The organism is Bradyrhizobium nitroreducens (assembly GCF_002776695.1).
In the GTDB taxonomy this organism is placed as follows: Bacteria; Pseudomonadota; Alphaproteobacteria; order Rhizobiales; family Xanthobacteraceae; genus Bradyrhizobium; species Bradyrhizobium nitroreducens.
The window spans coordinates 3,930,076-3,986,313 of the sequence record NZ_LFJC01000003.1 but is presented as its reverse complement, the minus strand read 5'-3'; the positions used below and the strand labels follow the sequence as shown (position 1 = coordinate 3,986,313).

The 56,238-nt window shown below is 65.4% G+C and carries 54 protein-coding genes (2 of these 54 cut by a window edge); 36 read left to right on the top strand and 18 right to left on the bottom strand.

Annotated elements, in window-relative coordinates; all coding sequences use genetic code 11:
• A protein-coding gene (locus TSA1_RS19235; protein ID WP_100177729.1) for an ABC transporter substrate-binding protein crosses the window boundary here: on the top strand, positions 1-400 show its 3' portion. The gene continues 548 nt to the left of window position 1, outside the view; the window shows 400 of its 948 coding nt (coding positions 549-948); the start codon falls outside the window, past its left edge; its stop codon occupies positions 398-400.
• A 94-nt stretch (positions 401-494) separates the two neighbouring features.
• On the opposite strand, the gene TSA1_RS19230 is transcribed toward TSA1_RS19235, so the two are convergent.
• The 3 genes from TSA1_RS19230 to TSA1_RS19220 form a co-directional block, all read right to left on the bottom strand.
• Positions 495-2,030 carry a glucosamine inositolphosphorylceramide transferase family protein gene (locus TSA1_RS19230; protein WP_100177728.1) on the bottom strand — a complete coding sequence of 512 codons (1,536 nt, stop codon included), beginning with the start codon at positions 2,028-2,030 and terminating at the stop codon, positions 495-497.
• Positions 2,031-2,057: 27 nt separating this feature from the next.
• Positions 2,058-3,233, bottom strand: coding sequence for a glycosyltransferase family 4 protein (locus TSA1_RS19225; RefSeq protein WP_100177727.1), 1,176 nt, complete (start codon positions 3,231-3,233; stop codon positions 2,058-2,060).
• A gap of 238 nt (positions 3,234-3,471) precedes the next feature.
• Complete coding sequence (locus TSA1_RS19220; RefSeq protein WP_100177726.1) at positions 3,472-4,818, bottom strand: lipopolysaccharide biosynthesis protein; 1,347 nt, start codon at positions 4,816-4,818, stop codon at positions 3,472-3,474.
• Between the two features lie 467 nt (positions 4,819-5,285).
• Between TSA1_RS19220 and TSA1_RS19215 the strand changes: the two genes are divergently transcribed.
• Positions 5,286-6,509 (top strand): FAD-dependent oxidoreductase, encoded by a 1,224-nt coding sequence (locus tag TSA1_RS19215; protein ID WP_100181213.1) that lies wholly within the window; start codon positions 5,286-5,288, stop codon positions 6,507-6,509.
• Positions 6,510-6,537: 28 nt separating this feature from the next.
• Here the strand turns inward: TSA1_RS19215 and TSA1_RS19210 are convergent, their stop codons facing one another.
• Positions 6,538-7,674, bottom strand: coding sequence for a GNAT family N-acetyltransferase (locus TSA1_RS19210; RefSeq protein ID WP_100177725.1), 1,137 nt, complete (start codon positions 7,672-7,674; stop codon positions 6,538-6,540).
• A 209-nt stretch (positions 7,675-7,883) separates the two neighbouring features.
• On the opposite strand from TSA1_RS19210, the gene TSA1_RS19205 reads away from it, so the two are divergent.
• The 6 genes from TSA1_RS19205 to TSA1_RS19180 all read left to right on the top strand — a co-directional run bounded on the left by TSA1_RS19205 (position 7,884) and on the right by TSA1_RS19180 (position 16,692).
• Complete coding sequence (locus TSA1_RS19205) at positions 7,884-8,879, top strand: Bug family tripartite tricarboxylate transporter substrate binding protein (RefSeq protein WP_100177724.1); 996 nt, start codon at positions 7,884-7,886, stop codon at positions 8,877-8,879.
• Positions 8,880-9,452: 573 nt separating this feature from the next.
• Positions 9,453-11,468, top strand: a complete 2,016-nt coding sequence (locus tag TSA1_RS19200) for a TonB-dependent receptor (protein ID WP_245448352.1) — start codon at positions 9,453-9,455, stop codon at positions 11,466-11,468.
• 306 nt (positions 11,469-11,774) lie between these two features.
• A complete protein-coding gene (locus tag TSA1_RS19195) occupies positions 11,775-12,854 on the top strand; it encodes a HoxN/HupN/NixA family nickel/cobalt transporter (protein ID WP_100177722.1) in 1,080 nt (359 codons plus the stop codon).
• Complete coding sequence (locus tag TSA1_RS19190; protein ID WP_100177721.1) at positions 12,835-15,147, top strand: TonB-dependent receptor; 2,313 nt, start codon at positions 12,835-12,837, stop codon at positions 15,145-15,147. Before TSA1_RS19195 ends, TSA1_RS19190 begins: the two co-directional genes overlap by 20 nt.
• A gap of 222 nt (positions 15,148-15,369) precedes the next feature.
• Positions 15,370-16,197 (top strand): Crp/Fnr family transcriptional regulator, encoded by an 828-nt coding sequence (locus TSA1_RS19185; protein WP_245448350.1) that lies wholly within the window; start codon positions 15,370-15,372, stop codon positions 16,195-16,197.
• A 111-nt stretch (positions 16,198-16,308) separates the two neighbouring features.
• Positions 16,309-16,692, top strand: a complete 384-nt coding sequence (locus tag TSA1_RS19180) for a c-type cytochrome (RefSeq protein WP_100177720.1) — start codon at positions 16,309-16,311, stop codon at positions 16,690-16,692.
• A 66-nt stretch (positions 16,693-16,758) separates the two neighbouring features.
• Here the strand turns inward: TSA1_RS19180 and TSA1_RS19175 are convergent, their stop codons facing one another.
• Together TSA1_RS19175 and TSA1_RS19170 are read right to left on the bottom strand one after the other, a co-directional pair.
• Positions 16,759-17,748: an FAD:protein FMN transferase gene (locus TSA1_RS19175; protein WP_100177719.1), complete on the bottom strand. Its 990-nt coding sequence runs from the start codon at positions 17,746-17,748 to the stop codon at positions 16,759-16,761.
• A gap of 9 nt (positions 17,749-17,757) precedes the next feature.
• Positions 17,758-19,836 (bottom strand): NosR/NirI family protein, encoded by a 2,079-nt coding sequence (locus tag TSA1_RS19170; protein ID WP_100177718.1) that lies wholly within the window; start codon positions 19,834-19,836, stop codon positions 17,758-17,760.
• Between the two features lie 196 nt (positions 19,837-20,032).
• Between TSA1_RS19170 and TSA1_RS19165 the strand changes: the two genes are divergently transcribed.
• The 11 genes from TSA1_RS19165 to TSA1_RS19115 all read left to right on the top strand — a co-directional run bounded on the left by TSA1_RS19165 (position 20,033) and on the right by TSA1_RS19115 (position 30,128).
• A complete protein-coding gene (locus TSA1_RS19165; RefSeq protein ID WP_283811654.1) occupies positions 20,033-21,751 on the top strand; it encodes a nitrite reductase in 1,719 nt (572 codons plus the stop codon).
• 74 nt (positions 21,752-21,825) lie between these two features.
• Positions 21,826-22,605: a uroporphyrinogen-III C-methyltransferase gene (gene cobA / locus TSA1_RS19160; protein WP_100177716.1), complete on the top strand. Its 780-nt coding sequence runs from the start codon at positions 21,826-21,828 to the stop codon at positions 22,603-22,605.
• Positions 22,595-22,918, top strand: a complete 324-nt coding sequence (locus TSA1_RS19155; RefSeq protein WP_245448349.1) for a c-type cytochrome — start codon at positions 22,595-22,597, stop codon at positions 22,916-22,918. Before cobA ends, TSA1_RS19155 begins: the two co-directional genes overlap by 11 nt.
• Positions 22,915-24,090 (top strand): cytochrome D1 domain-containing protein, encoded by a 1,176-nt coding sequence (locus TSA1_RS19150; RefSeq protein WP_100177714.1) that lies wholly within the window; start codon positions 22,915-22,917, stop codon positions 24,088-24,090. The genes TSA1_RS19155 and TSA1_RS19150 overlap by 4 nt, the downstream gene beginning before the upstream one ends.
• Complete coding sequence (gene ahbB, locus TSA1_RS19145) at positions 24,087-25,070, top strand: siroheme decarboxylase subunit beta (RefSeq protein ID WP_100177713.1); 984 nt, start codon at positions 24,087-24,089, stop codon at positions 25,068-25,070. Before TSA1_RS19150 ends, ahbB (TSA1_RS19145) begins: the two co-directional genes overlap by 4 nt.
• Positions 25,070-25,522: an Lrp/AsnC family transcriptional regulator gene (locus TSA1_RS19140; RefSeq protein WP_100177712.1), complete on the top strand. Its 453-nt coding sequence runs from the start codon at positions 25,070-25,072 to the stop codon at positions 25,520-25,522. Before ahbB (TSA1_RS19145) ends, TSA1_RS19140 begins: the two co-directional genes overlap by 1 nt.
• 2 nt (positions 25,523-25,524) lie before the next feature.
• On the top strand, positions 25,525-26,001 hold the full coding sequence (gene ahbB / locus TSA1_RS19135; protein ID WP_100177711.1) for a siroheme decarboxylase subunit beta: 477 nt from the start codon (positions 25,525-25,527) through the stop codon (positions 25,999-26,001).
• Between the two features lie 12 nt (positions 26,002-26,013).
• Positions 26,014-27,222 carry a heme d1 biosynthesis radical SAM protein NirJ gene (nirJ, locus tag TSA1_RS19130; protein ID WP_100177710.1) on the top strand — a complete coding sequence of 403 codons (1,209 nt, stop codon included), beginning with the start codon at positions 26,014-26,016 and terminating at the stop codon, positions 27,220-27,222.
• Complete coding sequence (locus TSA1_RS19125) at positions 27,200-28,765, top strand: cytochrome D1 domain-containing protein (RefSeq protein WP_100177709.1); 1,566 nt, start codon at positions 27,200-27,202, stop codon at positions 28,763-28,765. The genes nirJ and TSA1_RS19125 overlap by 23 nt, the downstream gene beginning before the upstream one ends.
• Positions 28,749-29,570, top strand: coding sequence for a CbiX/SirB N-terminal domain-containing protein (locus TSA1_RS19120; protein ID WP_100177708.1), 822 nt, complete (start codon positions 28,749-28,751; stop codon positions 29,568-29,570). The genes TSA1_RS19125 and TSA1_RS19120 overlap by 17 nt, the downstream gene beginning before the upstream one ends.
• A 30-nt stretch (positions 29,571-29,600) precedes the next feature.
• On the top strand, positions 29,601-30,128 hold the full coding sequence (locus tag TSA1_RS19115) for a DUF2249 domain-containing protein (protein WP_100177707.1): 528 nt from the start codon (positions 29,601-29,603) through the stop codon (positions 30,126-30,128).
• 11 nt (positions 30,129-30,139) lie between these two features.
• Here TSA1_RS19115 and TSA1_RS19110 read toward each other — a convergent pair whose 3' ends face one another.
• The 3 genes from TSA1_RS19110 to TSA1_RS19100 form a co-directional block, all read right to left on the bottom strand.
• Positions 30,140-31,219: a YeeE/YedE family protein gene (locus TSA1_RS19110; RefSeq protein ID WP_100177706.1), complete on the bottom strand. Its 1,080-nt coding sequence runs from the start codon at positions 31,217-31,219 to the stop codon at positions 30,140-30,142.
• Positions 31,220-31,395: 176 nt separating this feature from the next.
• Positions 31,396-31,746: an ArsR/SmtB family transcription factor gene (locus TSA1_RS19105; RefSeq protein WP_028137430.1), complete on the bottom strand. Its 351-nt coding sequence runs from the start codon at positions 31,744-31,746 to the stop codon at positions 31,396-31,398.
• A gap of 37 nt (positions 31,747-31,783) precedes the next feature.
• Complete coding sequence (locus TSA1_RS19100; RefSeq protein WP_100177705.1) at positions 31,784-32,155, bottom strand: thioredoxin domain-containing protein; 372 nt, start codon at positions 32,153-32,155, stop codon at positions 31,784-31,786.
• Between the two features lie 105 nt (positions 32,156-32,260).
• Between TSA1_RS19100 and TSA1_RS19095 the strand changes: the two genes are divergently transcribed.
• On the top strand, positions 32,261-32,992 hold the full coding sequence (locus TSA1_RS19095; protein ID WP_100177704.1) for a cytochrome c biogenesis CcdA family protein: 732 nt from the start codon (positions 32,261-32,263) through the stop codon (positions 32,990-32,992).
• A gap of 306 nt (positions 32,993-33,298) precedes the next feature.
• Here the strand turns inward: TSA1_RS19095 and TSA1_RS19085 are convergent, their stop codons facing one another.
• Both TSA1_RS19085 and TSA1_RS19080 read right to left on the bottom strand, forming a co-directional pair.
• Positions 33,299-34,078, bottom strand: a complete 780-nt coding sequence (locus TSA1_RS19085) for a class II aldolase/adducin family protein (protein WP_100177703.1) — start codon at positions 34,076-34,078, stop codon at positions 33,299-33,301.
• A gap of 178 nt (positions 34,079-34,256) precedes the next feature.
• Positions 34,257-35,906, bottom strand: a complete 1,650-nt coding sequence (locus tag TSA1_RS19080) for a glycosyltransferase family 39 protein (RefSeq protein WP_100177702.1) — start codon at positions 35,904-35,906, stop codon at positions 34,257-34,259.
• Positions 35,907-36,215: 309 nt separating this feature from the next.
• Here TSA1_RS19080 and TSA1_RS19075 point away from each other — a divergent pair, with 309 nt between their 5' ends.
• Positions 36,216-37,097: a DUF308 domain-containing protein gene (locus TSA1_RS19075; RefSeq protein ID WP_174718974.1), complete on the top strand. Its 882-nt coding sequence runs from the start codon at positions 36,216-36,218 to the stop codon at positions 37,095-37,097.
• 146 nt (positions 37,098-37,243) lie between these two features.
• A complete protein-coding gene (locus TSA1_RS19070; protein WP_097662924.1) occupies positions 37,244-37,663 on the top strand; it encodes a Ros/MucR family transcriptional regulator in 420 nt (139 codons plus the stop codon).
• Between the two features lie 153 nt (positions 37,664-37,816).
• On the opposite strand, the gene TSA1_RS19065 is transcribed toward TSA1_RS19070, so the two are convergent.
• Complete coding sequence (locus TSA1_RS19065; protein WP_100177700.1) at positions 37,817-38,245, bottom strand: SufE family protein; 429 nt, start codon at positions 38,243-38,245, stop codon at positions 37,817-37,819.
• Between the two features lie 69 nt (positions 38,246-38,314).
• Positions 38,315-38,749, bottom strand: coding sequence for a DUF5330 domain-containing protein (locus TSA1_RS19060; protein WP_100177699.1), 435 nt, complete (start codon positions 38,747-38,749; stop codon positions 38,315-38,317).
• Between the two features lie 410 nt (positions 38,750-39,159).
• On the opposite strand from TSA1_RS19060, the gene TSA1_RS19055 reads away from it, so the two are divergent.
• From TSA1_RS19055 to TSA1_RS19040, 4 genes are all read left to right on the top strand, one after another.
• Positions 39,160-41,016 carry a sensor histidine kinase gene (locus TSA1_RS19055; RefSeq protein WP_174718973.1) on the top strand — a complete coding sequence of 619 codons (1,857 nt, stop codon included), beginning with the start codon at positions 39,160-39,162 and terminating at the stop codon, positions 41,014-41,016.
• Positions 41,009-41,713, top strand: a complete 705-nt coding sequence (locus TSA1_RS19050) for a peptidoglycan-binding domain-containing protein (RefSeq protein ID WP_100177697.1) — start codon at positions 41,009-41,011, stop codon at positions 41,711-41,713. Before TSA1_RS19055 ends, TSA1_RS19050 begins: the two co-directional genes overlap by 8 nt.
• Positions 41,714-41,868: 155 nt before the next feature.
• On the top strand, positions 41,869-42,078 hold the full coding sequence (locus TSA1_RS19045) for a hypothetical protein (RefSeq protein ID WP_174718972.1): 210 nt from the start codon (positions 41,869-41,871) through the stop codon (positions 42,076-42,078).
• Positions 42,079-42,131: 53 nt separating this feature from the next.
• Positions 42,132-42,476: a DUF1491 family protein gene (locus TSA1_RS19040; protein ID WP_100177695.1), complete on the top strand. Its 345-nt coding sequence runs from the start codon at positions 42,132-42,134 to the stop codon at positions 42,474-42,476.
• A gap of 169 nt (positions 42,477-42,645) precedes the next feature.
• Here TSA1_RS19040 and TSA1_RS19035 read toward each other — a convergent pair whose 3' ends face one another.
• A complete protein-coding gene (locus TSA1_RS19035) occupies positions 42,646-43,623 on the bottom strand; it encodes a DUF2336 domain-containing protein (protein WP_100177694.1) in 978 nt (325 codons plus the stop codon).
• A gap of 253 nt (positions 43,624-43,876) precedes the next feature.
• On the opposite strand from TSA1_RS19035, the gene TSA1_RS19030 reads away from it, so the two are divergent.
• A complete protein-coding gene (locus TSA1_RS19030; RefSeq protein WP_100177693.1) occupies positions 43,877-44,065 on the top strand; it encodes a hypothetical protein in 189 nt (62 codons plus the stop codon).
• A 16-nt stretch (positions 44,066-44,081) separates the two neighbouring features.
• The gene (locus tag TSA1_RS19025) at positions 44,082-44,843 is read left to right on the top strand and encodes a hypothetical protein (protein WP_100177692.1); all 762 of its coding nucleotides are present in this window, start codon (positions 44,082-44,084) and stop codon (positions 44,841-44,843) included.
• On the opposite strand, the gene TSA1_RS19020 is transcribed toward TSA1_RS19025, so the two are convergent.
• Positions 44,827-45,699 carry a LysR family transcriptional regulator gene (locus tag TSA1_RS19020; protein ID WP_100177691.1) on the bottom strand — a complete coding sequence of 291 codons (873 nt, stop codon included), beginning with the start codon at positions 45,697-45,699 and terminating at the stop codon, positions 44,827-44,829. The genes TSA1_RS19025 and TSA1_RS19020 overlap by 17 nt on opposite strands.
• A gap of 94 nt (positions 45,700-45,793) precedes the next feature.
• On the opposite strand from TSA1_RS19020, the gene TSA1_RS19015 reads away from it, so the two are divergent.
• Entirely contained in the window at positions 45,794-46,621 is an 828-nt protein-coding gene (locus tag TSA1_RS19015) for an MBL fold metallo-hydrolase (RefSeq protein WP_100177690.1), read from the top strand.
• Between the two features lie 15 nt (positions 46,622-46,636).
• Here the strand turns inward: TSA1_RS19015 and TSA1_RS19010 are convergent, their stop codons facing one another.
• From TSA1_RS19010 to TSA1_RS19000, 3 genes are all read right to left on the bottom strand, one after another.
• Complete coding sequence (locus tag TSA1_RS19010) at positions 46,637-47,215, bottom strand: amino acid synthesis family protein (RefSeq protein WP_100177689.1); 579 nt, start codon at positions 47,213-47,215, stop codon at positions 46,637-46,639.
• Positions 47,216-47,223: 8 nt separating this feature from the next.
• Positions 47,224-48,087, bottom strand: coding sequence for a fumarylacetoacetate hydrolase family protein (locus TSA1_RS19005; RefSeq protein WP_100177688.1), 864 nt, complete (start codon positions 48,085-48,087; stop codon positions 47,224-47,226).
• Positions 48,088-48,179: 92 nt separating this feature from the next.
• Positions 48,180-48,881, bottom strand: coding sequence for a GntR family transcriptional regulator (locus tag TSA1_RS19000; protein WP_100177687.1), 702 nt, complete (start codon positions 48,879-48,881; stop codon positions 48,180-48,182).
• A gap of 110 nt (positions 48,882-48,991) precedes the next feature.
• Between TSA1_RS19000 and TSA1_RS18995 the strand changes: the two genes are divergently transcribed.
• The 7 genes from TSA1_RS18995 to TSA1_RS18965 all read left to right on the top strand — a co-directional run.
• Positions 48,992-49,984 (top strand): zinc-dependent alcohol dehydrogenase family protein, encoded by a 993-nt coding sequence (locus TSA1_RS18995; RefSeq protein WP_100177686.1) that lies wholly within the window; start codon positions 48,992-48,994, stop codon positions 49,982-49,984.
• 16 nt (positions 49,985-50,000) lie between these two features.
• Positions 50,001-50,906 carry a VOC family protein gene (locus tag TSA1_RS18990; RefSeq protein ID WP_100177685.1) on the top strand — a complete coding sequence of 302 codons (906 nt, stop codon included), beginning with the start codon at positions 50,001-50,003 and terminating at the stop codon, positions 50,904-50,906.
• Positions 50,907-51,035: 129 nt separating this feature from the next.
• Positions 51,036-52,013 carry a tripartite tricarboxylate transporter substrate binding protein gene (locus TSA1_RS18985; protein WP_100177684.1) on the top strand — a complete coding sequence of 326 codons (978 nt, stop codon included), beginning with the start codon at positions 51,036-51,038 and terminating at the stop codon, positions 52,011-52,013.
• 117 nt (positions 52,014-52,130) lie between these two features.
• Positions 52,131-52,496, top strand: coding sequence for a hypothetical protein (locus TSA1_RS18980; protein ID WP_100177683.1), 366 nt, complete (start codon positions 52,131-52,133; stop codon positions 52,494-52,496).
• 102 nt (positions 52,497-52,598) lie between these two features.
• Positions 52,599-52,991 (top strand): FixH family protein, encoded by a 393-nt coding sequence (locus tag TSA1_RS18975; RefSeq protein ID WP_100177682.1) that lies wholly within the window; start codon positions 52,599-52,601, stop codon positions 52,989-52,991.
• 79 nt (positions 52,992-53,070) lie between these two features.
• On the top strand, positions 53,071-54,489 hold the full coding sequence (locus TSA1_RS18970) for an efflux RND transporter periplasmic adaptor subunit (protein WP_100177681.1): 1,419 nt from the start codon (positions 53,071-53,073) through the stop codon (positions 54,487-54,489).
• Positions 54,486-56,238: the 5' portion of an efflux RND transporter permease subunit gene (locus TSA1_RS18965; RefSeq protein ID WP_100177680.1), read on the top strand. Its footprint extends 1,436 nt past the window's final position; the window shows 1,753 of its 3,189 coding nt (coding positions 1-1,753); the start codon lies at positions 54,486-54,488; its stop codon lies off the right edge, out of view. Before TSA1_RS18970 ends, TSA1_RS18965 begins: the two co-directional genes overlap by 4 nt.

The window sequence follows — 56,238 nt, the reverse complement described above, 5'->3', positions numbered from 1 at the left end:
CAGCGACCAGGACGGCAAAGGCTCGCGCGAAGGCGGCCTCACCGTTGCGCAAGGCTATCTGACCCGCTTCCCCAAGATCGACGCCATCTTCGCCATCAACGATCCGCAGGCGATCGGCACCGATCTTGCGGCGCGCCAGCAGAACCGCAGCGGCATCGTCATCACCGCGGTCGACGGCGCGCCCGATATCGAGGCCGCGCTGAAAGATCCGCAGTCGCCGCAGATCCAGGCCTCGGCCTCGCAGGACCCGTTCTTCATGGCGCGGCGGGCCGTGCAGGTCGGCGTCGGCATTCTCAATGGCGAGAAGCCGGCCTCGACCGTCGAGCTGCTGCCGTCCAAGCTCGTGACCAGGGACAATGTCGCCCAGTACAAGGGCTGGACCTCGGATCGCTCGCAGTAGGACGCCGTCCCTTTCTGAGGGGCCAACTACGAAACGACGGGCGGCATGTTTGATCCACGCCGTCCGCAGCGCAAGGCCGCCAACTGGCGCCGCTCTAGCGGGCGGTGGAGGGATTGGTTCGCGCGGGTAACACGGCAGATGGGGATCTGCTCGCGAGAGCGCGGGTCTTGGGTTGGACATGCGAGCCGTCGATCACCTCGAGCCGGCCGCAGCGGTTCAGGGTGTGGAGCTTCCTGCCGGGCCATGCCGGTCCGGGCTTCAGGGAATGGCGGACGATCTGCCTGAATGTCGTCGGCGACAGTTCGACCACTTCCGCAAGCGCGAGGGCCGCCCCGTATCCGTCGGTGCAGTTCTGAACCGGGCGCCACAGTCTGCCGTTGATCGTGACGAAATTCCCCGCCGGCCGCGTGCTCGCGCGGTCGATCAGGACCGGATTGCTGGCGTGCGGCAGCCAGGGGCCCAGGAGGTGATCAGCGTAATAGATCGCCAGCGAATCCGAGTAGCCGCCAGTTCCGTCGCGCCAGGCTCCGAACAGATAGTGCAGGCCGTTGTGCTGCGTGATCGTGACATCGGCCAGCTCGAGTCCCGACAGCAGCGTCGCGTGCCGCTCCCATTTGTCGGGGAAGCGAACGCACTTGTAGAGAGCGACGTCCTTGTGGATCGAGCTCTCCGGAATCATCCACAACTCGCCACCGTCTTCGATCAGAAACGGATAGGAGAGGTGCCAGGGCTCCTCCAGCACCGGCACGGCCGCGCCGGTCGGCCCATTGTCACCGAACTCGATCGCCGAGATGATGCCCTTGCCGACGCGGTGATCGAGGTCCTCGAAGAAGACGAACGTTCGCCCGTGCCACGTGATCGGAAAGGGATCCGCGTAGAAATGGCTGCCGGGATCTCCCAGCACGTTCCAGCTTGGACCTGATAGATCGCCGGTCTGCCAGACGCCTGCGCCGTCATTGAAGCGCCAGCCGACATGCCAATGCGGAGCATAGCAGCAGAGGCGATAGATCTCCTTGGCGATCGAGACGGCAAGGCCGCGTGTGACGTAGCCGACAGGGCCGCGGCGCGAGCCGTTGCCGGCGAGGGGCGCCAGCTGCGGCACAATCCGCGGCCTTCCCGACAGGATCGCCGCGACCATGGTCAGTGTTCGCGCCATGACGGTTTCCAGCGCGCCGCCGAGGCCTGCGGCAATTTCGCTGGATGGATGGCCGCGATCGAGAACCGAGCCGTCGATCTCGTTGACGATGTCGATCACCGGCAGGTCGCCGGCCAGGATGGCGGCGAGCGCGGCGTTTTCGCCGGCGACGCCATTGAACAGCGGACGGAGATACAGCCGGGCGGAGTTGCTCGGATCGCGCGCGCCGCCGGTGAAATCGACGATCACGTCGGCTGTCTCGGTGCGAGCCTGCGGCGGCGCCGAATCGACGTTCAGCCTGTTGGCGCCGCTGTGCTGGCTCTTGTGCAGCACCATGCGCTCGAGCTCGAACAGGGCGTCGAGACCTGCGGGCCGCGGCTCGGCCGTTGCCGTCCACGCGATTTGAACCGGAACGTCCCGGCCGTCGATCGATAGCGTCTCGCGGCTCATCCAGCGCCGCGCGTACTCACGTTCACAGCGAAACTCGATGATCATGTCGAGCCCATCATTCCAATCGTCCGGTCAGAGGACCTGGCCGAGAATTCGAACGTATTCCTCCACCATGGCATCTACCGAATAGCGCAACCGCAGGCCTTTGGCGTTTTGTCGCAGCTCGTCGCTCAAATGCTGGTCCGTCAGCAGCCTGGAGACGGCCGCCGCCAGCTTCGCATGATCGGAGGCGTCGACGAAGAGCGCCGTCGGCTTGCCTTCGTAAGACAACACTTCGCGCAGGACAGGAAGATCGGTGACGACCGAGGGAACACCGGCGTTCGCCGCTTCGACCGCAGCCAGACCGAAAGTCTCGGCCTGGGTCGGGAACACGAACACGTCCAGGCAGGCGAGAAAGTCCGCCATCCGGCTCGGGGGGATTTCTCCGAGCAGATGCAGCCTGTCCGACACCTTCAACTCGCTCGCCAGCTGCCTCAGCCGGGCTTCGTCGGCGCCCTGGCCGGCGAGCGCGAGATGCCAGGACGGCTCATCCGGCAGCAGACGGATGGCCGCGTCGAGCCGCTTGTGCGGATGCAGCCTTGCTGCGCAGCCAAGCAGGACGCGATCCGGCGGCAGGTTGAATCTCTGCCGGGCGGCCTCCTTCGTCAGGGTGAGGGCCTTGTCGTCGAAGCCATGCGGCACATGCACCATGCGCGATCGGTAGGCTGCGGGATAGCCCGAATATTCGCGCTCCATATCGTGCGAATTGAGCGTGATGCGGTCGAAGAAGCCGGCGCTGCCCATGACGATGTCGGCGGTGCGAACGGGCCAGCTCATCGACAGCGCGGATGAAACCTGATTGGCGATGACAGGTGCGCGGCTGACGAGGCGCGTCACGCCGGCGCCGATGACGTTGCCGAAATGCTGGAATGTCAGAACGGCGTCGGGCTCGATCGTCCTGACATGACGGCCGAGCGTCCACAGCATCCGCAGCAGCGCCAGCGGATTGCCCGGCCGGCTCGGCGCGCAGTAGAGCGTATCGGGCGGCTCGTCGAAGGAATCCGATTTGCGGAAGAAGAAGAGGTTGGTGACGCGGTAGCCGCGCGCGGTCAGCCCGGCGCCGAGCAGCCTGGAGATCTCCTGCGCGCCGGCGTTCTCGGCCTGGGTTTGCGCGAGAAGCACGTGCAGCTTTCGTCCGCGGCCGTTTGACCGCGCAGGTGCAGTTGCGGTCGTCTCGCCCAATTCCTTGTTCGGCTGATAGTGGAGCACGGATCCCGACCCGCTAGAGAAACGAAATCTTCACCTTCTTAACACCGTACCTATCATGCGGGCATCGCGTGGACACCGGCTAGACACAAACGGAGTTAATGCAAGGCTCGGTTGTTGAGATCGTTCGCGCAGCCATTCTACTGGTTCCCGAACGCTGCGCAGGAAGCGCGTTAACCAATCGGACCTGCGCGGCGCAGACTCATGGCCAAGGGCTGCAGAGCGATGCCACGATTGCGGACTATTCACCGGGGTCGATGCCGCGGACGGCATATTTGCCGCGCTTCAGGGCGCCGAAGCGCAAAAGCACGAGGATTGAAGGATCCACGCCCGTTCGCCGGCGGCAGAGGACGTTCAGCGCAATGGTTGCGAGCGCCAGCGACACCGTGGCGGAAATCGCCGCGCCGAGCAAGCCGAGCCAGGGAATGAGGACGAGAAATCCCGCGAGCCGCAGCGCGACGTTGGCGGCGACGACGGGAACATAGATCCGTTCGTGGCCGGTCAGCTGAAGGATTGCTGCGGACGGGCCGCCAGCGGCCTGGATGGCCGTTCCGATTGCGAGCACGATCAAGACCGAATGCTGCTCGGTGAAATGAGGTCCGAACAGGTTGAGGAGATAGGGGCCGCCGACCCAGACGGTGGCGAGCCCGGCGGCCACGCAAAGCGCCGTCACTTCCGCCATCAACCGCAGCGTTCGCTCGAACTCCAGATGGTTCTTGCTGAAATACAGCGAGGGAAGGCGGCGCGCGCCGAACGTGTACAATGCCGCCGAAACCATGGCGAAGATGTTGGCGAGGCGTGAGGCGGCAAAATAGATTCCGGCCGTCGTTGGATCGAGCATCCAGTAGACGAGGATGACGTCGAAATACTGGTTTGCGACCTCGAGGATGGATGCGAGCCAGAAGTGAAGGGCGCTCGAGTTCCAGCGAGATGTTTCGGAACGCGCAGCCGTGCCGCGCAGATCAGGCAGCACGCGTGCGATCGAGATGATCTGCGCAGCGAGGCTGACGGACATGGCAACGGTCATCACCGCGAACAACTCGGCGGGATCAAGCTTCCGGTGTACGAGCAGCATGGCGAGCAGGAAGAGGACGACGATGACCCGCCAGAAGAACTCGCGATTTCCTTCGCCCATGAGGATGCTGACCAATGAGCGTGCGACCTGGCTGCCGAGCATCACGCCGGCGTTCACCGCCGTGTAGGCCGACACCGCGAGGATCAGCACCCACCAGTCGCCTCTCATGTTCGCCGCAATGGCGATGCCGACAATCACGATCAGCATGGCGACCGAAGTGATCTTGAAGCTCGACAGCAGCACGCCTTTGGTGAGGTCCGGCCGCTCGCCGACCTGGTATTCGTTCAGGAAGCGAACCAGCAAGGATTCCTGCCCGACCAGTCCGATGACGGCGGCGATCTGCGCAACCGAAAGCCAGGTCGCAAAGATGCCGAAGCCGTCGGGCGACATCGTTCGCGCCGCCAGCGAGAACAGCGCAAACGCAAGCGCGCCGCTGCCAACCTTGAGGAGGATGGTACCGACGACACCGCGCGTGACGTCACGCCGCAACAGCTGGAGGATGAATTCGATCATGGAAATCTAAGGAGCGGCTCTCTCCTGAAGAGACATGTTCCGGTATTGGCGACAACCTAGCATGCCGACAAGCCCCGAGTGTTAATGGGCAGCGTCCAGGTCCGCACCGGCGCTGACGATATCGAGGCGACGTCGGTTGCTTCACTGTGGAACATCGTCGTCCCCATTGTCCCAAATAGAGCAAGGCGCGGTTCGGACCGACCGGTCGCGTAGTGCGGCGACGACGGCGGAGAAAGGAGAGACCAGCGGTTTGACGGCGGGACGGCTCGCCGGGATCGGCCGCCACGCTGTCAAAAGCCGCTATTGACGGAGATTCCCCAGCAAGAGACGTGCCGGCCGTCGCTGGGAGGGGCCGCCTTCCCGCTCGTTAACCTCGATATCGAGAAATCATCGCATTTGGCCCTGCGATGCCAGATCAGGCGGGAGAATTGCACGTGCGACTTTAGTTGACCGTGGGAGCCCAGATCATGACGGCGGATAGAACCGTGACCGAGCCGAACGCCGCAGCCGACACTTCGAGTATCGCGGCGGACATCGCGATCGTCGGTGGCGGCCTTGCAGGATCGCTTGCGGCTGCGGTGCTGGCGCGGGCAGGGCATCGCGTCGCCCTGATCGAAAAGCGCGCGGTTCATCCGGACGAGTTCCGGGTCGAAAAGATCGGCGGCCATCAACTCGAGTTGTTGCGCAAGCTGGGTTTCTTCAACGCGCTCGAAAACGTCGCTTGTCGATATGACCAGGTGCTCAACATCCGGGAAGGCAAGGTGGTCGATGTCAGCGTCGGTCAGGCCTATGGATTCTCCTATGCCGATCTCGTTGCCATGGCGCGCAGCCAGATACCTGATCCGTCCAGCCTGATCGTCGACGAGGTCACCGCGATCAGCAGCAGCGACGACGTCCAGCATCTCGAGCTGGCCTCGGGGCGGCGCGTGACCGCGCGCCTCGTCGTGCTTGCGACCGGCATGGCGACGGCTCTTGGATACAAGCTCGGTATCAAGCGACGGATTCTGGCCGAGCGCCATTCGGTGTCGTTCGGCTTCACGATTGTCCGCCAAGACGGTCGCCCGTTCGATTTCGCGGCGCTGACCTGCTATGGCGAGCGCACGGCGGACGGCATCGACTATCTCAGCCTGTTTCCCGTCCGCGCCGGCATGCGGGCCAATCTCTTCATGTTCCGTGACCCGACCGATCCGATCATGCGCGAGCTGCGTCGCGAGCCGGAAGCAACGGTCTTGCGTCTGCTGCCGGGACTGCGGACCTATCTCGGCGATTTCCGCGTCATCGACAAGGTCCAGAACTGGGTGATGGATCTGACCGTCGTCGAAGGACACGTTCAGCCCGGAATCGTGCTCATCGGTGATGCCTTCCAGACCAATTGTCCCGCCGCCGGGACGGGCGTCGCGCGCCTGCTGGTGGACGTCGATCGTCTTTGCACCGAATATGCGCCGAGATGGCTCACGACCCCTGGCATGGGCCAGGACAAGATCTCGCAGTTCTATTCCGATCGCGACAAGATCGCGGCGGACCAGCAGTCTCTGAAGATGGCTCGCTTCCGCCAGGCCCTGACGTCTCGCGACGATATCGGCTGGGATGTCCGGCGCCGGCTGCACTTCCTGCGGCGCAGCCTGACGCATCGCGTCGATCAGATGCATCCGGGCTGGATTGGACGCGTTCGCGGCGCGCTGCGCGCCTGAGCTCCGCGCGTCTTCGCCAGCTGATGGATCAGCGCGTGGGCGTTGGCGTGCGGGCGGGCAGGAGCCGCAGATCCGATAGCCGCTTGGCCGCCAGCTTCAGCCACGGCGCCTGCTTCAGCGCAAACAGCGCGACGGCGCCGGCGGTGCTGCCGACCTGCGTGACCGCCCACATCGGCGAAGGCTGCCCGCCGAACAATTTCTTGTATGGCTCGTCGCCGATGGTGAAATCGAGCATCTCGTCTCCACGCTCGATACAATCGCGCGCGACCTGCTCGAACATCAGCGCGCCCAGGGACTGGCTCTTGTAGCCGGAAATGTCGAAGGCGCTCATGATGATGAGGAAGCTGCCGCGATGGCACAGTCCGAGCACGGCGGCGATCACTTCGCCGTCCATCTTCATGGCGTAGAGGCGCACAAAGCCGCCGAGACCACGGAGCGCCACGTCGGAATAGAAGCCGAAATATTCGGGACGCTGAAGCAGGTCTCCGTCGCCCTGCGCCTGAAAGCGCGGACCGCGAAATTTCTTCATCACTTCGAGCGCTTCGAGCACGGAGGTGCCGTCGCCGCAGCATGAAAAGCTCAGCTCGCCCTTCTTCTGGAGCTGGCGATATTTCTTTGCGAGCTCCTTCTGGTAGGACCGATCGATCGCGCTGGACCGCCATTGCTCGAACGGCGCGACGAGAACCGTCGCGTAGGCGTTGGTGTCCATCGAGACGCGACGGGATGTCGCCAGCAGGTTTTCGATCGGCAGCCGCGCGTCGGGCAGCTTGGTCATGCGCAGCAGATCGAAAGGGCGAACGAGGCGTTGAATCTGCGCGCATGCTGCCGCGTCGTCGAGCAGTTGCGAAAAGACCTCCGGGCTGCAAACCGGTGCCAGATAGTCGGAGACGCGCAGGTCGGCGAACTCGACGGTTCGAATCGGACCACGCCGGATCCGGAGCAGGGGCAGCACCATCGCGAGGGCACCCGTTGCGCGGTAGCGGAGCACGACGATCAAAGGTGTTGCACCGGCATTCGAGGCAAGCCGGGCATAGAGGCTGTGCAGCCAGATCGGGTGCTGAAACGCGGTAGCCGCCGACCGATCGAACAGCTCGGCATATTCCGGAGACAGAAAGTCGAACGACGGCTCGATGCCGATGTCGAAATTGTTGCTGGGCTTGTTCATGCGCAATCAGGGAAACCGGACAATTCGCGAAGATCGATCGAGCCGTAGCTGCGGTTTATAGCAGGGTCGTTTCGGGCTAGACACCGGCGGCGCACGATTTGCATTAATGTGCTCAATCGCGTTGGTATCGTTACCAAATCCTTAAGTCCCGGAGCCGCCTGGCCTCCACAATCGTGTCGCACGCTTACATGGTCCCGAATTCGCAGCCAATGACTCTCCTCTCACGACGAGAACTGCTTGATAAGGCAGCCCGGATAGCGGCGTTGGCCGCCTGGTCCGGTGGCGCAGCCGCCGACGATTACCCTGTCCGGCCCATCCGGCTGGTCATTCCCTATACGGCCGGCGCCGCAGGTGATCAGATCGGCCGTCCCTGGGCCGACAGGGTCGCCCCGCTGCTGGGGCCGATCTATGTCGAGAACATCGGCGGCGCGGGTGGCGCGATCGGCTCCGCCGCGGTGGCGCAGAGCGCGCCCGACGGCTATTCGCTTCTGCTCGGCAATGGCAGCACGCAGGTGATGATTCCGTTGACCTCGGCGCAGCCGGCCTATGACGGGGTTCGTGACTTCCGCGCCATCTACCGGCTGATCACCAGCACGCTCGCATTCGCGGTTCATCCGTCCTTGCCGGTCAAGGACCTGCGGGAGCTGGTAGCTTTTGCCAAGGCCAATCCGGGCAAGCTTTCCTACGGCACTCCGGGCGTCGGCACCGGCAATCATCTCGTCGGGGAATTGTTCAGGCAGCAATCGGGCCTTGCCGCGGACTTCGTCCACGTTCCCTATCGGGGCATGGGGCCCGCGACCAACGATCTGGTGAGTGGGCAGATATCTTCGGTGATCGCCGTGGTGTCGAGCCAGATCCTGCAACTGCACTCTGCGGGCAAGCTGCGGCTGATCGCGGTGACCAGCGATCATCGGTTGAGCGGCGCGCCGGAGATTCCGACGGTGACCGAAGCCGGCATGCCGGGCCTCAGATATGCCGGCTGGTTTGGCTTGTTCGCTCCAAGAGCGACTCCGGATAAGATCGTGGAGCGGATCGCCGCGGCGACACGCACGGCGATGGACGATCCTCATTTGCAGGAAGGCTATCGTTCGCAAGGTCTGGAGCCGGACCCCGATTCAGGTCCCGACAAATTTCAGCGCCTGGTCGAGGACGAACTGGCGCACCTTGCTCCCATCGTCAAGTCGATCGGGCTCAAGCGCGACTGAGCGCGAATTATCCAAAGCGTATTTGAATCGTTCCAGGCGTTCGCCTGTCGATCGCTAATGATCGAGGCATTCTAAGTCTCGGTGCACGCAATTGCGTTGCCGTCACGATGACGTCTTCCTAAAGAGGCAAGGCAGCTCGCTCGCATTCGAATGTCGCCGCCAGGACGATGGCAGCGAACGCGTACGCGTCTGCAGAGCAATTGATCGACGGGGCATATGTGCCGGCCGGGCTCGGATGCGAGGAGCTGCTCTTCGGTCCATGACCGTTGCCGGCCAGGTGCGAAGCCGCTTCACGGCGGCTGCGCGCTATTGATGAAGGACTTGCTGGGAATGCGGCGTAGGGGTGGGGTTGGGACGGTGGCGCGCGTAGCAGTGGCGCTGCTGGGTGGAGTGGCGTTGCTCACGTGGTTCGAATTGCCTGCGCGATCCCAGACATCGCAAGGCGGAAGCTCTCTTCCACCGGTGACCGTCGAAGCGCCGGCGAAACAGTCGGCCCGTCGTGCGCCTACCAGGCGAAATGATGCCCGCGTCCGATCGACCGCGCGACGCGTACCGCAAGCTCCAGCGGTCGCGGTGCGATCGCAGTCCGCTGTCGCCCCGCCATTCGCCGGCGGCCAGGTCGCCGAGGGCGCGCGGCTCGGGCTGCTCGGCAACACCAGCACCATGAAGTCACCGTTCAGCGCGACGAGCTATACCGACAAGTTCGTTCGGGATCAGCAGGCGGCAACCGGTGCGGATGCCTTGATCCTCGATCCCTCCGTGCGAAGCTCCCACCCGACCGGCGGAGTGGTGGATTCCTTCAACATTCGCGGATTTCCCATCAACGAAGGCAACAATGGCGAATTCGCCTTCGAGGGGCTTTACGGAATCGCGCCGACCTATCGCATCTTCACCGACTACGTCGAGCGCATCGAAGTGCTCAAGGGTCCCTCGGCCGCGCTGTCGGGCATGGCGCCCAATGGCGGCGTCGGCGGCGTCATCAACGTCGTGCCCAAGCGCGCGGAAGAGGATCTGACCCGTCTGACCGCAAGCTACGGCTCGACTGCGCGCTTCGGCGGTCACTGGGACGTTGCGCGGCGTTACGGCGATGGCAAGGAATGGGGCGTGCGCGCCAGCGGAAGCGTTCGCGACGGCAACACGCCGATCGATCGCCAATCCGAAACGACCGGTGTCGGATCGCTCGCGCTCGACTATCGGGGCGAGCGCTTCAGGTCATGGCTCTATCTCATCGCGCAGACCGATCGGTTCGATGCGCCGTCGCGTCCCTTTCTGATGGCGACCGGTCTGCAGGTGCCGAAGGCGCCGGACGGCAGGCTGAACGTGACCCAGCCCTGGGAATGGTCGCGCATCACCGACCAATCCGCCTTGCTGCGGACCGAGTACGATGTCAGCGACCAGGTCACGCTGTTCGCGGATGTCGGCGGCTCCAAGACCAATGTCGAGCGGTTCTTCGGTCTTCCGACGATCGTCAACAATAGCGGGGACACCACCTCTACGCCCCAGTACTTCGGCCTCAGCATCGATCGAACCACCTATGATGGCGGGGTCCGCGCTCGTTTCGACACGGGGTTCGTCCATCATGCTCTCGCCGTTCAGGCCTCGGTCTATCATGACGCCCTGTACCGGCGGCTGACCAACGGCACTTTGGTCACGTCGAACATCTACAATCCGTCCGTCGCGCCGACCCAGTTCGCGAACGAGATCAGCGGCCGTCCGCGGCTCTCGGACAGCGAGCTCACGGGGCTCTCGATTGCCGACACCTTGTCAGTGCTCGACGAGCGTGTCCTGCTGACCCTCGGTGTCCGGCGCCAGGGCATCGAGGCCAACAACTATCTCTCCAACGTCGGAACGCTGACGTCGTCCTATGACAAGAGCGCAGTGACCCCGGTGGTCGGGCTCGTCGTCCGGCCCGTGGATAACGTCTCTCTGTACGCGAACTATGTCGAAGGTCTCGCCCGGGGCGACGTCGCTCCGCAGACCGCGTCCAATTTCGGCGAAGTGCTGCAGCCTTACGTCGCCAAGCAATACGAGGCCGGCATCAAGGTGGATTTCGGCCGGGTCGCAACCACCTTCAGCGCCTTCGAGATTTCGAAGGCGAGCGGCGAGCTCTCCGCCGGGCGCTTCGCGGCGACCGCCGAACAACGAGTCCGCGGGCTGGAGTTCAACGTCTTCGGCGAGCTCAGGCCGGATGTTCGTATCCTTGGAGGCGTCTCGTTGCTGGATGGCACGCTGACGAAGACCGCCGTCGCTGCAAATGTGGGCAACACGCCGATCGGCGTGCCGAACGTACAGGCCAATATTGGTGCGGAGTGGGACCTCCCGTGGATGAGAGATCTCACTGTGAACGGAGCCGTCATCTACACGGGCAGGCAGTTCATCGACTCCGCGAACAAGCAGTCGATTCCGGAGTGGACGCGACTCGACCTCGGCGCTCGCTACATCACGGCGATCAACGGCAAGAAGACGGTCTTCCGCGCAAACATCCAGAATGTGACCGGCGAGAGTTACTGGTCCAGCGTGGCTTCGTTCGGAACGTTCTTCCTGGGAGCGCCACGCACATATCTCCTGTCGATGACCGTGGACATGTGAAACGCCCCCACGCGGTCTTGACGGAATGATCGTCAGAGAGCCGTTGGCGGTAGCGCACCCGCCGGCGACCATCGATGACGAACGTCGGGAGGCGGTCAACTTGGTCAGCAAGGTGGATACTTGCTTGCCTATCGCAGCACCGCATGCCGCTCCCGCGCCGTGTGGGGAGCTTCAAAAATCCTTCATTTAATCAATGGGGTGATCTCCCTTTCCACGCGCCTTTGGCCGTAGGGCCGAAAGTGGCGCGGCTCTTGCTCTTGTCAGTATGAGAGTTCTTGATAAACATCATACTGCAGGGCGGGAGTGATGGAGCAGGCGGTGAAGCTGACTTTTCGGACGATCGAATCCGGAACGCTGGTGCTGTTCGGGGGGCTGATCGCCGCCAACATTGCCGCCTGGGCCTGGGCCTTCGCGCTGTTCGGAGACCGGCCGACAGTGCTGGCGACTGCGCTGCTGGCCTGGGTGTTCGGCCTGCGCCACGCCGTCGATGCCGATCACATCGCCGCCATCGACAACGTCGTGCGCAAGTTGATGCAGACGGATGGTGCGCCGCATAGCGTCGGCCTCTATTTCGCGCTCGGCCATTCCACCGTCGTCGTGGTCGCGACCTCGTTGCTCGCGCTCGGCGTGGTCGGCCTCGGCGGCGACAGCCTGCTCAAGGAGATCGGCGGCCTGATCGGCACGTCGGTGTCGGCGCTGTTCCTGCTCGCGATCGCGGCCATCAATCTCGTCATCTTCGCCGGCCTGTGGCGGACGTTTCGCGCGGCGCGGGAGCAGGGCGTTCACGATGCCGAAGGCCTCGATAGGCTGCTTGCCAATCGCGGTTTCCTGGCGCGACTGCTTGGCCCGCTGTTCCGCCTGGTCACGAAACCCTGGCACATGTATCCGCTCGGCTTCCTGTTCGGGCTCGGCTTCGACACGGCAACCGAGATCGGCCTGCTCAGCATGTCCGCCACCGAAGCCGCGCGCGGTGCGTCCGTTGCCGATGTCTTGGTTTTCCCTGCGCTGTTCGCCTCCGGCATGGCGCTGGTCGACACCGCCGATTCCGCGCTGATGGTGAGTGCCTATCGATGGGCCTTCGTCGATCCCCTGCGCAAGCTCTGGTACAATCTCACGATCACCGGCGCCTCGGTGGCGGTTGCGCTGCTCATCGGCGGGATCGAGGCGCTCGGGCTCGCCGCCGACCGGCTCGGCCTGTCCGGCGGCGTTTGGACGCTGGTCGAGGGCCTCAACGAGTCGCTCGCCAATGTCGGCTTCGCCGTGATCGCGCTGTTTGCGATCGCCTGGCTCGTCTCGGTGGTGCTCTATCGTCGCCTCTTCGAGGGTAGCCGGCATCGGGCCGCAACGAAAGCTCTGGAATGCGCCGATGCAACCGAAGCGGCGTGAGCCCCGCCTCGGCGGCGGCGCGCTGACGGCACTCTCGGCCCTGGTGCTGCTTGCGGATGACGGCCGCGCCTTCGCGCAGAGCAGCAACACCTCACGCGAGTTGCCGCCGATCGAGATCGGTGGCGGCCAGACGTCGGCGCGCAGGAAGCCGGTCGCATCGCGCCACACCGGCAAGCCGTCGCCGGCTGGCCGTCGGATCTTCGTGTCTCCGGCGGCAGCGCAAGGGGAGGATGTGCGTAGCGTCGCATCTGGTGCGAAGAACCCGACCAGCATGGCCAGCGAGATCACCATCTCGGGCGAACAGCTCAACGCACGCCCGTTCACGCGGCCGGGCGAAGCGCTCGAAGCCGTGCCGGGTCTCATCGTGACGCAGCATTCCGGCGAGGGCAAGGCCAACCAGTATTTTCTGCGCGGCTATAATCTCGACCATGGCACCGACCTCGCCATCACCGTCGACGGTGTTCCCGTCAACATGCGCACGCACGCGCACGGCCAGGGCTATGCCGATCTCAACTGGCTGATCCCGGAAACCGTCGCGGCGGTGGATGTGCGCAAGGGTCCGTACTTTGCCGAGGAAGGCGATTTCGCTTCGGTCGGAAGCGTCCATGTCGGCTTGATCGACCGCACCAGGGGGCTGGCGCAGGTGAGCGTCGGCAGTTTCGGCTACCGCCGTCTGCTCGGCATGGATTCCGCGAAGGTCGGTGACGGCGCGCTGCTCGTGGCCGGCGAGATCGGCACCTACAACGGCCCGTGGGACAATCCGGACAATGTGCGCAAGCTCAACGGCCTCGTGCGTTACAGCCAGGGCACCGCGACCGATGGCGTGTCCGTCACCGGCATGGCCTATGCCAACGGATGGAATTCGACCGACCAGGTGCCGCAACGTGCGATCGCATCCGGCTTTCTCAGCCGCTTCGGCTCGGAAGATCCAAGCGACGGCGGCAACACCAACCGTTTCGCACTCTCGGGCCGCGTCGCGCAGACCGACGATGCGGGTTCGTGGAAGGCCAACGCCTACGTGGTGAAGAGCCAGCTCGATCTCTTCAACAATTTCACCTACTACCTCAGCGATCCCGTGCTCGGCGATCAGTTCCACCAGCACGACGACCGACTGATGGTGGGTGCCAACATCTCGCGCACGCTGAACGGCTCGTTCGCAGGGTTGCCGATGCAAACCACCTTCGGCCTGCAATCGCGCTATGATGCGATCGACCTCGCGCTCACCAACACGTTCCGGCGCGGCTTTCTCTCCAACATCCGCAGTGACAAGGTCGGCGAGGGCAGCGTCGGCCTCTATGCCGAGAATACCGTGCGATGGACCGATTGGCTGCGGACCAGCGTCGGCTGGCGCGGCGATTATTATGCAGCCGACGTGACCTCGCTGTTCAACGCCAGCAATTCCGGCCGCGCGGATGCCGCGCTCGGCAGCCCGAAATTCAGGATGGTGCTCGGCCCGTTCAATCATTCCGAGTTCTTCCTCGGCGCCGGCTACGGCATGCACTCGAACGACGCCCGCGGCGCCACCACGACGGAGGATCCCAGCGATCCCGCGACGAGGCTGACGCCGTCGCCGCTCCTGGTTCGGACGAAGGGGGCGGAGGTCGGCGTGCGCAGCAGGATCGTTCCCGGCCTCGACAGCTCGCTCAGCCTCTTCATCCTCGACCAGGATTCCGAGATCCTGTTCTCCGGCGATGCCGGCGACACCTCGGCGACCCGCGCCAGTCGCCGCTACGGCTTTGAATGGACCAACCACTACCGGCCCCGGTCATGGATCGACATCGACGCCGATCTCGCCATGACGCATGCGCGCTTCCGCGGCTATGACAGCGCGCAGGCGGAGGTCTATGCCTCGCTCGCCGGCTATCCCGAGGCGCAGATCGGCAACGCGCCCGGCAACTACATTCCGAACGCGCCGGCAATGGTGGCATCGGCCGGCGTCACGCTGGGCGAGAAGACCGGCTGGTTCGGAGCCTTGCGCTGGCGCTATCTGGCGTCGAGCCCGCTGACCGAGGACAACGCGTTCCGCACTTCCGCGACCAGCATCTTCAACGGCCGCCTCGGCTATCGCATCGACAACGGCTGGCGTCTCCAGCTCGACGTGCTCAACCTCCTCAATACGAAGGCGAACCAGATCTCCTATGCCTATGGGTCGCTGCTCAAGACCGACACGCTCTATAACCTCTGCACGGCAGGCACCGCGCCGACGTCGGTCTGTCAGAACGGCGTAATGGACCACGTGCTGCACCCCGTGGAACCGTTGACGTTCCGGCTTACCATCGCCGGGACGTTCTAGGTTGACCGAGGTCGCGGATCGAATGAAGCGCTCGATTGAGTGACGGCACGCCGAGCCGACTGCAGGGGTCCAGTCGTCGTGAACGCGCAGGAGTTTGCGCTCCCACAAAGAGGGCTGGATGAAAATAGGGCGATTGTTGCATCGCGGGTGCTCCGACGCAGCGTCCTCTTGGCGAGCCGACCCCTCGGTGGAGTTGATCCAGCTCAAAATATGACGCGATGGATGATCAATATTCAGACACCAAGATCAAACATCAGGGATGAGACGATGATGGCGCCCACTCCGGTTGATCTTGAGATCGCCGCGGAAATTCCGGTGTTCAGCGGACTTGAGCCGCAGGTGCTCGCGGTCCTGCTCGGGCCAGCCAGCATCTTCAACCTCCGTCCCGGTCATACGCTGTTTCGTCAGGGCGAACCGGCCCAAGCGTTCTTCGTCGTTCTGGATGGCTGGATCAAGCTGTACCGGGTCACTCCCGCCGGGGACGAGGCCGTGCTCGATGTGGTCACCAGGGGTGAGAGCTTGGCCGAAGCCGTCACGTTCACGTCCGGCCGCTATCCTGCTACCGCCAGCGCCGTGACCTCGGCCCGGGTGATGGTCATTCCGGCCGACCACGTCATCGCCTGCATTCGCCAGATGCCGGATGTTGCGATCGCGATGATCGCCTCGACCTCGCAACATCTGCACCGCATGGTTCAGCAGATCGAGCAGTTGATGGCGCAGAGCGCGACGCAGAGGGTGGCCGAGTTTCTTGCCTCGCTGGCGCCCCGGACCAAGGGGCCGTGCACGATCACGCTGCCCTACGACAAATCGTTGATCGCCGGCAGGCTCGGCCTGAAGCCGGAATCGCTTTCGCGCGTATTCGCCAAGTTGCGCCTGGTGGGTGTCGACGTGCGCGCCTCGAACGTGGCGGTGCGCGACATGGCCCAGCTCTGCAAGCTCGTGGCCTGCGATCGCATCAGTGCGCGCTGCCCCGTGAAACCGAGGATGATGTGCGCCGAGCCGCCCGCGCCACGGGCGATCCGGCCCGAGGTGAAATCGGTGCCGGCGTGATCCTCATGCTCCCAAGGCTGGCGAACGCCAGTCTCCCTTCATTTTCCACAACCCGCGCCGGCGTATTCGAGGCGTAACCCGACTAATTTCACTCACACAGGAGATGATGAAATGAGGCGTGTCCTAATCGCAATTGCAGTCGCTGCGGCTTCGGTCGGTGCCGGCTATGCGCAGGATGTCACGGCGGGCGCCACCGCTTTCAAGAAATGCGCCAGTTGCCACGACGTCGGCGCAACCGCGAAGAACAAGGTTGGCCCGGTGCTCAACGGTCTCGATGGCCGCAAATCAGGATCGGTTGCCGGCTACAATTATTCGGACGCGAACAAGAATTCCGGCATCACCTGGGATGAAGCGAGCTTCCTCGATTACATCAAGGATCCCAAGGCCAAGGTGCCCAACACCAAGATGGCATTCGCCGGCATCAAGAACGAAGCCGAGGCCAAGAATCTCTGGGCCTATCTCAAGCAATACGACGGCGACGGCAAGACCAAGTAAGCCAAGACCAGCAGCCTAAGACCAATCGCCCCGCGGGCCGACCGTTCGCCCGGTGTGCATCGTGGCTCAGCCGACGATGCCGTCGTGCGGGCCGGCGGCCCAGGTTGAACGACGCCCTGCCGGATCGGTGGCCCAGATCGCGGTGCCGCTCAGCCGGGGCAGCAATGCTTGAATCTCATCCGCAGATGCGATGGCGAGCGCCGTCGACAACGCGTCAGCCATTGCGGCCGAGCGATGGTGCACGATGATGGTGCGCCAATGGGCCGCACTGCGGCCGCTGCGCGGATCGAACAGATGGTGCGCGGCGCCATCGGCACCGAGCACGCAGCCCGAGCCTTCTGACGTGGCAAGAGCACCTTCCGCCAGCTGCAGCGGGCCGGCGCCGCCGCGCGCGATCAGCCATGGCGATCCGTCGCGGCGCGGGGCAATCGCCCGCATCTCCCCGAGATCGACCAGGATGTTGGCGAATCCCTTCACCGCCAGCATGTCAGCCACGCGGTCGGTGACGTAACCCTGGCCAAGACCATTGAGCGTCAAACGCTGGTTGTCGCCGAGACGAATTGAATCAGGCTCGATCCTGACAGTTCGCCAGTCCACCGCCTGCCTTGCGCGGGCAATGATTGCTTGCGGCGGCAGGCCGGTGTGGCTCCTGTCCGCGAACCATTCGACATGGGCTTCCCACAGCGCCTGCACGGTCGGGTCGAACAAGCCGTTCGTGACGGCTGCGATCTCCAGTGCCAGTGCCAATGCGCGACGCAGATCGCCGCCCGGCGCGGTGAGCGCGCCATCGCGATTGAGCCTGCACAGCTCCGATCCGGATCGAAACAGGCTCAGCTCGTTTTCCAGGCGGTCGATCTCCGCTTCGACCAGCGCGGCGATTCCTTTTGCTGCTGCCGGCTCGATATCGTTGAACAGGATGCGCGCATCCGCACCCATCGCCGTGCCGCGCCATTCGAAATCGGCCCGGGCTGGACTGGCGGGACCCGCGATGGCGACCGCAGCGGCCGATGCGAAGATGGTGATGGCGCGACGACGTGTCGGACGATCAGGAAGCATCGTGTCTCCTCACGACGGGTGGGAAGGAGCTTGCGGCAACGGCTGGCGCCGCTGTGCGCGCTTCTTCAGGTGCAGACAGACGTCCTGGTCGAAATAATTGGCCTGGCACTTCAGGCAATAGATGCATTCGTTGGGGTTGATCTGGCCGAGCGGATGAATCGCCTGCACGGTGCAGCGCCGTGCGCAGACGTGGCATTCCGCGCCGCATTCGCGGTAGCGCTTGAGCCATTCGAACATCCGCATCCGCGCCGGAATCGCGAGTGCCGCGCCCAGCGGGCAGAGATAGCGGCAGTAGAAGCGCTCGACGAACAGGCCGGCGAGCAGCAGCAGCCCGGCATAGACGCCGAACGGCCATTCCCGCAGGAACTTCATGGTGATCGCGGTCTTGAACGGCTCGACCTCCGCAAGCTGGAAGGCCGTCAGGATCGAGCGCAGCGAGATCGCCAGGATGGCGACGAAGAAGACATATTTGATCATCCACAGCCGCTCGTGCAGCCCGAACGGGATCTCGATCTGCTTGATGCCGAGCCGACGCGCGAGCTGATTGGTGAGCTCCTGCAGCGTGCCGAACGGGCAAAGCCAGCCGCAGAACACGCCGCGGCCCCAGAACAGCATGCTGAATGCGACGAAGCTCCAGAGCAGGAATACCATGGGATCGAGCAGGAAGAGCTCCCAGCGAAAGCCGGAGAGCAGGGCATGGATGAAGGTCAGGACGTTGACGACCGAGAGCTGCGCGTTGGCGATGAAGCCGAGGAACACCAGCGTCAGGAGCAGATAGCCCGTGCGGAGGCGATAGTAGAACACGCCATGGGCCGTCACGCTGTCCTGGAAGATCAGGATGGCCGCCAGCACCGTCAGCATGGCGCCGAGCACGCCGATCTCGTAGCGTCGCGCCCACCAGATCTCCTGCCACACCGCCTGCACCGGAGCGGGGGCGGCCGTCGTCGATGCCGGGGGCGGCTCGGCGGGCGCGGCGATCAGGTAACGCTCGGGAATGCGATAATCGAGCGAGACCACGGCGGGACCGCTCGGTGCGGCGCCGGCGCCGAGATCGACGTCGAGCCGGAATGGCTTGGTCGAATCGAAGCCGCTCGCCTGCGGAATGCGGAACACGGCGATCTCGCGCAGCTCCGGCGCGCCAGCGGCGTGCAGCTGCTCGACGGCCGTATGATCGGCCGGTTTGAGACGCAGCGTTCGCGAACCCTGGACGATCTCGATCCGGGTGAACGTTCCCGCCTGACGCCACTCCGTGCCTTTGAACGAATAGAGTCCAGACGCGCCGATCAGGAGCAGATCGTCGTCGGGGCCGATCTTCGCCGTCTCGCTCTCGTAAATGCGCTGGCCGAGCAGGCTCTCGCCGATCGGCGGCGGCGTGGCGAGCGCCATCCAGAGATCGATGAAAGCCTTGTCGGGTTCGTTGTCGCGCGTGCCGAGCAGCTTTGCCGCTTCGCCGCGGCTCACCAGCCGTCGCTGCACCGCGCCCTCGGCGAGCAGCGAGGCCCAGGAGGACCGGCGCAGGGTTTCACGGTCGAGCCGTGCAGCCCGCTCGGGCGCGCTGGTCCGGCTGCGCAGCACGGCGCGCGCCGAGCGCACGATCGCATCACGAATCACGGTGCTCGTGATGGTCGCGCCGGCGACGGCGTGCGGGCCGCGCGCGGTCTCACCAGCGGATGTGAGCGTGGTGCCGCCGCGCACGTCGAAGCCACGGAAACTGGCGACATAGGCGGCCAGCGCATCGCGGGGAATTCCGATCACGAGGATCGGTTCTTCATGCGCAACGATCTCGGCGCCGGCGACGATGCCGGTGGGCGTCACCGCCGCGACGATATCGAGCGGCCGGCCCGCATAGCCGACGGAGCCGGAGACATCGAGGCTTGAGAAGGCGTAGCCGAGCACGCGCCCGTCCGCAGCCCGCACCAATGCTGCCGGCGGCTTGCCATCGGCACGGTCGATCACGACGGGCTCGGAGAAGAATTTTGCGGCGACGTTGAGGTCGGCTGCGTTTGCGCTGCAAAACATCGACGCCAGCATCGCCAGTGCGGACAGAGCGTGCCGTGCAGCGGCGAAGATGATTCCGGACGATCGCATCCGACGGATCAGGCAGCGTTGTCGGCGGCGCGCATTGAGGTGGATCAATGTTGCGATTAACCGCGGTCAAGGAGAGTTCCTCGGATTCCCTGCATAAGGCCCCATCGGATTCTCATGCTGGAGGAATGTAATGCGAGGCCGAGCTTCCCTGTTTCCAAAGCTTGCAAGCTGCGTTGCAGCAACGAGCCTTATGCTATTGAGTGCGACGACGATCGGCTACGCGCAGCAGCAGGCTCCGACGCCGAAACCTGCCGATGTCGAGCAGCACAAGACGACCCCGGGCGGTCAGTACCAGCCGAGCCTGGACGTTCTCGGCAAGGGCGCGACCGAGCAGCCCGGCACCAAGCCGGGCGATCCCAACCTCACCAAGGCCGAGTTCGACAAGGCCAACCAGATCTATTTCGAACGTTGCGCGGGTTGTCACGGCGTGCTGCGCAAGGGCGCGACCGGCAAGCCGCTGACGCCCGATCTCACCAAGAAGCTCGGCTTCGACTATCTGCGTGACTTCATCACCTATGGCTCGCCCGGCGGCATGCCGAACTGGGGCACCTCGGGCCAGCTCGAGGCGGCCGACATCGACCTGATGGCCCGCTACCTCCTGAACGCCCCGGCACAGCCGCCGGAGTTCGGGATGAAAGAGATCAAGGACAGCTGGAAGGTCCTGGTTCCGGTCGCGCAGCGGCCGACCAAGAAGATGAACAAGCTCGACATCGACAATCTGTTCTCGGTGACGCTGCGTGACGCCGGCGAGGTCGCGCTGATCGACGGCAACACCAAGAAGATCGAGCACATCCTGAAGTCCGGCTATGCCGTGCACATCTCACGCATGTCGGCATCGGGGCGCTACCTCTACATCATCGGACGCGATTCCAAGCTCAACCTGATCGATCTCTGGATGGATCCGCCGCAGACCGTCGCCGAGCTGAAGATCGGCACCGAGGCGCGCTCGGTCGAAACCTCGAAGTTCAAGGGCTACGAGGACAAGTATGCGATCGCCGGAGCCTACTGGCCGCCGCAATACGTGCTGATGGACGGCGCGACGCTCGAGCCGTTCAAGGTGGTCTCGACCCGCGGCATGACCGAGGATACGCAGGAGTATCACCCGGAGCCGCGCGTTGCCTCCATCGTGGCCTCGCACTTCAAGCCGGAGTTCGTCGTCAACGTCAAGGAGACCGGCCAGGTCCTGCTCGTCAACTATCAGGATCTGAAGAACCTGAAGGTGACGTCGATCGAAGCCGAGCGCTTCCTGCATGACGGCGGGTTCGACAAGACCGGCCGCTACTTCCTGGTCGCGGCGAATGCCCGCCACAAGGTCGCGATCGTCGATACCAAGGAGGACAAGCTGGTCGGCGTCGTCGAAACCGGCGGCCAGACCCCGCATCCCGGACGCGGTGCCAATCTCGAGCATCCGAAGTTCGGGCCGGTGTGGGCAACCAGCCATCTCGGCAGCGAGCAGATCTCCTTCATCGGCACCGACCCCGAGAAGCACAAGCAGTTCGCCTGGAAGGTTGTGCAGACGGTCGACGGGCAGGGCGGCGGATCGCTCTTCATCAAGACGCATCCGAAGTCGGAGAACCTCTACGTCGACACGCCCTTGAACACGGACGCCGAGATCTCCTCGTCGGTCGCGGTGTTCAAGATCAAGGACCTCGCCAAGGAGAAGCCGACCTACAAGGTGCTGCCGATCGGTCAGTGGTCCGGCATCTCGGAAGGCGCCCGCCGTGTGGTGCAGGGCGAGTTCAACAAGGACGGCACGGAGATCTGGTTCTCCGTGTGGAACAACAAGGCGCAGGACTCGGCGATCGTCGTCGTCGACGACAAGACCTTGACCTTGAAGACGGTCATTCGTGACCGGCGACTGGTCACCCCGACCGGCAAGTTCAACGTCTTCAACACGCGTAACGACGTCTACTGACGAGCATGGGCTGGTGCGGCGCGCGATCGCCGCACCAGCCTGCCTTTTCGCGATGGTCTTCGGCGGAGCGCATCATGGCTGTTGGAAAGGTCTATCTGGTCGGCGCCGGTCCCGGTGATCCCGAGCTGCTCACGCTGAAGGCGGTCCGCGCGCTTCGTGAGGCCGACGTCGTCGTCTATGATCGCCTGGTGCCACCGAGCATCCTGGCGACCATTGCGGACGGGGTGCTCCAGATCAATGTCGGCAAGCAGGCCGCCCATCATCCGGTGCCGCAGGAAGAGATCAACCAGATGCTGGTCCGGCTGGCGCGCGCCGGCCGCACGGTCGTCCGGCTCAAGGGCGGCGACCCCTTCATCTTCGGACGCGGCTCGGAGGAGGCGGCCGAGCTCGAGCTGGCAGGCATTCCCTATGAGGTGGTGCCGGGAATCACGGCGGCACAGGGCTGCGCCGCGGCGGCGCGGATGCCGCTGACGCATCGCGGCCTGGCCTCCGGCGTGCGCTATGTAACCGGCCATCGCAAGGCCAACGAGCCGCTCGATCTCGACTGGAAAAGCCTCGCCGATCCCGACACCACGCTCGTCGTCTATATGGGCCTTGCCAATATCGACGAGATCGTCGGCAATTTGATCGCGCAGGGGTTGCCGGGAACCACGCCGGTCTTTGCTGTGTGTCAAGGTACGACGCCGCAGGAAAGCCGAATATGTGCGTCGCTGGAGGCGCTTCCGGTCGCTCTGAAAGACGCCTCCTTCAGCGGTCCCGTCCTTTTCATCATCGGAAAGGTCGCGGCGATCGCGCTGGAACGGAGCGCGCGGAGCGATGCGGCAATTTGCGAGGCGATTTCAGTTGTGGCCTAGCGTTGCCCTGGCATCGGCCGTTGCGATCGGGCCGGCCGCCGCGGGCGATGCAGATGTCGATGCCGCAAGGAATACTGCAAGGCTTGCCAATCTGGTGCGGCAGGACTGCGGCTCCTGCCACGGGCTGACGCTGAAAGGCGGGCTCGGCAAGCCGCTGACGCCGGACCATCTCAGCGCCTGGAGCCGCGACCAGCTCGTCAGCATCGTGCTCGACGGCGTGCCGGGCACGCCGATGCCGCCCTGGCGTCCGTTGCTGAGCGAAGCCGACGCGCGCTGGATCGTGGAGCATCTGCAGCAGGGAGATCTGCCATGAGGTTCGTGGCGCGGTGGTGTCTGGCCCTGCTGCTGCTGATGCCGGTGCTCTCGCGCGCCGACGCGCTGCGCGGCACCGGCAATCTCGGCCTCGTGGTGGAGCGCGCGACGGGCTCGGTGCTGATCGTCGATGCCACCGAGCGCAAATCGATCGGCCGCGTCGAGGGGCTCGGCGATCTCTCGCATGCCTCCGCGGTGTTCTCGCCGGACCAGCGCTACGCCTATGTCTTCGGCCGCGACGGCGGCCTCACCAAGGTCGACATGCTCACGAGCACGATCACAAGACGCATCGTGCAGGCCGGCAATTCGATCGGCGGCGCCATCTCCGACGACGGCGCGCTGATCGCGGTCTCGAACTACGAACCGGGCGGCGTGAAGATCTTCGATGCCAGGACGCTCGATCCCGTCGCCAACATTCCGGCAACGGGTGAGGGCGGCAAGTCCTCGAAGACGGTCGGACTGGTCGACCTGCCCGGACGGCGTTTCGCCTGGGCGCTGTATGACGCCGGCGAGATCTGGATCGCCGATCTCACCCATGTCGAGACCCCCGCCATCACCCGCCTGACCGATGTCGGCAAGCTGCCCTATGACGGCAACGTCACGCCCGACGGCCGCCATTATCTTGCGGGCCTGTTCGGCGAGGACGGCGTCGTTCATGTCGACACCTGGCGCGCGCCGCTGAAGGCCGAGCGCATCCTGAGCGGCTATGGCCGCGGCCAGGAGGCGCTGCCGGTCTACAAGATGCCGCATCTGGAAGGGTGGGGCGCCGCGGGCGACAAGCTGCTGCTTCCCGCCGTCGGCCATCACGAATTGATCGCGGTCGATCTTCGCAGCTTTGCCGAGGTCGGACGCACCGCCACCCACGGCCAGCCGGTCTTCGCCGTGGCGCGGCCCGACGGGCGCCACGTCTGGGTGAACTTCGCGCACCCCTTCAACGACACGATCGAGATCGTCGACACCGAGACGCTGAAGGTGATCCATCGCCTGACGCCCGGCCCGGCGGTCCTCCACATGGAGTTCACCCCGCGCGGCAACGAGGTCTGGGTCTCCGTGCGCGATGCCGATCGCATCGACGTCTACGACGCCGCCTCCTTTGCCAAGAAGACGGAGATCCCGGCGCAGAAGCCGTCCGGAATCTTCTTCACCGCCCGCGCGACAAGGATCGGACAATGACGCCAAGCTCCGTCGAACTCGCTCTCATCGATCGCTGGCAGCACGATTTTCCGCTTGTCGAGAAGCCGTTCGAGATCGTCGGCCGCTCCGCCGCGCTCGACGAGCAGGCGACGATCGGCGTGTTTCGTCGCATGCGGGAGTACGACCTGATCTCCCGGGTCGGTGCCGTGGTCCGCCCCAACACCGTGGGCGCGAGCACGCTAGCCGCGCTGCAAGTCCCGCCCGATCGACTTGAGCGGGTCGCCGGGATCGTCAGCCGCGAGCCGCTGGTTACGCATAATTACGAGCGCGAGCACGGTCTGAATCTGTGGTTCGTGATCGCCGGCGGAGACGCCCAGGCGATCGGCGGCACCATCGACAGGATCGAGGCGCAAACGGGGCTGCCCGTCGTGGATTTGCCGATGGTGCAGGCCTATCATCTCGGCCTCGGCTTTTCGTTGCGCGAGCCACGCGCGCAGAAGCGCCGCGCGCCGGCCGCGGGGAACTATCGTCCCGATCCGCGCGACCGGCGCATTCTCGCGGCGATCGAGAATGGGCTGCCGCTGGTCGAGCATCCCTATCTTGCGGTCGCCGATCAGCTCGCACTCGGCCAGGACGAGGTCATCGCACGGCTGGAGCATCTGGTCGCAGCCGGCGTGGTGACGCGTTTCGGCTGCGTGGTGCGCCACGACAAGCTCGGTTTCCGGTCGAACGCGATGGCGGTCTGGAACATCCCGGACGGGATGATCGACGATGTCGCCGCGATCTTCGCCCGTCATCCCAGCGTGACGCTGTGCTACCAGCGTCCGCCCCGGCCGCCGGTGTGGCCCTACAACCTGTTCTGCATGGTGCATGCGCGCGCGCGCGAGGAGGCCCATGCCGCGATCGACGAGCTGAACCTGCTCGCCGAGACCGGCCTGATGCAGCAGGCCGTGCTGTTCTCGAAGCGCTGCTTCAAGCAACGCGGCGCCGTCTTCTCTGGGCGCAAGGAGGCGAATTGATGCGCTCGCTCGACCCGACCGAAAAGGCCATCATCAACGGCCTGCAGGGCGGCTTTCCCCTGACGCAGCGGCCTTACCGCGATGCCGGCGCGAAGCTGGGCCTCAGCGAGGGCGAGATGATCGAGGAGATCGGCCATCTGATCGCGGGCGGGCAGCTCAGCCGGTTCGGCCCGCTCTGGAATGCCGAAGCCCTCGGCGGGGCCGTCTGTCTCGCCGCGATCGCCGTCCCGCGCGAGCGGTTCGACGAGGTCGCCGAGCTCGTCAACGCCCATCCCGAGATCGCGCATAATTACGAGCGCGATCACGCGCTCAACATGTGGTTCGTCGTGTCGACCGATGCCCCTGAGCGCATTGACCAGGTGATTGCGGAGATCGAGCGCGAGACGGGCCTTCGTGTGCGCGCAATGCCCAAGACGCGCGAGTTCTTCGTCGGTTTCCGCGTGGAGGTCTAGTCATGCTCGATGCCATCGATCGCAAGCTGATCGCCGCTACGCAGGCAGGACTTCCGCTGGTCGCCGAGCCTTACCGCGCGCTCGCCGGCAGGCTCGGCCTCGACGAGGCCGAAATCGTCAGTCGCCTCGGGCGGCTGCTCGAGGACGGTGCGATCCGCCGCATCGGCGCGATCCCCAATCACTATGCGCTCGGCACCACCGCGAACGGCATGTCGGTGTGGGACATCGCCGACGAGCTCGTTGCCGACATCGGCGCCAGGGTCGGTGCGCTCGATTTCGTCACGCATTGCTACGAACGGCCGCGGCATCTGCCGCTCTGGCCCTACAATCTCTTTGCCATGGTCCATGGTCGCAGCCGCGACGAGGTGCGGGCGAAGGTTGCCGAGATTGCCGTGCTGGTCGGTCCCGCGGCGCGGGCCCACGAGGTTCTGTTCTCGACCCGGATCTTGAAGAAGACCGGCCTTCGCATCGCCGCCTGACGGGAGACGGTCATGTTTCGCCTGAGCCAATATTTGCGCGAGCTGGACGAGCCGGCCCCGACCGGGCCGGTTCGGCAGCCGCCGGGACCCGTGGTGATCTGGAACCTGATCCGCCGCTGCAACCTCACCTGCAAGCATTGCTATTCGATCTCCGGCGATGTCGACTTTCCCGGCGAACTCTCCACCGCGCAGGTGTTCGGCGTGATGGACGACCTCAAGGCGTTTCGCGTGCCGGTGCTGATCCTGTCGGGCGGCGAGCCCCTGATGCGGCGCGACATCTTCGAGATCTCGGCGCGCGCCAAGGCGATGCGATTCTATGTCGGCCTGTCGTCCAACGGCACTCTGGTCGATGCCGCCATGGCCGACCGCATCCGCGACATCGGCTACGACTATGTCGGCATCTCGCTCGACGGCATCGGCGAGACCCATGACCGTTTCCGCCGCAAGCAGGGCGCCTATGAGGAGGCGCTGAACGGCTTGCGGTTGCTGCGCGACCGCGGCATCAAGGTCGGCGTGCGCTTCACCATGACCGAGGACAACGCGGCGGAGCTGCCGCGCCTGCTCGATCTGGTCGAGCAGGAGAACTTTCCGAAATTCTACCTCTCGCATCTCGTCTATGCCGGCCGCGGCAACAAGAACCGCGGCGACGATGCCATGTGGCAGACGACGCGCGATCGCATGGACATGGTGATCGCGCGGGCCTGGCGCTGGGCGCAGTCGGGCAGCGAGATGGAGATCGTGACCGGCAACAACGATGCCGACGCGGTCTATCTGCTGCATTGGGCCGAGCGAACCGTACCCCATCATGCCGCGAGCCTGCGCGCAAAACTGGTGCGCTGGGGCGGCAATTCCTCCGGCGTCAACGTCGCCAATATCGACAATCTCGGCAACGTGCACCCCGATACGATGTGGTGGCACCATACGCTGGGGAACGTGAAGACGCGTCCCTTCTCCGAGATCTGGCCCGACACCTCCGATCCGATCATGGCGGGGCTGAAGCAGAAGCCGCGTCACGTCTCCGGCCGCTGCGGTGCCTGCGCCTATTTCGACATCTGCAACGGCAACACCCGCGTGCGCGCGCAACGGATCACCGGCGATCCCTGGGCGGAAGATCCCGGCTGCTATCTCGGTGATGCCGAGATCGGCCTTGCGGAACCAAGCGAGCGGGTCAAGACCAGCATCTATCGCGGAACACGACATGAAGCGCCGCTCTCCGTTTGACCGCATTCTCGTCGCACTCGCGCTGCTCGCGCTGGCGAGCCCCGCGCGCGCCGAGCCGGATGCGCCGAAACTGTTCGCGGACAATTGCGCCGAATGCCACGGCGCGGACCGGCTCGGCCGTCTCGGTCCCGCGCTACTGCCGGAAAATCTCGGCCGCATGATGGGCGCGCGCGCCGCCGCGGTGATCGCAGACGGACGGACCGCGACGCAGATGCCGGGCTTTTCCAACAAGCTCGGCAAGGACGAGATCGCCGCGCTCGCGGCCTATGTCTCATCGCCGTTGCCCGCGGTGCCGGCCTGGGACGCGGCCGAGATCGACGCCAGCCGCGTCGTGCATGCCATCGCGCCGCCGCTGGAGCGTCCGCGTTTCGAGGCCGACCCGATGAACCTGTTCGTCGTGGTCGAGGCCGGCGATCATCACGCGACGATCCTGGACGGCGACCGCATCGAACCATTGGCGCGCTTCCAGACGCGGTTCGCGCTGCATGGCGGCCCGAAATTCACGCCGGACGGCCGCTACGTCTTCTTCATGTCGCGCGACGGCTGGGTCAGCAAGTACGATCTCTGGACGCTGACCATGCTGACGGAGGTGCGCGCCGGGATCAATGCGCGCAACATCGCGATCTCGCGGGACGGCAAGCACATCGCGGTCGCCAACTATCTGCCGCACACGCTGGTGATGCTCTCGGCGGACGATTTGTCGGTCGAGAAGATCTTCGACGTGAAGGATCGCCTGGGGACGTCCTCGCGGGTCTCGGCGGTGTATCAGGCGCCATCGCGCAACAGCTTCATCGCGGCGCTGAAGGACGTTCCGGAGATCTGGGAGATCGCGACCGATCCGAACGCGGGGCCAGTTTATGCCGGCTTCGTGCACAGCCACGAGAAGGGCATGATCGAGGCACTGCCGTCCTCGCAAGGGCTGTTCGCGCTGCGCCGGATCGAGACCCCGGAGCCGCTCGATGACTTCTTCTTCGATCCGCCCTATCGCAACCTGATCGGCTCGGCGCGGGAGGGCAGGGCGATCGTGGTCAATTTGACGGTCGGGCGCGACATCAAGCAGCTCGATCTGCCGGGGCTGCCTCATCTCGGCTCGGGCATCTCCTGGACGTGGAACGGCCGGCTGGTGATGGCGACGCCGCTGCTGAAGGCGGGCAAGATCAGTGTGCTGGACATGCAGGACTGGTCGCAGATCAAGGTGATCGAGACGCCAGGACCCGGCTTCTTCATGCGCAGCCACGAAAACACGCCCTATGCCTGGACCGACAGCATGATGGGCAGCGGCAAGGACACGCTGTCGATCATCGACAAGCGCACGCTGGAAGTGGTCCGCCGCGTCACGCCGGAACCCGGCAAGACGGCGGCGCATGTCGAATTTGACAGATATGGGCGCTATGCCCTGGTGTCGATCTGGGAAGACCAGGGCGCGCTGGTGGTCTATGATGCCGCAACCTTTGCCGAAGTGAAGCGTCTTCCGATGTCGCGCCCTTCGGGTAAATACAACGTCTGGAACAAGATCACCTTTTCCGATGGCACCAGTCATTGAGAAGCCGGGCTCTGTCCCGTCGATCGCATTGCTGTTGGCGGCCCATGGCGAGCGGCGGCCCGATGCCGGCAACCGGGGCGCGTTCCAGCTCGCCCGTGCACTGGCTTCTCGCAGTCTGGTGGCCGAGGTCGCCATCGGCTTCATCTCGGGTACGCCCGGCATCCGGGAAGCTCTGGAGACGCTGACCGCCAGCCGGATCCTGGTCTACCCGCTGTTTGCCTCCAGCGGCTATTTCACCCGCGACCGTCTGGTTCAGCTTCTCGACGAAGCCAAGGGCGATGACCGCAGGATCGACATGCTGCCGCCGCTGGGGCTCGATCCGGGCCTGCCTGATCTCCTGTGCGATCAGGCCGTGGCTTGCGCGCGCGGCCATGGTTTTGCGCCGGAGGACTGCACATTCGTGCTGCTGGCGCACGGCTCGAAGCGCAATCCCGCCTCGCGCCAGGCCACCGAGCAGGTCGCGCGCGAGATCGAGACGCGCGCGGTCTGCCGAAAAGTCGTGGTCGCCTTCCTGGAGGAGCCACCGTCGCTCGAAGAGGCCGCGGCATCGATCAGCGGGCCCGCGATTGTCCTCGGGCTGTTCTCCGGCGAAGGCCTGCACGGCGCCAAGGATGCGCCGAAGCTGGTGGCACGGCTCGGCCGCCGCGACGTGGTGTTCGCAGGCATCATGGGCAGCGGTCCCGGCATCGAGGACCTTGTCGCGCGGGCGGTGGTGGCTGCCTTGCAAGATGCGGGAGCGGCGAGGGCCGCGGAGCCGTCGACGCTGGCGCCGGCGCCGGGCGGCTGGGCCGTTTCAGTCGATTGATGGCATGGCGTTGCAGGGAAGGGACAAGAGATGACCGACTACCTCGATGTCGATGTCCGTCCGATCCTGCGCGCCGGCGGCGAGCCCTTCTCGACCATCATGGCGGCCGTCGAAAGCGTAAGGCCGGGCCAGGGCATCCGGCTGTACGCGCCGTTCAAGCCGGTGCCCTTGTTCGACGTGATGGCCGGCAAGGGCTTTGCCCATTCCGCGACGGAGATCGGTGGCGGCGATTGGCAGGTGCTGTTCACGCCGACCGGCGCGCCCGCCGAGGTCCTGGCAACGAAAGTACAGCCCAGTGCCAAATGGCCGGACTCGAAGCTGCGGCTCGACACCAGGGAGCTCGATCCGCCGGAGCCGATGACCAGGATCCTCGCCGCGGCCGAGACGCTTGCGGCCGGAGAAACGCTGACGGCGTTTCTCAGCCGCGAGCCGCTGTTCCTGTTTCCGCAGCTGGAAAAGAGGGGCTACAACTGGCTCGGCGGCTTTCTGCCCGACGGCGTCACCTACGAGCTCACGGTGCGCGCGCCCGAGCTTACGGTGCGCGCGCCGTCTCACTGACGGCGAACCCGTCAGGTCGAGGCCCCGAATAGTCTGCGCACGGCCGGCAGCCACTCGCCGGTCATCGTGAACTCGAGTCCGAGCCGTGCGCCGCAGGCGATGGCCAACATCGTGATGGGCGCGGAGATCGCGAGCGTCGAAAACGCACTCAGGCCCTGGCCGATGGTGCAGCCCATCGACATGATGCCGCCGATGCCCATCAGCAGCGCGCCGATCATGTGACGCTTCAGCTCGCGCGCGTCGTCGCAGGCCTCCCAGCGGAAGCCGCGCGCGAGCATCGCGGCGGCAAACGAGCCTGCGACGACGCCAGCGACCGAACCGATGCCGAAATTGAGCCGCGCGCCGGAGAAGGTGGCGATGTAGAGAATGGCGTCACCTAGCGGCGCCACGAAGGTGAGCGAGGAGACCCGCGCGGGATCGAACTCATCGTCGGCGAGCCATCCGGTCGCGAACCAGCCGAACGCGATTGCGGCGCCGACGGCAAGGCCGGAGGCCAGCAGCCGCGGCGACCGCACCAGCCTGCCATCGGCAAGGGCCCAGAAGGCGAGCGCGGCGGAAATGGCCACGACGAGGATCGCGCGCATCGTGCCGCCGGCGCCGAGCAGCGACGTCAATGTCTGGGTGCTTCCCTCGGGAAGCCGCACCGATAACGGCTCGATCAGCATCAGCCGCAGCATGCCGGTGATGCCGCGCATGGTGGCGAGCGCCGACAGGCCGAGCACGAGAAAAACCACGATGGCACGCAGGTCGCCACCGCCGACGCGTACCAATGTGCCGAAGCCGCAAGTGCCGACCAGGGCCATGCCGACGCCGAACATCAACCCGCCAAGGATCGCGCCGCCAAGGCCGATCGACGCCGTGAGGTAGATCGATCGCGACAGATCGACGATGCCGAGCGCGGCAAGCGCCTGGGTCGCGAGCAACGCGACCGCAGCGGCCAGCGCAAAGGATTTCAGCCGGCGATAGTCCGATCCGAAGAATGCGTCCTCGAGCATCGCCAGCGTGCAGAAGCGCCCGGCTCGGCCGGCAACGCCGAGCACGGCGCCGGCGGCGAGCCCGCACGCAAAGGCTATGATCGAAGGGCTCAGCATTCCTCCCGCTTCTTTTCTTGGTTAGCCCGCGGGTAGTCTGCGCCGGTGGGGCGCGAAAAGCCAGCGCGGAAGAAATTAAAGCGCGATGAGATCAGGTTGAATCGTCATCGCGCTTTAGCTTGTTGTTTGCGCATGATCTCTTCGGAAAACCGCTGCGCAGTTTTCCGGATCATGCTCTACCGCCGGCGCCGGCGCACCGGCTCGCAGAATACGTCGTAAACGGCGGTGAGAATCTTGCGGACGTCTTCGCTCGCGAGACTGTAGTAGATGGTCTTGCCGTCGCGCCGGGTCGTCACCAGCCGATCGAGCCGGAGCCGCGCAAGCTGCTGCGAGACGGTCGATTGCCGCTCGCCCAGGAACTGCTCGAGCTCGGTCACGGATTTCTCGCCCTCGGCGAGGATGCAGAGCAGCAGCAATCGGGACTCGTGCGAGAGCGCCTTGAGCATGTCGCTGGCCTCGCGCGCCTTCTCGATCATTTGCTCGAGTTCGGCGGAGCCCTCGATCTCCTTCAGCTTCGGCAACGGCATCGCGTCAAGTTCCTCTCAGCAAAATCGGCAAGACCAGTCACGACTTCTCCGGTTCCGATCCCGTGCTTGACAGGATTCGGTCCAACAGGCCGAAGAAGAAGGCATCTCCCGGATAGCCGCGAATGCGTCCGATCTCGCGGCCCTCTTGTACCACGACGAAGGTCGGCGTGAAGGGACCCGGATCGATTCCGGCGAGATCGGCGGGAAGGGGGCCGCTCAGGTTGACCCGGCGCAGCGGTGCGGTCCGGCTTTCCCCGGTCTTGCCGTAGATTGGCCCGATCTCGGCGTCGAAGCGTGCGCACCAGGCGCAGCCGGGCCGCTCGAACATGACGAGCTCGGCGGCGCGCGATGCGGTCGTGGGCAGCGCGAGCCCGACGGCGAGGGCAAGCAAAACGACGATTCTGTTCATGCTGCGTAACCGGGCCTTTTCGGGTTTGCCTGGCGGGCTTGCTTTCCAGACGTTCTCGGCGCTTTATATCATTAAATTCGTATATGTGCTAGGGATGGGGCGGAAATGACCTTGGACGTCACGCTGGGCGCGGCCTTTGTCGCAGGCCTGTTGTCGTTTCTGTCGCCCTGCATCCTGCCCCTGGTCCCACCTTTCCTGTGCTACATGGCCGGCGTCTCGGTCACGGATCTGTCCGGCGACAGGCCGGACCTGCGGCCGCGTATCCTGATCTCGGCGCTTTCGTTCGTGGCGGGTTTTTCGCTGGTCTTCGTTGCGCTGGGCTCGACCGCCTCGATCGCGGGACGCTTCGTCTCCACGCATCTGTCGACGCTCGGCATCGTCGCGGGCGGGCTGATCATCGTCATGGGCCTGCACTTTCTCGGGCTGCTCAGGATCCCGCTGCTCTATCGCAGCGCCACCGTGCAGGTCGACAACCGCCCGGCCGGCGTGGCGGGGGCCTTTGTCATGGGGCTGGCCTTTGCATTCGGCTGGACGCCCTGCGCGGGCCCGATCCTCGCAGCCGTGCTCTTGATGGCGGGTTCGGAGGACACGACCGGGCGAGGGGCGCTGCTGCTGCTCGCCTATTCGGTCGGGACCGGCATTCCCTTCCTGATCGCGGCGGCCTTCACCGGCCGCTTCATCGCCGCGCTCGGCCGCCTGCGCCGGCATCTCGGCCTGATCGAGAAGACGATGGGCGTCTTCCTGGTCGCGACCGGTCTGATGTTCCTGACCGGCTTGATGCCCGCGGTCTCGGAATGGCTGCTCGAGCAATTCCCTGTTTTGACCAGCATCGGCTGAGCCTAGAGCATTTTCGGTTCTGATTGAATCAGAACCGAAGCTCTAGATTCTTGTTTTGACGCGTTTTCTTCACGCGAACCGGTGTCCACTTCGCTCGAAAACGCTCTAGCCGCAGGCGTAGTCCACCAACTTGGTCCCGCAGCCTCGGAAGCGTGGTGGATTACGCTTCGCCAATCCACCCTGCGAGACCAGTGTCCGCAATGACAGCCGTCCCAAATAAAAACGCCGCCCGGAATTGGGCGGCGTTTCATTCCATGACGTGCAGAGGTAGTTCGACGATGAGACTACTTCAAACGGACGAAAATCTCAAGACCGGTAGCCGGGCAGCTCGCGGTCGAGCTTGCGCAGCAGGGGCGGCCAGACGAGGTTGGTGGCGCGCAGCTCGGCGCGGTCGCGGTTGGCGAGCAGCTCGGTGTTCTTGTCGATCGCAGTCTCCTCCACCGGATAGACCGGCGTGCCGAGCGCGCGCGTGCGCACCTGCATCGAGCAGGCGCGCTCCAGATGATACATGCGCTCGAAGGCGGAGGCGACCGAGCGGCCGACCGTCAGCGTGCCGTGATTGCGCAGCAGCATGTGGTTGTGGTCGCCGAGATCCTTCTGCAGCCGCGGCCGCTCGTCGTGGTCGAGCGCGATACCTTCATAATCGTGATAGGCGAGGTCGTGGGTGACGAGCTGGGCGGTCTGGTTCAGCGGCAACAGGCCCTCGGCTGAGCTCGACACCGCGGTGCCGTCGAGCGTGTGGAGATGCAGCACGCAGATCGCGTCCTCGCGCACCTCGTGGATCGCCGAATGGATGGTGAAGCCGGCCGGGTTGATGCTGTACTCGCTCTCGGAAAGCTGGTTGCCGTGCAGGTCGACCTTGACGAGGCTGGAGGCGGTGATCTCGTCGAACATCAGCCCGTAGGGGTTGATGAGGAAGTGATGCTCGGGGCCGGGCACGCGCGCGGAGATGTGGGTGTCGACCAGATCGTCCCAGCCATACAGCGCGACCAGGCGATAGCAGGCGGCGAGATTGACCCGTTGCTGCCACTCCGCCTCCGTCATATCAGACGGCACTTCCTTCAGGCGCGCTTCCGCTGGCGACATGGCTGGTCTCTCCGAACATCGTTGTTGCGGGGACGGAGCCTAGTACCGCTCTCTGCCAGCAGCAAGGCGCGTCAGAAGCGCGGCAGTCAAGCGTAGCCCGCATGATGCGGGGCCGCTCTGAGAGAGAGCCCGGATGTCGCTTGCGCCCATCCGGGCTACACGGTTTCGGAGAAAATTATTACGGCGCCGGGATCGACAGCAGGCTGGAAATGCTCCGGCCGCGGATGTCGTAGACGCGGGCGAACACCACGTCGTCGCGCTTGATCTCGACCATGACGGGCGCGGTGAGGCCCTTGCAGTAGAACTCGCCCAGCGTCATCGCGAAATCGGCCGCGTTGGAATCCCAGCCGATGGTGAAGTCGGGCCCGAGCGCGACCTGCGCGGGGCGCTGCGGGCCGCACACGGCGACCTTCCATTTACGGCCGGCCGGCGGCACTTCCTGGCGCTCGACCAACTGCTCGCGCAGTTCGTCGGAGGCCTGCTTCAGCGCAAGGCCCCAATAGTCCAGCATGAAGCGGTCGTCGGCGCCGCGCACGGTGCCGGCGATGTGGTTGAAATGCGTGTACTGATAGGGATGCAGCCGGATCATCTCGGCGAGCGACAGCGCAAGGCCGAAGCAGAAGGTCGCGAGCACGACCGGCTGCCAGGTGCGGTGGTTGGCGCGCAGGCGCTCCATGACCCAGGCGAAAGCGACGCCGCCGAGCACCGCCATCGGCGGGATCACGAAGACGAAATGGCGGATGCCGTTGTACAGCGCCGGCCGCTTCACCATCGCGATCGCCAGCGGCAGGGTCGCAGCCAGCGTCAGCATCAGCATGATGGTCTTGCGGCGCGCGGGAACCTCGCTCCGCGGCAGCATGGCGAAGGTGCTGAACACGGCGCCGCCCATCAGAATCAGCAGCACCTCGGGGAGCTGGAGCGCGAACAGCGTCGGCAGATAGGACCAGGGCATGTCGGGCACGGACACGATGGCGCCGTCGAACATCTCCTTCCACGGCTTCTCGAAGAAATGCGAGAAGTAGGTCAGCGCCTCGAAGGGATTGCCGGGCTCCATGATCGACCAGGGCCAGATCAGGCCCATCACGAGGTAGCCGAAGGCGAGGCCGGGCAGCAGCACATAGACGACATGAGCGAAGCGGCGGACCGATTCGCGCAGACCCTCGGTGCGCAGCTCCTCCAGGAACAGGGGGATGAAGCCGAGCATGGCGTAGACCAGCGCGAGCCCGCCGAGAACGCGGCAGCCGAGCGAAAGGCCGGCGCCCAGGCCGACGATCAGGATCGTGCGCGGCGACGGCTGCGGATATTCCTCGGCGAGCCTGACAAGGCCGAGCATCAGGATGATCATAGCGACCGCGAAGGGCGCATCCTTCGGGTTCATGAACATGTGGCCGTAGAAGATCGGGCACAGCGCGAGCAGCAGGAGTGCGGCAAGACCGGCCAGCGGCCCGCCGATGCGGCGGGCGAGGCGCCAGGTCACCGCAAGTCCGATCACGCCGACGATGGCGCCGACCAGACGTCGCGTCTCGAATAATTCGAGCGGAATGATCTTGTGCAGGAGGGCCGCGACCATGTCGAAGCCGCCGCCGTACATGTAGAGATTGGCGAAGGAGAGCGCCGCGGTGTCCTTGAAGCCGGAACCGAACATGCGCAGCAGCAGATCGGCATATTCGGCGTGGGTGTAGTCGTCCCAGCCGAGGCCGTAGTCGCGGAAGGTCAAGCCTGCAATGACGGCGACCGCAGCCAGCACCAGCATGGCGAGATCGTCGCAAGTCCGTTCGATCGAGCGCCGCTGAGGCGTGTCGATCGCCGAAGTCGTGATGGATGTCATGGCTATCGGTGCCCCGGAATCCCCTCTTGGGCCTGCTGGTGCGTGCCGGCCTGGTCCCCGGACTCCCTATAGCGCAGTTCCATTACCAAGTAATTGGGCATTATGGCTAAATTCCTGATGCGACGCAGCAATTCCGGATTTCGAGCACGGACCAGCAGTAGCGGGCCGTAGCTGAAGGGAATGTGAATAAGTCCCTGATTTCCTTCCCTTTAGGAACGCTACCTGCAATTGGCCGTTGGCGTGGAACACCGTATGACGGTATCGTGGCGTGACGGGTCGCGTGTGGATGTGCGGCCGGGGGTGAGTTCGATGACCTTGGCACTGTTGATCGCAGGGATTTTCGCCGTCGTGGCGGGCCTCCTTTCGATCCTGTTTGGCTTCTCCGTCAGGGAGTTCAGCCTCGGCAGCCCCCTCATAGTCTCCGGCACCATCGGCGTCTGCTCCGGGATGTTACTGATCGGCCTCCATGTCGTGGTCCAGGAGCTGAAAGCCATTGCGCGCCGGCTGGCCGGCGCGCCGTCCGAAGTGCGGGTCAGGCCTGTGTTGCCGGGGCTTGCTGGATCAGGCGCTGCCGCGCCTGATCCGATGTCTGCCGCAGCGGCAAGGACCGAGACCAGGATGGAGCCGGCGCCGCCGCCACCACCGGCCGCAGGCCCGCCGCCGTGGCAGGGTGAAGCTGCCGCGCGCGAGCGTCCGCGTGTCGAGGTGCCGCCGGAGCCGGAGGCTCCGCCGCCGGTAGCTCCTGAAGCGCCGCGCCGGCGCAATCTGATGTTCGCTTCGACCTCGCGCAAGGAGCGCGAGCGCGCGGAGGCGAAGGCCACCGAGACGCCGTCGCCGCAACCGGAGCCGAGTGAAGCGCCGGACATTCCGCCTGCAAGCTTTGACGATGCTTGGCCGAAGCCGGATCGCAGCCGTCCGCCGGAGCCACCGGCCGGCGCGCGCCGGCCGATGCCGCCGCCGCGCTCGCCGTCGACCTTTGCGGAGGCTGCCCCGCCGCCTGCTCCCGAACCGCCGTCGCCGCCGCCGGCACCGGCCGAGCAGCCGCCCGTGACCGTGCTCAAATCAGGAGTCGTCGACGGCATGGCCTATTCGCTCTATTCGGACGGTTCGATCGAAGCGCAGATGCCGGAGGGCATGATGCGCTTTGCCTCGATCGACGAGCTGCGCACTCATCTCGATCAGCGGGGCTGATCTTCGCGCGCGAGCAAAGCGCGGCCGCTGTGTTGCTTGGTCAACTATCGTATTGCTGGCCGTCTTATTTCAGCCGAACGTATTGTTGACACGGAATAGTCGAGCGTCGTCTTTCCCGAGAGGCGCAAAGTGCGAGGGGCGGGCCCATGTCGGATGCGGGGGCTAAGAATTTCATCGAGCTGACGGCGGGCATCGTGTCGGCCTATCTCAGCAACAATCCGACGCCGGCCGCGGAGATTCCGAACCTGATCAGCCAGGTGCACGGCGCTCTGGTGCGGGTGTCGTCAGGCCGCACCGAGACGGCCCCGCTCGAACCGGCGAAGCCGGCGGTGTCGCTGAAGAAGTCGATCGCGCCCGATTATCTGGTCTGCCTCGAAGACGGCAAGCGCTTCAAGTCGCTGAAGCGCCATCTGCGCACGCAGTACAACATGACGCCGGAGCAGTACCGCGAGAAATGGGGCCTGCCGGCCGACTATCCCATGGTCGCGCCGAACTATGCGGTGGCGCGCTCGCAACTGGCCAAGCAGATGGGCCTCGGACAGCAGCAGCGGAAGAAGGGGAAATAGAGCCGCGCGCTGGATCTCGTAGGGTGGGCAATGGCGCGAAGCGCCGTGCCCACGAATCCTCACCAATCACACGCAAATCGTGGGCACGCTTCGCTCTGCCCATCCTACGGAAGTTTGCTGCGTGGTTCGGGACGTACTCCTCGTCACGCGGATCTACGATGCTTCCGCCAGCGCCTCTTTCGCGTCGGTCTTGATGCGCTCGACCATCGAGCGCAGGCCGTTGGAGCGCTGCGGTGTCAGGTGATCGCGAAAGCCGAACTCGTTGAACACGGCGATCGCGTCGGTATCGAGAATCTCCTGCGGCGTGCGGCCCGAATAGAGCGAGAGAACGATGGCCACCAGCCCGCGCACGATATGTGCGTCGCTGTCGCCGCGATATCTCAGAATCGGTGCGCCCTTGCTGCGGTCGACCAGCTTCTGCAGCCAGACCTGGCTGACGCAGCCGTTCACCTTGTTCTCGGCGGAGTGCTCGGCCTCGGGCATCGGTTCCAGGGTACGACCGAGCTCGATGACGTACCGGTAACGGTCGTCCCACTCGTCCAGAAGCTCGAAATTGTCTCTGATTTCGTCGATCGTCGCCATGCTGACCCAAGGTTCCCGCTTCACGCCAATATAGGGATGGAGGAAGCCGAAATCGATAGGGTTTGGGCGCTAATTCGCCGGCTGCGGGCCGCGCCATTCCAGCGCGAGGTCATCCTGGCTCAGCGTGTCGCGCGGCGCTTCGCTCGAAATGGCGTCGCCTTCGCCGACCATCGCGATCGAGCCGGTATGGTCGGGCGCCTTCTTGTCGGGCTTGTCGTTCTTGTCGTTGCTGATCTGCTCTTTCTTGTCGTTGATGATCTGGTAGATCTTGCGCGCGCCGTCCTGGGCGCGCTGGCCGATGATGGTCGCGGCCTGCCCGCCGACCTCGCAGGCTGCCGGCTGGCGCTTGCAGAACTGGGTCATGTCGGAGACGGCCGCAGTCGCAGCCTGCACCGCGTCGGCGGCGCCGATCTGCGGCAGCTTCTCCGATTCGGGTGTCTTGTCCCTGGGCAGGAGCACCAGCACCAGCCCGAGCCAGAATGTGATGCGGAGCAGAAAGCGCATCTTGTCGACCTGTACGTTCGATCCCTTCCGCGGCGATCTCCGCGGAAGTCGGACCTAGCAACTCTCGATAAATCGCAAGTGATTGCCTTGAGCTTAATTCGCGGAAAATTTACGCAAAATTCTTCGCGATCGACGCTGTCGTAAATTTTCGATTGACGCCCGCGCCCGTATTCCTGCTGGCTCGCCTGCATCCACCAATTCGAAACCATGCCGGTGAGCGTGAAACCCTGTGTTCACCATCCTCGCCGAAGACGTCGTCAAATCGTCTAAAAAGCCCCGCGATGTCCCGGCGTCCGGCCGCGTGCCGTGCCGCCTTAGCACTCGTTTAAGGTCGCTCTGACACGGTGGCTCAACGACAAGGAGGCGTTCCGGCGCGTCTTCTCAGACGATTGAGCCGAAGCGCGAGACCCGTGACAGTTTTGAGTATCATCCGCGATTGTCTCGATGCACTGCTGCATCCCTCCGCGCGTTACGATGCGCTGATGCGAGCGCGGCATCGTGCCTTCATGGCGCCGCGGCTGCTGGGCAGCCTGGCCGCCTTCGCCGCATTCCCGGTCTATCTCGTCCTGCGTGGCGCGCCGAGCGCGGTCGAGGTTGCCGCTTTCGCCTGGCTGATCGCCCCGATCCTGCTGTCCTGGTTCCTGTCGCGCACCGGCCACTATGAAGGCGCGCATGTGCTGTCGTCGCTGGCGCTGGCCGGCCTGATCATGGCGGTCGCGGGCTCTACGGGTGGCATCGACTCATTCGCCGCGGTCTGGCTGGTCGTGGTTCCCCTCGAAGCCGCGCTGTCGGCCTCGCGCCGCGTCGCCGCCTTCGCGTCCTTGCTCGCGTTGTCCTGCGCGGGACTGCTGATTCTCGGCAGCCAGCTCGGCTGGCTGCCCTCCGCAGACACGACCGCCGCAGAACGCGGCGTGCTGATGGCATTCGGCGTCGCCTCGGCAACGCTCTATGCCGCGGGACTCGCCTTCGGCGCGGAATCGCTGGCGCGCACCAGCGTCGCGCTGCTGTCGCGCGAGGAGGAGCGTTACCGCCTGCTGGCCCGCAACATGAGCGACGTCGTCTCGCGGCATCAGCGCAACGGTGCGATCCAGTTCATCTCGCCGGCGGCGGAGGCCATGCTCGGCATATCAGTGGCGCAATTGCTCGGTCATGGCCTGTTCGACCGCGTCCATGTCGCCGATCGTCCGGCCTATCTCACCGCGCTGTCCGATGCCGCGCGCGGCGACGTGCGTAGCGTCGAGTTCCGGCTGCGGCGTGAGCCTGATGGTTCCGAGCGAGGTCAGATCGATTTTCTCTGGGTCGAGATGCGCTGCCGCCCGCTCGATCCGGAGATGGGCCGCGACGTCCCGCGCGAGCCCGAAGTCGTCGCCGTGATACGCGACGTCACCGACCACAAGCTGTCCGAGCAGGCGCTGGAGCAGGCGCGCAGCGCCGCCGAGGCCGCCGATGCCGCCAAGACGCGCTTCCTCGCCACCATGAGCCACGAGCTGCGGACGCCGCTCAATGCCATCATCGGCTTCTCCGAGATGATCGCGCAGGAGCAGACCTTGATGCTGGGTGCGGCCCAGCGCAAGGAATATGCGGAGCTCATCAACGCATCCGGCCAGCATCTGCTGTCGGTCGTCAACGGCATCCTGGACATGTCGAAGATGGAGTCGGGCAATTTCGAGATCGCATCCGAGCCGTTCGCGCCGCGCGCCTCGCTCTTGCATTGCTGCAATCTGCTGGCGCTGAAGGCGCGGGAGAACGGCATCGACCTCATCACCGACGCGCCGCAGGACCTGCCTGTCATGACCGGCGATCCCAGGGCCTTCAAGCAGATCGTGCTCAATCTCGTCGCCAACGCCATCAAGTTCACCGAGCGCGGCGGCCAGGTTTCCGTTTCCGCTGCGGTGACCGGATCGCAGCTGATGCTGCGCATCAGCGACACCGGCGTCGGCATCGCGCCCGACGATCTCAAGCGCATCGGCGCGCCGTTCTTCCAGGCGGGCAAGACCTATCAGCGTCGTCACGAAGGCACCGGCCTCGGACTCTCGATCGTGAAGAGCCTCGTGGCGTTGCATCTCGGCGAATTGACGGTACAAAGCAAGCTGGGTGAGGGCACCGCCGTCACGGTCAGGCTGCCGCTCGTCTACACGCCGCCGCAAGTCAAGCCGGCCGATGAGAAGGCGAGCGAGAGCAAGATCGCGACCCTGACGCCGGTGTTGCGCCAGGAGTCTCAAGACCAAACTCAGGACCAACCCGCTTTGGTGAAGAAAAGTGCCTAGGAAGTCTAACAAGGACGAAGCCGCTCCGCGCCGTCGTGGCGCCAAGGCCGCGGTTGTCGACGTCGAGACCGAGCGCAACCTCGTGATGCGTGTGCTGCTGCACAGCCCCAAGGACACGCTGGCCGGCCTCGTCGCCGTCGCCGCGATCGGTGCGATCGTTGCCAATGCGCTGTTCCTGCAGACCGGCCGGCATCCCGCGCCGATGTTCGGCACGGTGATCAATATTCCCGCGCCGTCGTCCGTGTCGCTGCCCAATCCCCTGCCGCGTCCGCGCCCCGTCGGCGCCGACACCTCGCCGCTGGAGCCGCGCGCGACCGAGTTCCGCGCCGAGCCCAAACCTGCTGAAAGAGCGGCCGAAAAGCCCGTGGAGAAACCGGTCGAGGCGACCGCATCGACGCGCGCGAACGATCCCATGACCAATCTGGTGAAGGCGACCACCTCGACGCCGCCCTCCGCCATGCGTCCGCCGGCTCCGATTCCCGTGCCGCAGAGCCCCGCCGCACGGCGTATCGCGGGCGTGCAGCGCGCGCTGTCCGAATATGGCTACGGCAATTTGAAGATCACGGGCACGATGAGTGGCGAAACCCAGTCCGCGATCCAGAAGTTCGAGCGTGAGCACAAGATGCAGGTCACCGGCCAGCTGTCCGACCGCCTGCTGCGCGAGCTTGGCGCCGCCATCGGCCATCCCGTCGAATAGCCGCGCCGTCCGCTGTCATTGAGGCGGATCAATCTTCAGGCTCTCGCGCAGGCACGCCAGGCCGCGTCCCGCAGGCGCGATTTGCTTGGGATCAATGACGACCGCCAGCCTCGGGGACCATGATCGCCCATCTTCAACGAAGAAGAGAGGGTGTCATGTTCAAGGTCTCGCTCCTGGTCTGGATCATGCTGGGTACGGTGCTGGCAGGCGTCAGCCTGATCGTCGTGCTGATGGTGCCGAGTTTCGCCGCCGACGCCATCAGGAACATCCCCTACGCCGTGGCGGTGGGATTTGCGCTTGCGATGCCGCTGTCATATCTCGTCGCACGCCAGATCCGCGGCGGGCAGGGCCTGCGCAACGTCTGACGGGCACGAGCCGAGACTGGCGGCGCGCGTCACGCTGGCCTATCGTCCGACTCATGCGTTTGAAATCCAACATATGGGTCGCCGCCTATTTACGCCGGTGCCAGACCGAGGGCGTGTTCGGCGCGGTTCGCCGTCGCGGCGCCGAGGAGGCGGGGGCGGTCTTCGTGAAAGTGTCGACGCTCGACGGGCAGGCGATGCTCTACGCGCCGGCGCCGCAGACCTCTTACGACGACGGCCGGCCGGTCGATCGCTTCTTCGTTCCGATGTCGCCGCAGCCCTTGCCGGAGCACACCATCGAGGAACGGCTGACGAAGGAAATCCGCTTCGATCCGGATGCCTGGATCGTGGAGACCGAGGACCGCGCCGGGCGGCATTTCCTGGAATTGGCGAAGACGTAGCTGCTGCCTCGCCGTGTCCCGGACAAGCGGCGACGCGTTAGCGTTGCCGCGCAGAGCCGGGACCCAGAAGGCGGCTTGAATGGACGCGGCGAGATGGCCCCGGCTCTGCGGCGCAGCGCCGAAGAGCGCTGCGTCCGGGGCACGACCCGAAGCTGCTTTAGAACCCGCCTTACCGCTCCGACGATCCGCCGGTGCCCGTCCGCACCCCGGGAGCGGAACCCGGCTGCACCGCCGGTCGTGTCTGGCTTCCGCCCGCGCGTGCGCGCTGGCGTTCGCTGTCATGCAGCGACGGCTGGTACTTGGCGCGGGTGACGGCGAGCGTCGAGCCGCGCCAGGCCGCCAGCATCACCAGCGCCGAGCGGTCGCTGAGGCGGTCGTAGAGCCGTGACAGCCGGTACACCTCGTTTACGGAGGTGCCGATCGCCGGCTTGAAGAACAGCAAAATGCGCTGGAAGTTCGGGCTCGGCATGTCGAGCGCGCGGGCGGCGACGGCGAGCGCTTCGCCGCCGGCATCGTCGACGATCTGGGCTGCGACGCGCGAAGGCAGAATCAGGCTGTCGCCGAGCTCGAGCGCGAAGTTCTCGACGTCGCCCGCGATCGCCGCCATCTCCAGGATCTGGATCGCGCGCTTGGCGCGCACGGTCGGAATCCGCGGCGCGGCCTTCAGCGGGGTCTGTGCCAGATTGTGCAGGATCAGCGCGCGCTCGGAGGGACCGGCGCGGAAGAACATGTCGTGGATCTCGGCGGCGTCCTTCGGCTGCATCGCCATGCTCGCGGCCATGCGCTGCTCGGCCTCGGTCGGCGCGCGGACCGGGGAGGGGGGCGGCGCGGGCGCGGGGATCTCGCGGGCCAGCGGAACCCTGCGGCCTTCCTGGGCGGCGACCAGCCCGAGCTTCTGCAGCACCGGAACGGGCGTCTGCGGATAGACCGCAAGCTTCGCCTTGACGGAAGCGCGCGTGGCATCGTCGACCTGGTCGATCAGCCGCGTCGCAAGCTCGATGAACTGGCGCTGTTCGTCGTCGCTGTGGACGCGCGTCTGGACATAGAGGTCGGTCAGCACGCGCAGCAGCGTCGGCCGAACATCGACGCCTTCGCGACGGGAGAGGCTCATCAGCCCGTCGAATCCGGGAAACAGCGACTTGGTCATGGAGGCGTACGCAACTCGGAAAAGATACTCGGGGCGAGCCTAGCGCAGGTTCCTTTAAAGGCTCGTTAAGGAAAACGAGGCGTGAAGCGGATCCTTGAATTCGAGGCCATTTCGTGCCGCAACGGGACGGCGGGTCCGGCCCGTGCGGTTACGGTCCGAGAGGCACGTTTACACCCCGTTAACCATGAGCTGATCTTAATGATCGCCATGTTGCAGGAGCGTATTTGATCGCGCGGCAATTGAGAGAGCTGACATGGGGACCATCATCGAATTTCCGGCCGGTCGCCGGGTAGGCTCGTCGGGGGACGTCACACCGCGCGCGGACATGGGGACGATTCTGATCCTCCCGGTGATCCGCATCGAGCGCGAGAGCGACGAAACCAGCGGCGATCGCGGACCGGAGCAGGGCACAGCGCCGGGGCGCCGTCGTCGCCGTCGCTGACATCCGGCTTCGTGCAATGCCGGACACCATCCGCCAGATCCGGCCCGTTCTATCGGCCGTCCTGCTCGCACTGCTCGCTGCGACCCTTGGCGCGTGCAGCGGTGGCGATTTCGGCCGCACCCGCGCCGACATGCGCAGCGACGACATGCATCGCTGGCTCGGCGCCGAGGTCACCGGCAGCGTCGGCCTGAAGCCTTCGCAATTCCAGCTGACCGACGAGGAGCGCCAGCTGCGCGACCTCGCCTATCCCATGATCGAGCCGCCGCTGTCGCGTCCCGCCTGGAAGAGCGTGTTCGGCGACTACAAGGCGATGCCATCGCCCTGGCGGCAGAAGATCGTGTTCGACCGCACCATGTACGGGCGCACGCTCATCGACGAGCCGCACCGCTCGCATTCCTCGCGCTATGCGCAGCTGATGGAGGACGTGCGCAACGACATCACCCGCTTCGAGCCGTTCTTCGCCTCCGCGATCCGCGTCATCGACCTCGACCGGAAGCGCGACGCCAGCATGGCACGCGTCTCCGCGCTCTCGCCGAGGGAGAAGGAGGACGCGGTCGCGCGCATGCAGGAGAACTCGCTGATCGTGCAGTGGGTGCAGCAATGCCTGGAGCAGCGCGTCTCCTCCTATCGCTGGGCGCTGGAGCGCCTGGTGATCCAGGCCCCGGACGGCATGGCCGCCGACGCCGACCGCCTGATCGGCGAGCTCGCCGCCCAGACCGCCAACCCGCCGGTCCAGGCGCAGCCGCCTTACGGGCGCGCGGTCATCTCGAAGGGCTGAGGGCTTTGCGGGTGCCAGTGCGGCGCCCGGTTCGAGCCGGCCCGCGCCGCTTCTGCAGCTTCCCGACGAATTCCTTCAGCGCATCCGCCAGCGGCGCCGAGGCGCGGTAGGCGAGGCCGACCTCGCGCTTCACCTTGACCTCGATCTCGCGCACGGCGACCTCGGGATTGCCGCGCGCCACGCCCTCGGGGACGATGGCGATGCCGACCCCTGCGGCGACCAGCGCGATGGCCCAATCTTCCGACTGCGCGATCGCCGCGGTGTGCCGCCGCTGCGCACCGCGGCCGAAGAACGCGCTCTGCTCGCAATGGCAGCGATCGATCAGGGGCACGCCGGCGAGATCGGCGGTGCGAAGCTTGTCCTTGAGCGTCAGCGGATGCGACGGCGGCAGCGCCGCGACATAGCGCTCGCTCCACAGCGCGACGAACTGCTCCTCCTTGCGCAGCATGCTCTTCGAGATGATGCGTGCATCGGCGGGCTCGTCGCTGCCGACGAGCCGGAGTGAAACGTCGCTGCGCGCCGTCAGCGGCTTCAAGAGCGCGATGGTCCGGGGCACGTCGAGCGTGCGCATCAGGCCGAGCGTGACATTCGTCTTGGTGCTCGGCTTCCTGAACAGGGCGCGCGCGGCATCGGTCTCGTCGATGATGCGGCGGGCGAGGGCGTGAAACTGTTCGGCCGAGGCGGTCGGCGCGACGCCCTTCTTGTGCCGGATGAACAGGGTGGTGCCGAGCTCGGCCTCCAGATGGGTGATCGCGGTCGAGATCGAGGGCTGCGACACGAAGCAGGCCCGCGCGGCCGCGGTCAGGTTGCGTTCGCGGTAGACGGCGGCGAAGTAGCGAAGCTCGCGGATATCCATAGGATTGGCCTAGAGATAATATCAATACTCGATATTTTACCTATGCCGTGAACGATGGCAAGAACGCCCTGCTCGTAACCGGCAGGGACACGCGATGAAGATCCACCATCTCAACACCGGCACGATGTGCCCGATCGGCCGCCGCCTGGTGAACGGCAGCGGCAGCCTGTTCCAGCGCGCCCGCCTCGTCTGCCACTGCCTGCTGGTGGAAACGAATGACGGGCTCGCTCTGGTCGACACCGGCATCGGTCTCGACGACATCGCATCGCCCGAGCGGCTGGGGCGGCGGTGGGTGCGGCAGACCGCGCCACGACTCGATCCCGCGGAGACGGCGGTCGAGCAGGTGAGGGCACTCGGCTATTCACCCAAGGATTTGCGCCACGTGCTATTGACGCATCTCGACCGCGACCACGCCGGCGGCGTGCCCGACTTTCCCCACGCCGCGATCCACGTCCATCGCGCCGAATACGACATGGCGGTGCTGCGCAAGCCTGCACCGCCCGAAGGGCGCTATGTCACGGGCCAGTGGAGCCACGGACCGCGCTGGGCATTTTATGGCGAAGCCGGCGAGGACTGGTTCGGCTTCAAGGGCGTGCGCGCGCTCGGCGACAAGGAGGCGGACGTCCTGATGATCCCGCTTGCCGGCCACACGCTCGGCCATTGCGGCATTGCGGTGCGCTCGGGCGACAAATGGCTCTTGCATGCCGGAGACAGCTATTTCCATCACGCCCAGCTCGACGCATCGCCACGCATGCCGTTGATGCTCGGCTACTTCCAGCGCCGCGGCGACATGGACCGCGACATGCGGATCGCCAACCAGGAACGGCTGCGCACGCTGAATCGCGATCACGGCGACCGCGTGAGCATCGTCAACAGCCACGATCCCGCGGACTACGAGCGCTGCCGGTGCGGCGCGCACTGAGCGCGCGCCGACGCCTCACCGCTGCCCATCGTGCACCGAAATCTCCGATGCCTTGAGGCCGCCGATGCGCGCGTGGGGGCGGCCGCCGGTGGCCATCACGAGGCCGAAGGCGATCTCGTCGCGCCGCGGCGAATCCCATAGCGTCATCTCCGCGGTGCCGAAATGGCTGCGGACATAGGCGGCCTGGATGTGGCCGAGCGGCACCATGAGCCGCGTGCCGGGGCCGCCGATCGTCTTCGCCGCCGGAACGATCGCCTTGGGCTGTCCCATCACTTCGCGCATGCCGTGGCCGCCGGCTTCGTGCCAGACGGCGCCATGCTCGAGCTCGCCGTCCTCGCCGACGATGATGCCCTTGCCATAGGCTTCGATGCGTTCCGCGCCGCCGAGCTGCGCGATCAGCTGTGTCGCAAGCTCGCGCCCGAGCTGGCGCAAGGACGCCTGGAACGGCATCAGGTCGGGCTCGTAGCGGCCGGCGAAGGGATTGCGGATGATCGCGATGGCGGTGCCGACCAGAAGCGGCGTCTCCCGCCGCGGCCCGCGCTCGTGCCAGATGGTCTCGACGCTGAGCGCGGTCTTGCGGATGTCGTAGGACATGAGTGGCCTTACGCCTCGTCCACGACGGGATTGCGGAGCACGCCGATATTCTCGATCTCGACCTCGACCACATCGCCCGGCTTGAGGAAGACCGGCGGCTTGCGGGTGAAGCCGACGCCGGCCGGCGTGCCTGTCGCGATGACGTCGCCGGGCACGAGGTCGAAGATGGTCGAGCAATATTCGATCAGCCGCGGGATCGAGAAGATCAGCATCGAGGTGTCGGAGGACTGCACGGTCGCGCCGTTGACGCGCGTCTCCAGCTTGAGCTTGGTGGGATCGCCGATCTCGTCCGGCGTGACCAGCCACGGACCGAACGGGCCGGTGCCGACGAAGTTCTTGCCCGAGGCGATCTGCTGCGCATGACGCTGCCAGTCGCGCACGCTGACGTCGTTGTAGATCGAGTAGCCCGCCACGTGATTCCACGCGTCAGCCTGGCTGATGTGACGGCCGCCCTTGCCGATGACGACGGCGAGCTCGCCCTCCCAGTCGAAATTGTCCGAAACCTTCGGCCGGATCACCGGCGCGTTGTGCGCAACCTGGGAGCGCCAGACCCGCAGGAAGATCGGCGGAAACTCGGTGATCTCGCGCTTCATGCCGAACGCCACGGCTTCGTTGTGGTGGTCGAGATAATTGCGAACGGCGCAGACGATCTTTTCCGGCCGCGGGATCACGGGAAGATATTTGACGTCGCTCAGCGCAATCGTCGGCTTGCGTCCGGCGACAATCGCCTCGCGCTTGGCGTAGTCGTCGCTGCCCAGGAAGTCCGCAAGCGTCGGGTACTGGGGCAGGGCGCGGCCGAGATCCACCACGCCGTTTTCGACAACGGCGCCCCAGCTTTCCCGATTTCCGTCCAAGAACGACAATAGCTTCATGGTCACGCCCCAAGGGTTCTAATTTTCGATATACCATATTATTTTCGAAAATAAGGCGCGGCGCAAGCCCACCGCGCGAAAATGCTGCCCGCCTATTCAGTGTCGAGCAGATGCGCGGCGTAGGTCGCGACGTTGTCGGCGGTCGAGCGGATATGCGTCTCGATCAGCTGCACGGCGAGATCGGCATTGCGCGAGATCGCGGCCTGCATGATGGCCTGGTGCTCGCCGGCCTTGTCGCGCGGGCGCGGCCGGAAATTGGCCGACAGATGCCGGTAGCGCTCGGCACGGTCGAACAGCTCGGCGCGGATGGCGAGCAGCGTGGCGGTGCCGCAGGCGGAGACCAGCGCCTGGTGGAATTGGCGGTGCGCGATCTTCCATTCGGGATCGCGCAGGGGATGTTCGGGATCGCGCTGCTCGATTCGCTTCAACCGATGCAGTGTGGATATCACGGCGATTTCCCAATCGTCATCGCCCCTCTGGATCGAGCGGCGGATCAATTCCACTTCCACCAGCACCCGCGCGTCGGTGATTTCGATCAGATCCTGGCGGCTGACCGGCGCGACGCGAAAGCCGCGTTGCTCCTGCGCGTCGACCAGGCCTTCGGCGGCGAGTGCCGTCAGCGCCTCGCGCAGCGTCGTAAAGCTGGCACCGAACCGCTCGCGCAGCACGTCGAAGCGCAGTGGCTCGCCCGGCGGAAGCGCGCAGGCAATGATCTCCTCGCGCAGCCGATGGGTGATGTCGGCGGCGATGGTCTTGCCGAATTCCTTGCGGGGACGAATGGCGCTGTCGGGCATGGCTCTGCCAATGAATCGATGGCCCAAGATGCCGCGCCAACGACCATCTTGCAATAATTTTCGTAAACGGTATGATTTTCGAAAATATGGGTTGAGAGGCCGAGGAGATCATGAGGGCGGTGCTGGTGCGTCAGCCGGGTGGGCCGGAGGCACTTGAGGTGGTCGAGCTTCCGGTGCCCGTGCCCGGACCTGGCCAGGTGCAGATTCGGGCCGAGGCGTTCGGCGTCGGGCAGCCCGATGCGCTGATCCGGCGCGGCGTCTACAAATGGATGCCGCCGCTGCCGGCCAATCCCGGCAATGACGTCGCGGGACGCATTTCCGCGCTCGGGCCCGGTGTCGAGGGCTTTGCGATCGGGCAGAAGGTGCTGCTGAGCGCGCGCGATCTCTCCCAGCGCGGCGGTTGCTATGCCGACTATGTCGTTGCGCCCGCGGATGCCGTGCATACGCTGCCGGACAATGTCGATCTGCAAGCCGCGGTGTGCCTGTCGAACTACCAGGTCGCCTACGCGTTGCTGCATGAATGCCGCCATCCGCGCGCCCCCAAAAGCGTGCTGGTGATTGGGGCTGCCGGCGGCGTCGGCACCGCGCTGGTGCAGTTGGCGAAGCTCGCCGGGATGACCGTCATCGGCACGGTCTCGACGGAGGAGAAGGCCGCGTTTGCCAAGGCGAACGGTGCCGATCACATCATCTTCTATCGCAATGAGGACGTGGTGGCGCGCACCCGCGAGCTGACCGACGGCGAGGGTGTCGGCCTCGTGCTCGATCACGTCTGCGGGCCGGAATTCACCGCCTATCTCGGCGCGCTCGGCAAATGGGGCACGCTGCTGTCGTACAATGCCTTTGCCGGATTGCCGGAAGAGAATTTGATGGCGGCGATGCGCGATCATCTCGACATTTGTCCGGCGATACGCTGCTTCTCTTTCCACATTTACGATCATGATCGCGAGGGCCGACGTGCCCTGATGCGCAGCGTGATCGAGGCGCTGGGCCGCAATGCCATCAAGCCGGCCATCTCTGCGGTGTTGAAGCTCGACGAGGTCAGCAAGGCGCATACGCTGCTGGAGCAGGGCTCCGCGCTCGGCAAGATCATCATGATTCCATGAGGGGGTGGACCGCACGATGACGACACAAGCACCCATCGCACGCTTCACCCGGCTGCGGCACGCGACCTTCACCTCGCCAGATCCGGAGCGGCTGCTCGATTACTACCGCGGCGTGATCGGGCTTGGCCTCGTTGCCCGCGACGGACAGCGCCTGTTCCTCGCCAACGATTCCGAGCAACTCTCGCTCGTGATCGAGCCCGGCGATGCCGCGCTGAAGAGCATCGCTTTCGAGATATCGCCTGATGTCCAGCTGGAGGCGCTGGGCGCCGCGCTGAAGCAGGCGGATCTGCGGCCCGAGATCCACAGCGATGTCCTGCCCGGTGTCTCCAGGCTGCTGTCCTTCAGCGACCCCGAGGGGACGCGCTTCGAATTGATCCAGGGCTGGACGCCGACGCCCGCGCAGGAGCGGATCGGCGCGCTCGCCGCCGCCAAGCTCGGCCATGTCGCGCTGCGCACGCCTGATCCGAAAGCCGCTTCGGAGTTTTATGCGAACCTGATGGGCCTGCGGGTCTCCGACTGGATCGAGGACCGCTTCGTCTTCATGCGCAGCGGCTTCGAGCATCACACGCTCAACTTCGCCCGCGCGCCTGTCCGCAGTCTTCATCATTTCGCCTTCGAGCTGCGGGGCCCCGAGCACATGCATCAGGCCTGCGATCATCTCGCACGGCACAAGCTGCCCGTGCTCTGGGGCCCGGTTCGCCACGGTCCCGGCCACAACACCGCGATCTATCACCGCAATCCCGATGGTCATCTGGTCGAGCTGTTCTGCGATCTCGACCGCATGACCGACGAGGCGCTCGGCTATTTCGAGCCGCGGCCCTGGCACCGCGATCGTCCGCAGCGGCCCAAAGTCTGGGTCGGGCTGCCACGCGACGTCTGGGGCATGCCGCCGTCGCCTGAATGCACGGAGTTCGCGCGTTAGAGCATGATTCGGAAAAGTGTGAAGCGGTTTTCCGAATGGATCATGCTCACACTTTAACGGCTTCGATCACGACTTGAAGACGCCGCGCGCGTTGCGGCCAACGATAGAACAATTGAGGGAGAAGCATCCATGCGAGGGATGAAGCGGCTTGCTGCGGCCATTTTTCTGCTCAGCGGTTTTCTTGCGACCACACCGGTGTTCGCCGACGCCTATCCGTCGCGCCCGATCCGCCTGCTGCACGGCTTCGCCGCCGGCGGCGCGGCCGACACGCTGTCGCGCATCATCGCCGACGGGCTCTCCAAGAAGCTCGGCCAGCCGATCATCGTCGAGGCCAAGCCGGGCGCCGGCGGCAACATCGCGGCGGACGCGGTCGCCAAGGCGGCACCTGACGGTTACACGCTCGGCCTCGTCACCGGCGCGCACGCGATTTCCGCGGCGACCTACAAGAGTCTGGCCTACCGGCCCGCCGAAAGCTTCGAGATGATCTCGACGCTGGTCTACTATGCGCTCGTCATCGCCGTGCGCAGCGACTACCCGGCAAAATCGCTGAGCGAGCTCATCGCCATGGCCAAGGCCAAGCCGGGTTCGCTCAGCTTCGGATCGGTCGGCTTCGGCAGCACCCATCACCTTGCGGGTGAATTGCTCAACGCCACCGCCGGCGTCGAGATCGTGCACGTGCCGTATCGTGGCGATTCCCAGTCCACCACCGCGCTGCTGGGCGGCGACGTTCCCATCGTCGTCGGAACGCCCGTCCTGCTCGCCCCGCAGATCCAGAGCGGCGCGATCCGCGGCCTTGCGGTGACCTCGCCGAAGCGCACCGCGCTGCTGCCCGACGTCCCGACCGTGCAGGAAGCCGGCATCAAGGGGTACGACGTGCGCACCTGGGCCGGCCTGCTGGCGCCGAAGGGAACGCCGCCCGCCATCATCGCCGCACTCAATGCCGCGACGCTGGATGCGCTGGCAGACCCCGAGCTCAAGCAGCGTCTGGAGACGGCCGTCGGCGGCGAGGTTCGCGGCAGCTCGCCGGAGGAAATGAAGAAGCTGATCGAGACCGAAATCGCCAAATGGACCGGCGTGGTGGAGCGGGCAAAGATCCCGAAGATCTGAGCCGGAGCCCACGGGGCGGGCCTCGCTCACGAATGCTTGACCGGGATCAACGAATGCCTCCGGCGCCGGAGTATGGTACAAAAGTGAGGTTTCCGGTCCGAAGGTAAGCTGATCTTGATGCGGTTCGTCCGTACCATCCTGGCATTCGTCATCGCCATGTCCTTGGCGATGCTGCCCGTTGGCGCGTCGGCTTCCCATCTCGCCATGTCGCAGGACGACATGCAGGCGGCCATGCAGATGAGCGCCGACGCCGCGGTGGCGATGGACGATTGCTGCCCGGACATGAAGGGACCGGCCTCCAACACGGATGGCTATAAATGCGGGATGGGTTTCTGCTGCGTCGGCGGGATGATCGCGCTCGCCGACATCAGGCCCGTCGCCTTCGGCCATCTCGCCATCGCCGCCAGCACGCTTCCCATCCCTGAGGATCAGGTCGTCACCATCGGCGGCGGCAGTCCTCCCTTCCGGCCTCCTCGAACCTGATCTCGCCAAGCCCTGAAGACGCGTGCGGCCTGCCGCGCGCGCGAGGACTGACGTGCGCGCTTCCTGCGCCACGGCGAAAGATCAGATCATGAGGACAGGACAATGCTTGCCAAATTCAGCACTGCGGCGCTCGCCGCCACCCTTTCGCTTGCCGTTTCCGCCGCGATGGCGGGCGCTGGCGACTACGCCTTCGAGCCCGTAACTGCGCAAATGAAGAAGGGCGACGACGTCACGCTCTCGGTTCGGCTGACCAACAAGCAGACCGGCAAGCCGGTCGCCGATGCAGTCATCTTCAAGACCCGCGTCGACATGGCCCCGGACGGGATGGCCGAGATGGAATCGGCCGTGGCGCCGCTGCCCTCGCAGGAGCCGGGCGTCTACGCCTTCCGGACGGACCTGCCGATGGCGGGCCGCTACCAGGTGACGCTGTCGGCGAAAGTGCAGGGCGAGGCGGAGACGGTCACCGGCAAGGTGATCGTCACGGCGACCAAGTGAGCGTTCGGACGCCGCAAGCGGCGTCCGAACCCCTCTTTCCCATTCACATGGACGCGCGCACGCCGCGCGAAGACACATCATGAAGACGCTGCGTCTCCTGACGATTCTCGCTCTCGGCGGTGGCCTCGCCTTCGCTTACTGGTCCTCGAACGACGGACGCTGGTCCGTTCATGCCGAGGTGTCCCCGGCTGCGGCCCAGGCGGAGCGAACTCCGCTCTACTATCGCGATCCCAGCGGCGCGCCGCTGTGGTCCGCCGGTCCGAGGAAGGACGACCGCGGCCGCGACTATCTGCCGGTCTACGACGACGATCAGGTGGCAGCGGCGGCTCCGAAGCCGGCGCAGGCGGAATCATCGCGAAAGATCCTCTATTATCGCAATCCCATGGGCCTGCCCGACACCTCGCCGGTGCCGAAGAAGGATCCGATGGGGATGAACTACGTCCCCGTCTACGAAGGCGATGACGCCGACGACGGCACGGTGAAGCTGTCGCCGGGCAAGATCCAGCGCACCGGCGTGAAATCCGAGCCGGTCGAGCGCCGCGCGATCCGCGTGGCGGTCAAGGCGCCCGGCACGATCCAGCTCGACGAGCGCCGCGTGTCGGTGATCGCGATGCGCGCGGAAAGCTTTGTGCAGAAGGTCGCCGACGTCACCACCGGCACGCGCGTGAAGGCGGGTCAGCCGCTGATGGAGATCTACAGTTCGGCCGTCGCCTCCGCAGCGGCCGAATATCTCGCGACGATCACCTCGAAGACGGTGGGCGGCGTCGAGGTCTACGGCCGCGGCTCGCGGCAACGGCTGGTCAATCTCGATGTCCCCGAGCCGGTCATCGCCGAGATGGAGCGGACGCGCATCGCGCCCGTTACCATCCATTGGTCGGCGCCGCGCGATGGCATCGTGCTCGAGCGCAACGCGATCGACGGCATGAGGGCCAATCCCGGCGACGTGCTGTTCCGGATCGCCGACACCTCGGTCGTCTGGGCCCTGGTCGACGTTGCCGAACGCGATCTCGGCAATGTCGCGGTCGGGCAGTCCGTGGCGGTGCGCGCGCGGAGCTTTCCCGGCCGCGTCTTCAGCGGCAAGATCGCCGTCGTCTATCCGCAGGTGAACCGCGACACCAGGACGGTGCGCGTCCGGATAGAGCTTGCCAATCCAGATGCGGCGCTGCTGCCGGACATGTATGTCGATGCCAACATCGACACCGCCGATGCCGCGCCCGTGCTGGTGATCCAGGACAGCTCCGTGCTCGACACCGGCACGCGCCAGGCCGTCCTCGTCGACAAGGGGGAAGGGCGCTTCGAGCCGCGCGAGGTGAAGCTCGGCCGGCGCGGCGGCGGTTACATCGAGGTGCGCGACGGGCTCGCGGACGGCGAGGCCGTGGTCACATCCGCCAACTTCCTGATCGATGCGGAAAGCAATCTCAAGGCCGCGCTCAAGGGCTTTGCCGAGGCCGCGCCTCCAGCTCCCGGACCGGACCATGCGACGGGAGAGCACAAATGATCGCCCGCATCATCGCCTGGTCGGCGCGCAATTTGCTGCTGGTGCTGTTCGGCACCGGCTTTGCGGCGGCTGCCGGTCTCTATGCGCTCGTCCATCTGCCGCTGGATGCGATCCCGGATCTCTCGGACACGCAGGTCATCGTCTACACCGAATATCCCGGCCAGGCGCCGCAGGTGATCGAGGACCAGGTCACCTATCCCCTGACCACGGCGATGCTCACCGTGCCGAAATCGAAGGTGGTGCGCGGCTTCTCCTTCTTCGGCGTGTCCTTTGTCTACGTGATCTTCGAGGACGGCACCGACATCTACTGGGCCCGCTCGCGCGTCCTGGAATTCCTCAACGGCGCGGCGTCGCGGCTGCCCGCCGGCGTCAGCCCGACCATCGGGCCCGATGCCACCGGCGTCGGCTGGGTCTACCAGTACGCGGTGGTGTCGAAGGAGCTGAACCTCGCCGACACCAGGACGATCCAGGACTGGAATCTGAAATTCGCGCTGGCCAGGGCCGAAGGCGTCGCCGAGATCGCGAGCATCGGCGGCTTCGTCAAGCAGTACAACGTGGTACTCGATCCGCAGCGGATGCGCGACCGCGGCATCAGCCTACAGAAGGTCCGCGACGCCATCCGCGCCAGCAACGCCGATGTCGGCGGGCGCACCGTCGAGCTCGCCGAGTTCGAATACGTCATCCGCGGCAAGGGCTATATCAAGAGCATCAACGATCTCGGCAACATCGTGCTGAAGACCAGCAACGGCACGCCGGTGCTGCTCCGCGACGTCGCCCATGTCGAGCTCGGGCCGGACGAGCGCAGGGGCATCACCGAGCTGAACGGCGAGGGCGAGGTCGCCAGCGGCATCGTGCTGCAGCGCTTCGGCGTCAACGCGCTCGACGTCATCGAGAACGTCAAGAAGCGCTTCAAGGAGATTGCGAGCAGCCTGCCGAAATCGGTCGAGATCGTGCCGGTCTACGACCGCTCCAGCCTGATCTACGCCGCCATCGACACGCTCAAGCATACGCTGTTCGAGGAGAGCGTCGTCGTCGCGCTGGTCTGCATCGTGTTCCTGCTGCATGTCCGCAGCGCGTTGGTCGCGATCCTGATGCTGCCGGTCGGCGTGCTGATGGCGTTCGGCGCCATGAAGCTGCTCGGCCTCGGCTCGAACATCATGAGCTTAGGGGGCATCGCGATCGCGATCGGTGCCATGGTGGATGCCGCCATCGTGATGATCGAGAACGCCCACAAGCATCTCGAACGCGCCGGGCCCGATCAATCGCGCGTGCAGACCCTGATCGATGCCGCCTCCGAAGTCGGGCCTGCGCTGTTCTTCAGCCTGCTGATCATCACCGTGTCGTTCATGCCGATCTTCACGCTGGAATCGCAGGAAGGGCGGCTGTTCAGCCCGCTCGCCTTCACCAAGACGTTCTCGATGGCCGCGGCGGCCATTCTGTCCGTGACGCTCGTGCCGGCGCTGATGGTGATCTTCGTCCGCGGCAAGATCGTGCCGGAGAGCCGGAACGTCATCAATCGCTTCCTGATCTGGATCTACCGTCCGGTGATCAAGGGCGTGCTGCGTGCCAAGACGTTGGTGATCCTGGCCTCGCTCGCCGTGCTCGCGGTCACGATCTGGCCGGCAAGCCGGCTCGGCACCGAGTTCATGCCGACACTGAACGAGGGCACGCTGCTCTACATGCCGACCACGCTGCCCGGCATCTCCGTCACCAAGGCCGCCGAATTGATGCAGACGCAGGATCGCATCA

Excerpts from the sequence above, each read along its gene's own strand:
- TSA1_RS19230 (WP_100177728.1), bottom strand. The coding sequence starts at position 2,030 with ATGATCATCGAGTTTCGCTGTGAACGTGAGTACGCGCGGCGCTGGATG.
- TSA1_RS19220 (WP_100177726.1), bottom strand. The coding sequence starts at position 4,818 with ATGATCGAATTCATCCTCCAGCTGTTGCGGCGTGACGTCACGCGCGGT.
- TSA1_RS19215 (WP_100181213.1), top strand. The coding sequence starts at position 5,286 with ATGACGGCGGATAGAACCGTGACCGAGCCGAACGCCGCAGCCGACACT.
- TSA1_RS19210 (WP_100177725.1), bottom strand. The coding sequence starts at position 7,674 with ATGAACAAGCCCAGCAACAATTTCGACATCGGCATCGAGCCGTCGTTC.
- TSA1_RS19205 (WP_100177724.1), top strand. The coding sequence starts at position 7,884 with ATGACTCTCCTCTCACGACGAGAACTGCTTGATAAGGCAGCCCGGATA.
- TSA1_RS19195 (WP_100177722.1), top strand. The coding sequence starts at position 11,775 with ATGGAGCAGGCGGTGAAGCTGACTTTTCGGACGATCGAATCCGGAACG.
- TSA1_RS19190 (WP_100177721.1), top strand. The coding sequence starts at position 12,835 with ATGCAACCGAAGCGGCGTGAGCCCCGCCTCGGCGGCGGCGCGCTGACG.
- TSA1_RS19185 (WP_245448350.1), top strand. The coding sequence starts at position 15,370 with ATGATCAATATTCAGACACCAAGATCAAACATCAGGGATGAGACGATG.
- TSA1_RS19180 (WP_100177720.1), top strand. The coding sequence starts at position 16,309 with ATGAGGCGTGTCCTAATCGCAATTGCAGTCGCTGCGGCTTCGGTCGGT.
- TSA1_RS19175 (WP_100177719.1), bottom strand. The coding sequence starts at position 17,748 with ATGCTTCCTGATCGTCCGACACGTCGTCGCGCCATCACCATCTTCGCA.
- TSA1_RS19170 (WP_100177718.1), bottom strand. The coding sequence starts at position 19,836 with ATGCGATCGTCCGGAATCATCTTCGCCGCTGCACGGCACGCTCTGTCC.
- cobA (WP_100177716.1), top strand. The coding sequence starts at position 21,826 with ATGGCTGTTGGAAAGGTCTATCTGGTCGGCGCCGGTCCCGGTGATCCC.
- TSA1_RS19150 (WP_100177714.1), top strand. The coding sequence starts at position 22,915 with ATGAGGTTCGTGGCGCGGTGGTGTCTGGCCCTGCTGCTGCTGATGCCG.
- ahbB (WP_100177713.1), top strand. The coding sequence starts at position 24,087 with ATGACGCCAAGCTCCGTCGAACTCGCTCTCATCGATCGCTGGCAGCAC.
- TSA1_RS19140 (WP_100177712.1), top strand. The coding sequence starts at position 25,070 with ATGCGCTCGCTCGACCCGACCGAAAAGGCCATCATCAACGGCCTGCAG.
- ahbB (WP_100177711.1), top strand. The coding sequence starts at position 25,525 with ATGCTCGATGCCATCGATCGCAAGCTGATCGCCGCTACGCAGGCAGGA.
- nirJ (WP_100177710.1), top strand. The coding sequence starts at position 26,014 with ATGTTTCGCCTGAGCCAATATTTGCGCGAGCTGGACGAGCCGGCCCCG.
- TSA1_RS19125 (WP_100177709.1), top strand. The coding sequence starts at position 27,200 with ATGAAGCGCCGCTCTCCGTTTGACCGCATTCTCGTCGCACTCGCGCTG.
- TSA1_RS19120 (WP_100177708.1), top strand. The coding sequence starts at position 28,749 with ATGGCACCAGTCATTGAGAAGCCGGGCTCTGTCCCGTCGATCGCATTG.
- TSA1_RS19115 (WP_100177707.1), top strand. The coding sequence starts at position 29,601 with ATGACCGACTACCTCGATGTCGATGTCCGTCCGATCCTGCGCGCCGGC.
- TSA1_RS19110 (WP_100177706.1), bottom strand. The coding sequence starts at position 31,219 with ATGCTGAGCCCTTCGATCATAGCCTTTGCGTGCGGGCTCGCCGCCGGC.
- TSA1_RS19105 (WP_028137430.1), bottom strand. The coding sequence starts at position 31,746 with ATGCCGTTGCCGAAGCTGAAGGAGATCGAGGGCTCCGCCGAACTCGAG.
- TSA1_RS19100 (WP_100177705.1), bottom strand. The coding sequence starts at position 32,155 with ATGAACAGAATCGTCGTTTTGCTTGCCCTCGCCGTCGGGCTCGCGCTG.
- TSA1_RS19095 (WP_100177704.1), top strand. The coding sequence starts at position 32,261 with ATGACCTTGGACGTCACGCTGGGCGCGGCCTTTGTCGCAGGCCTGTTG.
- TSA1_RS19085 (WP_100177703.1), bottom strand. The coding sequence starts at position 34,078 with ATGTCGCCAGCGGAAGCGCGCCTGAAGGAAGTGCCGTCTGATATGACG.
- TSA1_RS19080 (WP_100177702.1), bottom strand. The coding sequence starts at position 35,906 with ATGACATCCATCACGACTTCGGCGATCGACACGCCTCAGCGGCGCTCG.
- TSA1_RS19075 (WP_174718974.1), top strand. The coding sequence starts at position 36,216 with ATGACCTTGGCACTGTTGATCGCAGGGATTTTCGCCGTCGTGGCGGGC.
- TSA1_RS19070 (WP_097662924.1), top strand. The coding sequence starts at position 37,244 with ATGTCGGATGCGGGGGCTAAGAATTTCATCGAGCTGACGGCGGGCATC.
- TSA1_RS19065 (WP_100177700.1), bottom strand. The coding sequence starts at position 38,245 with ATGGCGACGATCGACGAAATCAGAGACAATTTCGAGCTTCTGGACGAG.
- TSA1_RS19060 (WP_100177699.1), bottom strand. The coding sequence starts at position 38,749 with ATGCGCTTTCTGCTCCGCATCACATTCTGGCTCGGGCTGGTGCTGGTG.
- TSA1_RS19045 (WP_174718972.1), top strand. The coding sequence starts at position 41,869 with ATGTTCAAGGTCTCGCTCCTGGTCTGGATCATGCTGGGTACGGTGCTG.
- TSA1_RS19040 (WP_100177695.1), top strand. The coding sequence starts at position 42,132 with ATGCGTTTGAAATCCAACATATGGGTCGCCGCCTATTTACGCCGGTGC.
- TSA1_RS19035 (WP_100177694.1), bottom strand. The coding sequence starts at position 43,623 with ATGACCAAGTCGCTGTTTCCCGGATTCGACGGGCTGATGAGCCTCTCC.
- TSA1_RS19030 (WP_100177693.1), top strand. The coding sequence starts at position 43,877 with ATGGGGACCATCATCGAATTTCCGGCCGGTCGCCGGGTAGGCTCGTCG.
- TSA1_RS19025 (WP_100177692.1), top strand. The coding sequence starts at position 44,082 with ATGCCGGACACCATCCGCCAGATCCGGCCCGTTCTATCGGCCGTCCTG.
- TSA1_RS19020 (WP_100177691.1), bottom strand. The coding sequence starts at position 45,699 with ATGGATATCCGCGAGCTTCGCTACTTCGCCGCCGTCTACCGCGAACGC.
- TSA1_RS19015 (WP_100177690.1), top strand. The coding sequence starts at position 45,794 with ATGAAGATCCACCATCTCAACACCGGCACGATGTGCCCGATCGGCCGC.
- TSA1_RS19010 (WP_100177689.1), bottom strand. The coding sequence starts at position 47,215 with ATGTCCTACGACATCCGCAAGACCGCGCTCAGCGTCGAGACCATCTGG.
- TSA1_RS19005 (WP_100177688.1), bottom strand. The coding sequence starts at position 48,087 with ATGAAGCTATTGTCGTTCTTGGACGGAAATCGGGAAAGCTGGGGCGCC.
- TSA1_RS19000 (WP_100177687.1), bottom strand. The coding sequence starts at position 48,881 with ATGCCCGACAGCGCCATTCGTCCCCGCAAGGAATTCGGCAAGACCATC.
- TSA1_RS18995 (WP_100177686.1), top strand. The coding sequence starts at position 48,992 with ATGAGGGCGGTGCTGGTGCGTCAGCCGGGTGGGCCGGAGGCACTTGAG.
- TSA1_RS18990 (WP_100177685.1), top strand. The coding sequence starts at position 50,001 with ATGACGACACAAGCACCCATCGCACGCTTCACCCGGCTGCGGCACGCG.
- TSA1_RS18985 (WP_100177684.1), top strand. The coding sequence starts at position 51,036 with ATGCGAGGGATGAAGCGGCTTGCTGCGGCCATTTTTCTGCTCAGCGGT.
- TSA1_RS18980 (WP_100177683.1), top strand. The coding sequence starts at position 52,131 with ATGCGGTTCGTCCGTACCATCCTGGCATTCGTCATCGCCATGTCCTTG.
- TSA1_RS18975 (WP_100177682.1), top strand. The coding sequence starts at position 52,599 with ATGCTTGCCAAATTCAGCACTGCGGCGCTCGCCGCCACCCTTTCGCTT.
- TSA1_RS18970 (WP_100177681.1), top strand. The coding sequence starts at position 53,071 with ATGAAGACGCTGCGTCTCCTGACGATTCTCGCTCTCGGCGGTGGCCTC.